The organism is Streptomyces cynarae (assembly GCF_025642135.1).
Lineage (GTDB): Bacteria > Actinomycetota > Actinomycetes > Streptomycetales > Streptomycetaceae > Streptomyces > Streptomyces cynarae.
Genome location: NZ_CP106793.1, coordinates 3,657,062 through 3,714,547, shown reverse-complemented (window position 1 = coordinate 3,714,547; position 57,486 = coordinate 3,657,062). Strand labels below are relative to the sequence as shown.

Annotated in this window: 48 protein-coding genes, 1 tRNA gene, 2 pseudogenes and 1 riboswitch (2 of these 52 only partly in view); of the genes and pseudogenes, 32 read left to right on the top strand and 19 right to left on the bottom strand. The window is 71.0% G+C overall.

Annotation, left to right across the window (positions count from 1 at the left end):
* The 6 genes from N8I84_RS17095 to N8I84_RS17070 all read left to right on the top strand — a co-directional run.
* Positions 1 to 5,173, top strand: the end of a protein-coding gene (locus N8I84_RS17095) for a LamG-like jellyroll fold domain-containing protein (RefSeq protein WP_263230337.1). Its footprint begins 5,852 nt before the window's first position; only the last 5,173 of its 11,025 coding nucleotides appear in the window; its start codon lies beyond the left edge, outside the window; the stop codon is at positions 5,171 to 5,173.
* A gap of 22 nt (positions 5,174 to 5,195) precedes the next feature.
* Positions 5,196 to 5,702, top strand: a complete 507-nt coding sequence (locus tag N8I84_RS17090; protein ID WP_263230336.1) for a hypothetical protein — start codon at positions 5,196 to 5,198, stop codon at positions 5,700 to 5,702.
* A complete protein-coding gene (locus tag N8I84_RS17085; RefSeq protein ID WP_263230335.1) occupies positions 5,699 to 5,836 on the top strand; it encodes a hypothetical protein in 138 nt (45 codons plus the stop codon). The genes N8I84_RS17090 and N8I84_RS17085 overlap by 4 nt, the downstream gene beginning before the upstream one ends.
* Positions 5,837 to 5,841: 5 nt before the next feature.
* Positions 5,842 to 6,525, top strand: coding sequence for a hypothetical protein (locus tag N8I84_RS17080; RefSeq protein WP_263230334.1), 684 nt, complete (start codon positions 5,842 to 5,844; stop codon positions 6,523 to 6,525).
* A 278-nt stretch (positions 6,526 to 6,803) separates the two neighbouring features.
* Complete coding sequence (locus N8I84_RS17075; protein ID WP_263230333.1) at positions 6,804 to 7,760, top strand: hypothetical protein; 957 nt, start codon at positions 6,804 to 6,806, stop codon at positions 7,758 to 7,760.
* A 40-nt stretch (positions 7,761 to 7,800) separates the two neighbouring features.
* Positions 7,801 to 9,540, top strand: coding sequence for a peptidase M16 family protein (locus tag N8I84_RS17070; protein ID WP_263230332.1), 1,740 nt, complete (start codon positions 7,801 to 7,803; stop codon positions 9,538 to 9,540).
* A 53-nt stretch (positions 9,541 to 9,593) separates the two neighbouring features.
* Here N8I84_RS17070 and N8I84_RS17065 read toward each other — a convergent pair whose 3' ends face one another.
* Positions 9,594 to 9,944, bottom strand: coding sequence for a hypothetical protein (locus N8I84_RS17065; protein ID WP_263230331.1), 351 nt, complete (start codon positions 9,942 to 9,944; stop codon positions 9,594 to 9,596).
* A gap of 474 nt (positions 9,945 to 10,418) precedes the next feature.
* Here N8I84_RS17065 and N8I84_RS17060 point away from each other — a divergent pair, with 474 nt between their 5' ends.
* From N8I84_RS17060 to N8I84_RS16995, 14 genes are all read left to right on the top strand, one after another.
* A complete protein-coding gene (locus N8I84_RS17060) occupies positions 10,419 to 11,246 on the top strand; it encodes a glycoside hydrolase domain-containing protein (protein ID WP_263230330.1) in 828 nt (275 codons plus the stop codon).
* A gap of 34 nt (positions 11,247 to 11,280) precedes the next feature.
* Entirely contained in the window at positions 11,281 to 11,646 is a 366-nt protein-coding gene (locus N8I84_RS17055; RefSeq protein ID WP_263230329.1) for a hypothetical protein, read from the top strand.
* Positions 11,647 to 11,724: 78 nt separating this feature from the next.
* Positions 11,725 to 12,360, top strand: coding sequence for a type 1 periplasmic-binding domain-containing protein (locus tag N8I84_RS17050; RefSeq protein WP_263230328.1), 636 nt, complete (start codon positions 11,725 to 11,727; stop codon positions 12,358 to 12,360).
* Positions 12,361 to 12,513: 153 nt separating this feature from the next.
* Positions 12,514 to 13,167, top strand: coding sequence for a SurA N-terminal domain-containing protein (locus N8I84_RS17045; RefSeq protein WP_200420643.1), 654 nt, complete (start codon positions 12,514 to 12,516; stop codon positions 13,165 to 13,167).
* A 136-nt stretch (positions 13,168 to 13,303) separates the two neighbouring features.
* Positions 13,304 to 14,311 carry a nucleoside triphosphate pyrophosphohydrolase gene (locus tag N8I84_RS17040; protein WP_263230327.1) on the top strand — a complete coding sequence of 336 codons (1,008 nt, stop codon included), beginning with the start codon at positions 13,304 to 13,306 and terminating at the stop codon, positions 14,309 to 14,311.
* Positions 14,308 to 15,609 carry a cytochrome P450 family protein gene (locus N8I84_RS17035; protein WP_263230326.1) on the top strand — a complete coding sequence of 434 codons (1,302 nt, stop codon included), beginning with the start codon at positions 14,308 to 14,310 and terminating at the stop codon, positions 15,607 to 15,609. Before N8I84_RS17040 ends, N8I84_RS17035 begins: the two co-directional genes overlap by 4 nt.
* Positions 15,610 to 15,791: 182 nt before the next feature.
* Positions 15,792 to 16,793, top strand: coding sequence for a LysM peptidoglycan-binding domain-containing protein (locus N8I84_RS17030; RefSeq protein WP_263230325.1), 1,002 nt, complete (start codon positions 15,792 to 15,794; stop codon positions 16,791 to 16,793).
* A gap of 198 nt (positions 16,794 to 16,991) precedes the next feature.
* Positions 16,992 to 17,158, top strand: a riboswitch (cyclic di-AMP (ydaO/yuaA leader).
* Between the two features lie 4 nt (positions 17,159 to 17,162).
* A complete protein-coding gene (locus tag N8I84_RS17025) occupies positions 17,163 to 17,858 on the top strand; it encodes a LysM peptidoglycan-binding domain-containing protein (protein WP_263230324.1) in 696 nt (231 codons plus the stop codon).
* A 361-nt stretch (positions 17,859 to 18,219) separates the two neighbouring features.
* Complete coding sequence (gene eno / locus N8I84_RS17020) at positions 18,220 to 19,506, top strand: phosphopyruvate hydratase (RefSeq protein WP_200420638.1); 1,287 nt, start codon at positions 18,220 to 18,222, stop codon at positions 19,504 to 19,506.
* Between the two features lie 125 nt (positions 19,507 to 19,631).
* Positions 19,632 to 20,141, top strand: coding sequence for an FtsB family cell division protein (locus N8I84_RS17015; RefSeq protein ID WP_263230323.1), 510 nt, complete (start codon positions 19,632 to 19,634; stop codon positions 20,139 to 20,141).
* A gap of 75 nt (positions 20,142 to 20,216) precedes the next feature.
* Complete coding sequence (locus tag N8I84_RS17010; RefSeq protein ID WP_263230322.1) at positions 20,217 to 20,753, top strand: DUF501 domain-containing protein; 537 nt, start codon at positions 20,217 to 20,219, stop codon at positions 20,751 to 20,753.
* Complete coding sequence (locus tag N8I84_RS17005; protein ID WP_263230321.1) at positions 20,750 to 21,715, top strand: Ppx/GppA phosphatase family protein; 966 nt, start codon at positions 20,750 to 20,752, stop codon at positions 21,713 to 21,715. The genes N8I84_RS17010 and N8I84_RS17005 overlap by 4 nt, the downstream gene beginning before the upstream one ends.
* Before the next feature lie 958 nt (positions 21,716 to 22,673).
* The gene (locus N8I84_RS17000; RefSeq protein ID WP_263230320.1) at positions 22,674 to 24,056 is read left to right on the top strand and encodes an NAD(P)/FAD-dependent oxidoreductase; all 1,383 of its coding nucleotides are present in this window, start codon (positions 22,674 to 22,676) and stop codon (positions 24,054 to 24,056) included.
* A 202-nt stretch (positions 24,057 to 24,258) separates the two neighbouring features.
* Positions 24,259 to 25,554, top strand: a complete 1,296-nt coding sequence (locus tag N8I84_RS16995) for an SAM-dependent methyltransferase (protein WP_263230319.1) — start codon at positions 24,259 to 24,261, stop codon at positions 25,552 to 25,554.
* 65 nt (positions 25,555 to 25,619) lie between these two features.
* On the opposite strand, the gene N8I84_RS16990 is transcribed toward N8I84_RS16995, so the two are convergent.
* Together N8I84_RS16990 and N8I84_RS16985 are read right to left on the bottom strand one after the other, a co-directional pair.
* Positions 25,620 to 28,151 carry an ABC transporter permease gene (locus N8I84_RS16990; RefSeq protein WP_263230318.1) on the bottom strand — a complete coding sequence of 844 codons (2,532 nt, stop codon included), beginning with the start codon at positions 28,149 to 28,151 and terminating at the stop codon, positions 25,620 to 25,622.
* A 328-nt stretch (positions 28,152 to 28,479) separates the two neighbouring features.
* Positions 28,480 to 29,250: an ABC transporter ATP-binding protein gene (locus N8I84_RS16985; protein WP_263230317.1), complete on the bottom strand. Its 771-nt coding sequence runs from the start codon at positions 29,248 to 29,250 to the stop codon at positions 28,480 to 28,482.
* Between the two features lie 413 nt (positions 29,251 to 29,663).
* Here N8I84_RS16985 and N8I84_RS16980 point away from each other — a divergent pair.
* Positions 29,664 to 29,747, top strand: a tRNA-Leu gene (locus N8I84_RS16980).
* A 103-nt stretch (positions 29,748 to 29,850) separates the two neighbouring features.
* On the opposite strand, the gene N8I84_RS16975 is transcribed toward N8I84_RS16980, so the two are convergent.
* Positions 29,851 to 30,333: a hypothetical protein gene (locus tag N8I84_RS16975; protein ID WP_263230316.1), complete on the bottom strand. Its 483-nt coding sequence runs from the start codon at positions 30,331 to 30,333 to the stop codon at positions 29,851 to 29,853.
* A 257-nt stretch (positions 30,334 to 30,590) separates the two neighbouring features.
* Between N8I84_RS16975 and N8I84_RS16970 the strand changes: the two genes are divergently transcribed.
* Together N8I84_RS16970 and N8I84_RS16965 are read left to right on the top strand one after the other, a co-directional pair.
* Entirely contained in the window at positions 30,591 to 31,817 is a 1,227-nt protein-coding gene (locus N8I84_RS16970; RefSeq protein WP_263230315.1) for a 4-hydroxybenzoate 3-monooxygenase, read from the top strand.
* Between the two features lie 271 nt (positions 31,818 to 32,088).
* The gene (locus tag N8I84_RS16965) at positions 32,089 to 32,991 is read left to right on the top strand and encodes a Bax inhibitor-1/YccA family protein (RefSeq protein WP_263230314.1); all 903 of its coding nucleotides are present in this window, start codon (positions 32,089 to 32,091) and stop codon (positions 32,989 to 32,991) included.
* Between the two features lie 81 nt (positions 32,992 to 33,072).
* On the opposite strand, the gene N8I84_RS16960 is transcribed toward N8I84_RS16965, so the two are convergent.
* Entirely contained in the window at positions 33,073 to 33,300 is a 228-nt protein-coding gene (locus N8I84_RS16960; RefSeq protein ID WP_200420627.1) for a DUF4287 domain-containing protein, read from the bottom strand.
* 101 nt (positions 33,301 to 33,401) lie between these two features.
* Between N8I84_RS16960 and N8I84_RS16955 the strand changes: the two genes are divergently transcribed.
* A complete protein-coding gene (locus tag N8I84_RS16955; protein WP_263230313.1) occupies positions 33,402 to 33,713 on the top strand; it encodes a hypothetical protein in 312 nt (103 codons plus the stop codon).
* 158 nt (positions 33,714 to 33,871) lie between these two features.
* Here the strand turns inward: N8I84_RS16955 and N8I84_RS16950 are convergent, their stop codons facing one another.
* The 3 genes from N8I84_RS16950 to N8I84_RS16940 form a co-directional block, all read right to left on the bottom strand.
* Positions 33,872 to 34,669 carry a hypothetical protein gene (locus N8I84_RS16950; protein WP_263230312.1) on the bottom strand — a complete coding sequence of 266 codons (798 nt, stop codon included), beginning with the start codon at positions 34,667 to 34,669 and terminating at the stop codon, positions 33,872 to 33,874.
* A 267-nt stretch (positions 34,670 to 34,936) separates the two neighbouring features.
* The gene (locus tag N8I84_RS16945; protein ID WP_263230311.1) at positions 34,937 to 36,157 is read right to left on the bottom strand and encodes an acetyl-CoA C-acetyltransferase; all 1,221 of its coding nucleotides are present in this window, start codon (positions 36,155 to 36,157) and stop codon (positions 34,937 to 34,939) included.
* A 443-nt stretch (positions 36,158 to 36,600) separates the two neighbouring features.
* Complete coding sequence (locus N8I84_RS16940; RefSeq protein ID WP_263230310.1) at positions 36,601 to 37,671, bottom strand: SGNH/GDSL hydrolase family protein; 1,071 nt, start codon at positions 37,669 to 37,671, stop codon at positions 36,601 to 36,603.
* A 199-nt stretch (positions 37,672 to 37,870) separates the two neighbouring features.
* Here N8I84_RS16940 and N8I84_RS16935 point away from each other — a divergent pair, with 199 nt between their 5' ends.
* Complete coding sequence (locus N8I84_RS16935; RefSeq protein ID WP_263230309.1) at positions 37,871 to 39,259, top strand: cystathionine beta-synthase; 1,389 nt, start codon at positions 37,871 to 37,873, stop codon at positions 39,257 to 39,259.
* Between the two features lie 442 nt (positions 39,260 to 39,701).
* Here N8I84_RS16935 and N8I84_RS16930 read toward each other — a convergent pair whose 3' ends face one another.
* The 4 genes and pseudogenes from N8I84_RS16930 to N8I84_RS16915 form a co-directional block, all read right to left on the bottom strand.
* The gene (locus tag N8I84_RS16930) at positions 39,702 to 40,127 is read right to left on the bottom strand and encodes a hypothetical protein (RefSeq protein ID WP_263234789.1); all 426 of its coding nucleotides are present in this window, start codon (positions 40,125 to 40,127) and stop codon (positions 39,702 to 39,704) included.
* 248 nt (positions 40,128 to 40,375) lie between these two features.
* Positions 40,376 to 41,167, bottom strand: coding sequence for an ABC transporter permease (locus N8I84_RS16925; RefSeq protein ID WP_263230308.1), 792 nt, complete (start codon positions 41,165 to 41,167; stop codon positions 40,376 to 40,378).
* Positions 41,164 to 42,120, bottom strand: coding sequence for an ATP-binding cassette domain-containing protein (locus N8I84_RS16920; RefSeq protein WP_263230307.1), 957 nt, complete (start codon positions 42,118 to 42,120; stop codon positions 41,164 to 41,166). Before N8I84_RS16920 ends, N8I84_RS16925 begins: the two co-directional genes overlap by 4 nt.
* 30 nt (positions 42,121 to 42,150) lie before the next feature.
* Positions 42,151 to 42,817: pseudogene (locus N8I84_RS16915) on the bottom strand (DUF4097 family beta strand repeat-containing protein).
* 223 nt (positions 42,818 to 43,040) lie between these two features.
* On the opposite strand from N8I84_RS16915, the gene N8I84_RS16910 reads away from it, so the two are divergent.
* From N8I84_RS16910 to N8I84_RS16900, 3 genes are all read left to right on the top strand, one after another.
* Positions 43,041 to 43,796 (top strand): helix-turn-helix domain-containing protein, encoded by a 756-nt coding sequence (locus N8I84_RS16910; protein ID WP_263234788.1) that lies wholly within the window; start codon positions 43,041 to 43,043, stop codon positions 43,794 to 43,796.
* Between the two features lie 210 nt (positions 43,797 to 44,006).
* Positions 44,007 to 44,849 (top strand): MurR/RpiR family transcriptional regulator, encoded by an 843-nt coding sequence (locus tag N8I84_RS16905; protein WP_263230306.1) that lies wholly within the window; start codon positions 44,007 to 44,009, stop codon positions 44,847 to 44,849.
* 105 nt (positions 44,850 to 44,954) lie between these two features.
* Positions 44,955 to 45,539, top strand: a complete 585-nt coding sequence (locus N8I84_RS16900; RefSeq protein WP_263230305.1) for a hypothetical protein — start codon at positions 44,955 to 44,957, stop codon at positions 45,537 to 45,539.
* Positions 45,540 to 45,582: 43 nt separating this feature from the next.
* Here N8I84_RS16900 and N8I84_RS16895 read toward each other — a convergent pair whose 3' ends face one another.
* The 5 genes and pseudogenes from N8I84_RS16895 to N8I84_RS16875 all read right to left on the bottom strand — a co-directional run bounded on the left by N8I84_RS16895 (position 45,583) and on the right by N8I84_RS16875 (position 49,441).
* On the bottom strand, positions 45,583 to 45,957 hold the full coding sequence (locus tag N8I84_RS16895; protein ID WP_200423554.1) for a roadblock/LC7 domain-containing protein: 375 nt from the start codon (positions 45,955 to 45,957) through the stop codon (positions 45,583 to 45,585).
* A 309-nt stretch (positions 45,958 to 46,266) separates the two neighbouring features.
* Positions 46,267 to 46,494, bottom strand: a pseudogene (locus N8I84_RS43135) (roadblock/LC7 domain-containing protein); the annotation flags it as partial.
* A 43-nt stretch (positions 46,495 to 46,537) separates the two neighbouring features.
* The gene (locus tag N8I84_RS16885; protein WP_263230304.1) at positions 46,538 to 47,398 is read right to left on the bottom strand and encodes a transcriptional regulator; all 861 of its coding nucleotides are present in this window, start codon (positions 47,396 to 47,398) and stop codon (positions 46,538 to 46,540) included.
* Complete coding sequence (locus N8I84_RS16880) at positions 47,395 to 47,793, bottom strand: hypothetical protein (RefSeq protein WP_263230303.1); 399 nt, start codon at positions 47,791 to 47,793, stop codon at positions 47,395 to 47,397. Before N8I84_RS16880 ends, N8I84_RS16885 begins: the two co-directional genes overlap by 4 nt.
* A 235-nt stretch (positions 47,794 to 48,028) precedes the next feature.
* Positions 48,029 to 49,441 (bottom strand): type III PLP-dependent enzyme domain-containing protein, encoded by a 1,413-nt coding sequence (locus N8I84_RS16875; RefSeq protein ID WP_390898905.1) that lies wholly within the window; start codon positions 49,439 to 49,441, stop codon positions 48,029 to 48,031.
* Between the two features lie 143 nt (positions 49,442 to 49,584).
* Between N8I84_RS16875 and hutU the strand changes: the two genes are divergently transcribed.
* From hutU to hutI, 4 genes are all read left to right on the top strand, one after another.
* Entirely contained in the window at positions 49,585 to 51,249 is a 1,665-nt protein-coding gene (hutU, locus tag N8I84_RS16870) for a urocanate hydratase (protein WP_263230302.1), read from the top strand.
* Entirely contained in the window at positions 51,246 to 52,463 is a 1,218-nt protein-coding gene (locus N8I84_RS16865) for an allantoate amidohydrolase (protein ID WP_263230301.1), read from the top strand. The genes hutU and N8I84_RS16865 overlap by 4 nt, the downstream gene beginning before the upstream one ends.
* Positions 52,454 to 53,794 (top strand): formimidoylglutamate deiminase, encoded by a 1,341-nt coding sequence (locus tag N8I84_RS16860; protein ID WP_390898904.1) that lies wholly within the window; start codon positions 52,454 to 52,456, stop codon positions 53,792 to 53,794. Before N8I84_RS16865 ends, N8I84_RS16860 begins: the two co-directional genes overlap by 10 nt.
* 62 nt (positions 53,795 to 53,856) lie before the next feature.
* Positions 53,857 to 55,029 (top strand): imidazolonepropionase, encoded by a 1,173-nt coding sequence (hutI, locus tag N8I84_RS16855; RefSeq protein ID WP_263230299.1) that lies wholly within the window; start codon positions 53,857 to 53,859, stop codon positions 55,027 to 55,029.
* Between the two features lie 186 nt (positions 55,030 to 55,215).
* On the opposite strand, the gene N8I84_RS16850 is transcribed toward hutI, so the two are convergent.
* Positions 55,216 to 56,775 carry an RICIN domain-containing protein gene (locus N8I84_RS16850; RefSeq protein ID WP_263230298.1) on the bottom strand — a complete coding sequence of 520 codons (1,560 nt, stop codon included), beginning with the start codon at positions 56,773 to 56,775 and terminating at the stop codon, positions 55,216 to 55,218.
* 327 nt (positions 56,776 to 57,102) lie between these two features.
* On the bottom strand, positions 57,103 to 57,486 hold the final stretch of the coding sequence (locus tag N8I84_RS16845) for an RNA polymerase sigma factor SigF (protein ID WP_263230297.1). 549 nt of this gene lie beyond the right edge of the window; only the last 384 of its 933 coding nucleotides appear in the window; its start codon lies off the right edge, out of view — the gene reads right to left on this strand; its stop codon occupies positions 57,103 to 57,105.

The following is a 57,486-nucleotide window of genomic DNA, read 5'->3' as shown; positions in this document are numbered from 1 at the left end:
GATCGCCACCAACGGGCCCGTGCTCGACACCACCACGTCGTACACCGTCTCGGCGTGGGTGAAGATGAGCTCGCTGCCGACCCACAACGCCACGGTCGTGGCGCAGACCGGCACCACCAACAGCGCGTTCATGCTCCAGTACAACTACGCGCACACCAGCGCCCCGCTGTGGAGCATGGAGCAGACCAGCAAGGACGCCTCAAGCCCCTCCTTCCCGGCGGCGTACTCCACCTCCGCGCCGACCAGCGGGGCCTGGACGCACCTGGTGGGCGTCTACGACTCCACCACCGGCGCCGTGAAGCTGTACGTCAACGGCGCCCTCGCCGGCAGCGGCAGCAACACCACCCCGTGGAGCGCCACCGGCCCGCTGACCATCGGTCAGGACAAGTACGCGGGCAGCGCCACCGACCTGCTGCCCGGCGCCGTGTCCGACGTGCAGACCTATCCGCGCGCCCTGTCCGCCTCCGAGGTCTCCTCGCTGTACGGCAAGGGCCGCACCGGCGGCACGGTCGGCTCGTCCGACGAGCAGACCACGAAGTGGGCGTACGACAAGCGCGGCCTGCCGACGTCCATGACGGACGCCGAGCAGAACACCACCACCTACCAGTACGACGAGGCCGGCAACCTGGCGGTGACGACCGCGCCGGCCGTGCAGGCGGAGGCGGACGGCACCAACCCGGTCACCGTCCACCCGGTCACCACCTCCGGCTTCAACACCTTCGGTGAGGCCGTCGAGGAGCAGGACCCGAACGGCCTGACCACGACGACGGCGTACGACGCGGTCGGCAACAAGGTCTCCGAGACCCTGCCGCCGTACACCCCCGCCGGTGCCTCGACGCCGAACGCGGGCACCACGGTGTGGACGTACGACAGTGAGGGCAACCAGACGTCGGTGACGACGCCGGGCGGCAGGACCACGTCGTACCTGTACGACCAGATGGGCAACGTCGCCCAGATCACCGAGCCGGACGGCACGAAGACCCACGCCACCTACGACACCAACGGCGACGAGCTGTCCGCGACGGACGGCACGGGCGCGCAGACCCAGGCGACGTACGACTTCCTGGGCCGGCAGCTGACGCAGTCGACGCTGGAGCGCTACCCGTCGACGAAGACGCTGACGACCACGAACTCGTACGCGGTCACGTCCGGCAACCCCTACGGCGCGCACCTGGCCTCGACCACCACACCCGGCGGTGTGCAGACCTCGTACGGCTACAACCGAGCCGGTGACATCACCTCGGTGACGGACGGGGCGGGCAACACCACCCAGTACACGTACGACTTCGAGGGCAACCGGCAGAAGACCGTCCTGCCGGACGGCACCTCGTCGGAGACGGACTACGACGCCTCCGGCGACCCGGTGCAGAGCACCCAGTACGACGCCGGCAGCAACGTGGTGGCGCAGACGTCGCAGAGCTACGACGGGAACGGCAACGTCATCTCGGCGACGGACGCCAACGGCCACACCAGCCACTTCACGTACGACGCGGCGGGCACGCTCACGCAGGAGATCCAGCCGGTCGACGCGTCCACGTCGATCACCACGACGTTCGGCTACGACGCCGCCGGCAACCGCACGCGCTTCACGGACGGCCGCGGCAACTCCTGGCGCTACACGTACACACCGTGGGGCCAGCAGGAGAAGGTGATCGAGCCGACGACGGCCAAGTACACGGCGGCGGCGGACTCGACCACGACGTACGCGTACGACGCGGACGGGCAGCTGACCGACGTGACGCAGCCGGGCGGCGTGACGACGTCGATGACGTACGACTCGCTGGGCCAGCTGAAGCAGATGTCGGGCACCGGCGCGGACGCGGCGACGGCCACCCGCAGCTTCACGTACGACGCGGACGGCCGGGTGCTGAGCGCGGACACCACCGAAGCCGGCAACACGGGGGCGGTGGACCACCAGGCGGCCACGCACGACGCGTTCACCTACGACGACCGCGGTGACCTGCTCACGGCGTCGGGTTCGGCGGGCTCGTCCAGCTTCTCGTACAACGACGACGGACAGGTGCTCTCCCGCACCGACGCGGCGGGCACGACGAACTACGGCTACGACTCGGCCGGCCGTCTGGCCTCCCTGGACGACGCCGCCACGGGCACGCACCTGACGTACGCCTACGGCAAACTGAACGAGCTGACGTCGATCAAGTATGGCTCGACGGGCCAGACGCGGACGTTCACCTACAACAGCGCGCACGAGCTGACGGGCGACACCCTGGTCCAGGGCGCGTCGACCCTGGCGAGCTTCGGCTACGGCTACGACAAGAACGGCAACCTGACGTCGAAGACGACGACGGGTGTCTCGGGTGCGTCGTCGAACACCTACACCTACGACTGGGCGGACCGCCTGACGTCGTGGAACAACGGCACGACGACCACGCAGTACGCGTACGACGCGTCGGGCAACCGCATCCGCAACGGCTCGAACGTCTACACGTACGACGAGCGTGACGAGCTGACGTCGGACGGAGTGAACTCCTACGACTACTCGGCGCGCGGCACGATGACGCAGCAGTCGTCGGCGAGCGGCACGATGGCGTTCAGGACGGACGCGTTCGGCGACCAGATCGTCGCGGGCACGCAGTCGTACACGCTCGACGCGACCGGCCGGAACATCACCGACACGGACACGACGATCGGGTCGTCGCGCACCTTCCAGTACTCGGGCGCGGACAACACGATCGCCTCGGACGGCGACGACACCTACACGTACGACCCGACGGGCGGCCTGATCGGCATCAAGGCGGCCGGCGGCACGGGTGTCCTGGCCCTGACGGACCAGCACAACGACGTGGTGGGCACGTTCACCTCTGGTGCGACGGGGCTGGCGGGTTCGGTGTCGTACGACCCGCTGGGCAAGGTGGTCTCGCCGACGAACACGATCACGGGCCATCTGGGCTTCCAGTCCGGTTGGACGGAGCCCGGCTCGGGTGATGTCGGCACGGCGTCGCGCTGGTACAACCCGGGCACCGGCCAGTTCCTGAACAAGGACAGCTTCTCGCCGAACCCGGCGCCGAACTCGGCGGCCGCGAACCCGTTCGCGTACGTCGCCGACAACCCGATGGAGGGCACGGACCCGTCCGGTCACTGCTCCTGGTGGACCGGGTCGTGCGAGGTGCAGGCGGCCAAGCACGCAGTGAGCAAGGCCAAGAGCGCCTGGCACGCGGTGAAGAAGGCGGCGACCCACCTGTACCACCGGGCGCGGCAGGTGGTGCACCACGCGGTGAGCGCGGTCAGGCACGCGGCGCACCGGTTCGTGAGCCACGTGCGGGACGTGTACCGGGCGACGGTGCGCTACACGCGGCGGGTCTACTACTACGCCGCACGGCATGTCAGACGCTGGTATGGCCATGTGGTGCATGCGTTGCACTCGGCCTATCACCGGGTCTCGAGTGTGGTGCACCGGGCGGTGAATGCGGCCAGGCACTACGTGCGCGCAGCGGTGAGCGTGGTGAAGAAGGCGGCGCACAAGGTCGCCTCGGTGGCCAGGACGGCGTACCACGCGACGGTCTCGGCCGTGAAGACGGCGGCGACGTACGTGAAACACCACGCGGCCGCGATCACGTCCTTCGTGGTCTCCACAGCGGTGTTCGCCGGCTGCGAGGCAGCCACATGGGGCGTCGGCACGATCGGCTGCGCGGCGATGGCGGGCGCGGCCGGCTCCCTGGTGGAGCAGGGCTTCAAGTGCGCGCAGAACGGCGGCGGCGACTGCAGCGTGGGCGCGTTCGCAGGCTCGGCCCTGGAGGGCGCGGCGTTCGGCGCGGCCGGCGGCGCGCTGGGCGAACTGGGCGGCAAGCTGCTGGCCAAGGTGGCACCGAAGGCGATGTCGGTCGTGGGCGGCCTGTTCGGCAAGGGGGCTACGGAGGCGGCTGATTCAGCGGCGGCCGATGCCACGGACCAGGCGGCTTCGGCGGCGGAGTCGGAGGGGGCCGGGACTCAGGCTCAGTCGCATTCGGATGAGCCGGCGGAGGAGTCGGGCGGAGCCTGCCCGATCAAGAGGGGCGAGCCAGGCGAACCACACAGCTTCACCGGTTCCACCCGGGTCCTCATGGCGGACGGGACGACCAAGGCCATCGACCAGGTGAAGGTCGGTGACACGATCGCCAACTCGGTGCCGGGCGTGACGGGTTCGGAGGCTCACAAGGTCACCGCGGTCATCGTCACCTACACCGACCACGACTTCGTCGACCTGACGATCAAGGCAACGGCCGAGTCCGGCGCCAAGCAAGCGATGAAGGACGGGGCGAAGGCCGGCCTGAAGGCCGGGGCCAAGTCCCTGGCCAAGAAGGCGGCCCGCAAGGCGGCCTTCGGTCTGGCGGCCTCCGCTGCGGTACTGGGAGCCCTGGCGGCGGGCCACGGTCACGCCGACCGGTCGGCAACGGCACCGGTGGCAGCGGTCAGCCAGGTGCCGACCGCACAGCACGCCAACGCCGACAGGGGTGACAAGGCCGCGCAGGGCGCGCACCTGACGACGACCTTCCACCACCCGTTCTACGACGAGACCCAGTCGGCGTTCGTCGAAGCCAAGGACCTGAAGGCCGGTGACGTCCTCCAGACCCCGACCGGCACGGCCCAGGTCACCGGTGTCCGCCTCTACCACGCGCACACCACGACCTACGACCTCACCATCGGCACCCTCCATACGTACTACGTGGAGGCCGGGGACACGCCAGTCCTCGTCCACAATTGTGGCGAGGGCGGGCCGCGATTCGAGGTCGACTCGAACGGAGAAGCAACCGACCTCAGGCCTGAAGCCGGCACACGCGGGAAGGTCGGCAAGGATCGTACGAGCCCGCCGTTGATCCGAAGTGGCGTCCCGAGTGGGCCGTGGACGCTCGGCGAGCGCGTTTCGGAAGCCCAGGGGATGCTCTCGGACGCTGTTGATGCCGCCACTGGAAAGCTGAAGGAGAAGACATGGGTCGGCGCCGTCAACACTGAAACAGGTGAAGCTGCCGTCACATGCTCCGGGCTGGGTAACTGCGCTGAGCCGAATATATTGGTGAGCACCGGTTGGCGGTCCGAAGTCACGATCTTCACCAGAGCTCTGGCGAGAGATGACTTCAAGGACGGGCTGGGCAAGATATGGCGCGACAAGGAGGTGTGCGAGACGTGTCAAGGGATGTTCCCGGAGCAGAACTTTGTCGAGGGCGTCATACGCTAGACCGGAGAAAGGGAGGCAGCGGATGCCCGTAAGCAGGCTCGTGCGGGCCGAACTGGGTCGGTTTGACTGGGGGAAGCTTCGGTGCGGTTGCGGCGGGACCGCTGAACACATTCCAGAGATATTTGAGCGTCTGGTCGAGGCGGAGAGTGCGGAAGAGACGTTCGGAGCCGAGCTGGAAGGACACCTTGAAGTCCAGGGAGAACTCTTCGAGGTAGCGGTTCCGGCAGTGAGCGTCATCCTTGCCGCCTTGGCTGATACCTTGTGTGACACGTCGCGCAACTACCTCTTGGCCATGTTGGGCAGTGTCGTATTGGGCGAAGCACACCCCTCGGAAGCAGCGCGAGGGCGAACGCACCTGGACAGGGAATGTCAGCTGCGCGCCAGGGAAGGTCTTCCGCTGATCTTCCGGGAGGCGCTTACCGGGGACAGTGAAATCGCGGTCGAGATTCTTGAGGTCGTCGACATCGACGACGAGCGCGTGGATTATTATCGGCGCCTGGCTCAGAACAGGAAGAGGAAGGGGAGGTGATCTACCAGCGCCACCTGCTCAACCGCTTCCTCGGCCAGCTCCACCACTGCCTCCGGACACGGCAGCCGTTCGACGAAGAATGCGCCTTCGCACCACCACCGGTGCCGTCGCTGGCGGCGATGGGTTATCGGTGAGTTGTATGGCGGGCCAATCCGACTGGCGTGACGACGAAACGCTGTCAGCGCGAATTCGTGCCATGCGGCGAGGGCAGCGTCATCAGGCGGCGTATCTGGCTCTGCGTCGACTGCAAGCACCGCTGATCCTCCTCGAGATGCCGCAAGGCTGGGGGGTTGATCCTGCGGCGGTCGATGCTCTGCTCCGCAGCGGTGAGACACACCTGGACGGAGACGTCAATGAGGATCTGCAGCAGGCCATCGCCGAGCTCTCCGCTGCTCCATTGTTCGAATCCGAGATCGAACCTGAGTTCGCTGAGAGCTTCCAGTTGGAAGCCATCAGCGGCTGGCTGATGCTTGCGGAAGCGCTGGGAGAGATGACCGAGGTCCAAACCGAGACAGTCATCTATCTCGCCCGGGAACTGGCTGACTATCTCGACAGATACATGGAGAGCTCGCTCACTGTGGTCGAGGGAGAGGCGATCCATGAGCGTTACCTTGCCGGCATCGACGATCGCCTCCGATCCTACGGCCTCGATTATTTCGGCAGTAGAAACCTTGAAGTCGAGGGTGTCTGCCACAAGGCCATCCTGGCTGCGCCGGAGGGTGAGGATGTGCTCTCCTCTGCTGAGGGACATGAGCTGCTGAACGCTTGTGACGAATACAGCAGGCAGATTTTGTCGGCGCTGCAGGCGTTTCCAGTGGATTGATCGGGAAAACGCAGAGCGTCCACCAGGCCTTGTCTCGTCGGATGCGCTTGTGTGTCGCACTTGTGGAGTCACTCGGTGGTGCATGGGTGAGCAGGGCCGACGACAGCGCCGCGCGGATCACGTCAGGTGATCAAGACGCGCGGAGGCTATGGAGGCCCGGTTAACGGAAGATGGCCGGATGGTTGGGCAGCGGTCAAGACGCGGTCGAGTCTCTGCCCGCTGCGGGCCGGGCATCCCCGGCGAATCCCGTTGTCACAGGCCTCGCTTAGTATCCGGCCATGTCACACCCCTCCGCCCCCTCCCTGCCGCCCCCCGACTTCGAGGTCGCCTCCGCCTTCCCCGAGGCCGCCTGGTTGCGGCAGGCCGCCGCCGCGTGGGACTGGGCGGCCATACGGCAGTACGTATACGGGCTCCCGCAGGGCACGGACCGCAGCTTCGCCGTCGGGGTGCTGGCCGACGTGAAGGGCGTCGAGGACTGGATGCGTGATCTCCTCGCCGCCGCGCCCGACGACGTGCTCGCGCTCACCGTCCTCGGCAGCCGCGAGGTGAAGATCGGCTGGGAGATCCGTACCGCCGCGCCCGCCAAGCAGGTCAGCCGCGAGCAGTTCGCCGGGCTGCACGCGCACCTGCGGCAGGCCGAGCAGCATCTGATCCGGGCCACCGCGCTCGACCCGTCGTTCGACGCGGCCTGGGCCTCACGCCTCACCACGGCCATGGGGCTGCAACTCGGACAGAACGAGGCGCGGCGCCGGTACGACCGGCTGGCCGCACACCACCCGAACCACCTCACCGCGCAGGGCCGGCTGCTGCAGCAGCTGTGCCCCAAGTGGAGCGGGAGCTGGGAGGCGGTTCACGGCTTCGCGCGGGAATGCCTGGTCAAGGCGCCCGAAGGGGCCATGAACGGCGGGATGGTCGCCGAGGCGCACATGGAGCACTGGCTCGTCCTGAAGGGCAAGGAGCGCGAGGACTACCTGCGCCAGGACGCCGTGCGCACCGAACTCGTCGAAGCCGCCGAGCGGTCCGTGCTCCACCCTCACTTCCACCGCGGCTACGGCTGGATCACCGTCGCGGGCTACTTCGCGGCGCTGTTCTCCCTGATGGGGGATCTGCCCCGGGCCGCCGCCTGCTTCCGCGTGCTCGGCAACCTCGCGTCCGAGTACCCCTGGGCGGACCTGGGCCGAGACGCCACCGCGGTCTACGTCAAGCACCGCGACGCCGCGCTCGCCAGAGGATGACCCGGATGACCCCGACGAACACGCCGAACAGAGGCACCAGATGAACCCCCAGGCCGCCATCCACCCCACCGAGGTCGACGGCATACCCACCCTCTTCGCGCACGCCACCGGGCCCGTGCGCGCCGGACTCGTCTTCCGTGTCGGTGTCGCCGACGAGACGCTCGCCCGGACCGGCGTCACGCACCTGGTCGAGCACCTGGCCCTGCACCGCCAGGGCCTGGCCGACTACCACTTCAACGGCGCCACCAAGGCCGCCTTCACCCACTTCCACGTGGAGGGCGCCGAACACGAGGTCGTCGCCTACCTCCAGGGCGTGTGCGCGTCCCTCACCGATCTGCCGATGGAGCGCCTGGAGACCGAGAAGGAGATCCTGCGCACCGAGGAGTCCCGGCGCGATGTCGGGCAGCTCCCGCTGTGGCGCTACGGCGCCCAGGGGTACGGCCTGGTCAGCTACCCGGAGTGGGGCGTGCGGAGCCTGCGCCCGGACGACGTACGGGAGTGGGTGCACACCTGGTTCACCCAGGGCAACGCCGCGCTGTGGATCGCCGGTGAGCGGCTGCCGGCCGGGCTCAGCCTCAAGCTGCCCGCCGGTCGGCGCCGCCCCCTGCCCGCCGTCACCTCCGCGCTGCCCACCGCTCCCGCCTACTTCTCCGACGGCAAGGGCGGCGTCCTGCTGGACGCCGTCGTCACCGACACCACCGCGGCCCGGATGTACGCGGGCGTCCTCGAGCGCGAGCTGTCCCGCGCCCTGCGGCAGGAGGGCGGCTACTCCTACACGGCGGCCACCGACTACGCCTCGCGCCGCGACGGCTTCGCCCTCGTGACCGCCTTCGCGGACGCCCTGCCCGCCAAGCAGGACGCGGTCCTCGGCGGCTTCGTCGACGTCCTCGCCGGGCTCCAGGTGGGCCGGATCGGGCAGGGCGACCTGGAAGCCGTGCGCACCCGGGCCGACGGGGCGCTGACCGTGCCCGAGGCGGCCGCACGGAGGCTGCCGGGGGCGGCGGAGGACCTGCTCGTCGGGCGGCCGGTGCGCGGCCTCGACGAACTGCGCTCCGAACTGTGGGCGGTGACGCCGGAGCATCTGCACGCGGTCGCCCTGGAGGCGGCCGGGACCGCCCTGATGCAGGTGCCCGCCGGGCACAGCGCGGACTGGGCCGGGTACACGGCGGCACCCACGCGTTCGACGTACGCGGTGACCGGACGGCGGTTCGCCTCGGTGGGCGGTGACGAGTCGGCGCTGGTGGTCGGGGACGAGGGCGTCAGCATGACCGTGCGCGCCAAGGACGGTACGGAGAAGGCGGTCACCGTGGCCTACCGCGCCTGCGCGGCGGTGCTGAGCTGGCCCGACGGCGGCCGTCAGCTCATCGGGACCGACGGGCTGATCGTGGAGGTGGAGCCGGGCCTGTACGGCGTCGACGCGCACACCATGGCGGCCGTCGACGCCGCCGTGCCGCAGTCCGCGGTGGTGTGGCTGCCGCCCCGGCAACAGCAGCCGAAGCCGCGACCGGCCGCGGCAGCCCAAGGGAACGGGGCGACCTCGGCGAACGGCGAGCAGCGGCCCGCACCCGCCCGGCGCACCGGACGGCAGACGGCGGCGGTGGTCGTGTTCGGCGTCCTCGCCGGCCTCTTCGCCTTCCTGGCCCTCGCGGTCACGGTCTTCGGCCACGACACGCAGACCGGCACCGGAGAGTGGCTCGGCATCGCGGGCTTCATGTGGGGCGTCACCGCCCTGCTGGCCTGGCCCGCCGTACGGATCCTGCGGCGGACGCGGAGGGCATGAGGGGCACTGCGGGGGGCGCCGGGACGGTACTCGTACGGGCGTACGGCACCGGCCTACCGCATGTACGGGTTCCGTTGCGGCGGCGGAGGCGCGGGCATCGCCCCGTGCACCGTCGCCCGCTGCGGCGTCCGCCTGTCGAACAGGGCGAACAGCAGCAGGCCCGTCGCCGTCAGCAGGCTCAACATCACGACCGCGCCGAGGACGGGGTCGCCCGCCCCCTCTCCCCGGGCCGCCCCCCATGGCAGGGTCACGCACTCGTACAGCACGAACGACCCGAAGGCGCCCCAGTCGGACGGCCGCCTGCGGCGGATCGCCGCGTACAGGAACGGCACCCACACCAGCAGGCCCAGCGATCCCCACACCAGGACCGCCCAGGCGATCCGTTGGAGCCAGCCGGCTTCCACCCGTCTTTCCATCCGAACCCCCCAGTCCCCGGACCTCGACCCACAACCCCGGCTCTCCCGCGCAGACAGGCCGGGAGAGCGCAGGGGGCAAGGCTAGAGCGTCTGCGGGGCACCGCGTCGACCGGACCGCATGCGGCCAGGTCATGCGCAGGTCACGCACAGCCCCGGGCTGCCCGAGTGATCATCGAATCAGGCAGGAGCGACGCGGTGGGCCGGGTCGCCGTTCCCCGTGACCGGTGGTTTTGCTGTTTCCTGGGATAATCTTGTGGCGATCGAGGGGGTCCGTTTTCCAAGCGGAAGGGCGCCGTCGGTTACGGTGCGATCCGCTTCGGACGCTCAAGTTCCGTGTGCCTTCGGACGTTTCCCTGCAAATCCGTACAGACGTCGCCGTGCCGGACCCGCGTCGCTTCAGGGGCTCAGAAGACTTTCCGGTGGACGCCGCACGCGTCCGCCTGTCGTGAAATTGGGGTGGGGATGGCCGGCCATCGGCAGTCGAAGAAGTTCAGGTACATCACCTGGTCGGTGGCGGGTGCCGCCGTCGTGGCGGGTGCCGGGATAGCGGCGCAGACGTCGATGGCGGCCACGACCTGGCCCGCCCAGAAGACGTACACCGGACACGCCTTCGACACCTGCACCGCGCCCTCGACGGCCGCGATGAAGGCCTGGAACACCGGTTTCTACGGGGCGGCCGCCGTCTACGTCGGTGGTAAGAACCGCGGCTGCAGCCAGCCCAACCTCACCGCGTCCTGGGTGAAGTCCGTCAGCTCGATGGGCTGGAAGCTCATCCCGATCTACGTCGGCGCCCAGCCGCCCTGCCAGAGCGGCTCCAACCCGGAGAAGCTCACCGCCACCACCGCCGCCACCCTGGGGACGAGCGACGCGAACGACGCGGTGGCCAAGGCGTCCGCGCTGGGCATGAAGGCCGGCAGCCCCATCTACCTCGACATGGAGCCGTACGACATCACGAACACGTCGTGCAACAACGCCGTGCTGACGTACGTCCGCGCCTTCGACAAGCAGTTGCGCGCCAAGGTCTACCGCGCCGGCTACTACGGCTTCAGCAGCTCCAGCGCGAAGGCCGTCGCCACCGCGACCAACAAGACCGACCTGCCGGGCAACCTCTGGTACGCACTGTGGGACAAGCAGTACACGACGACCACGGACTGGCCGTGGGGCTCCACCCAGTACACCAACCACAGCCGCGCCCACCAGTACATGGTGAACAGCAAGGAGACGCGCAACGGCTACACGATCACCGTGGACCGTGACGCCTGGGACGCTCCCGTCGCCATCACCGGCTGAACCGGCCGCCGAGCCACGACATGAGGGGTGGTACATGAAGGTCGTCGCCATACCGGCAGTCCGGCTGTTCGCCGTGCGGGCGGGCATCGCCGCACTGCCCGTCGTCAGCCTGGGGCTGCTGTGCCCCGTGCCGTCCCTCGTGCTCGCCCTGCGTCGGCGCAGGGCGACGGACTGGTGGGCCTTCGCGGCGTTCAGCGCGGTCCTCGCGGCCTGGGTCGGCGAGCTGGAGTTGACGCCGGACACGACGCACGGGCCGCTGTTCGCGCTCGACGTCCTGCTGATCCTGCTGTCGATGGCCGGCGCCTCGATCCACGCCTGGAAGGTCTGGCCGCGGCGGCCGCTGACGCAGACGTACGGCGGCAGGACAGCTGATACAGACGTACGACGGCAGGACAGCTGACACAGACGTACGGCGGGACAGCGGATACTCGTACGACGGGGACCAGACATCGACGTACGGCAGGAGAGCGGAGAACCGGTGGCCAAGAAGGTCAGGCAGGTGGCGCAGGCGCGCCCGGGGCAGGCGGGGCAGGCGGGACCCGGAGGGCGGCCCGCCGCGGTGGGGCGCGCCGTCGTCGCCTGGCTGCGCTCGCTCCGCGGACGCACCATCGCGCTGACGGCGGGCTCGCTGGCCGTGGTCGCCGCGGTGGTCGTCGCCGGCACGCTGTTCCTCCGGCACGACGACCGGCCGCCGATCCCGGACACCCGGGCGAGGCACTACAACGACGTCGACGCCTGCCTCCTCACCGACGCCAAGGGCATCACGGCGGGGACCACCGCCGCCGAGGTCTGGCAGGGCATGCAGGACGCCTCCCTCAAGACGCACGCGCGCGTGAGCTACGCGCCCGTGACCGGGGAGCAGAGCGCCGCCAACGCGCGCCCGTACCTCAACGGTCTGCTGCAGCGCTCCTGCGACGTGGTGCTCGCCGTCGGCCGGGCCGAGACCTCGGCCGCCGCGCAGACGGCACCGGGGTACCGGAAGGTCGGCTTCGTGCTCGTCGGCACCGGGGGCGGCGAGGCCGCCGGTACCAATGTGACCAGGCTCGACACCGGCGACAAGCTGCGCGCCGACGTGGCCGGGGCGGTCGAGCGAGCGGTGGACGGACGGGCCTGAGCGGCCGGACGGGCGCTCACCAGGGGCGGGCGGTGCCCGAAGCGCCGGTGAATCGTTGGTCGAATGGGTTGGCCGGAGCCGGTCCGCTCCTTACCATCGATCACCGCAAGACCTTGTGCACCGTCGCACAATCCCCCACCCTGGGAGGTCATTTTGCACCGCCGTCGCCCCGCGATCGCCCTCAGCGCCGCCTTGGTCGCGGCCCCTCTCCTCACCGCGTGCGGCGGCACCGCGCACCCGGGTGCCGCGGCCGTCGTCGGAGGTGAGCGGATCACGGTCGCGCAGCTGGAGAGCCGGGTGGACGAGGTGCGCGCGGCCCAGCGCGCCGCCGCCACGGACGGCGCCCAATACCAGCAGGCGGTCGCCCAGACCAGCAGCCTCACCCGCGACACGCTGCACAGCCTGGTGCTGGACAGGGTCCTGGACCGCGCCGCGAAGAACGCGGGCGTGAGCGTCACCGCCAGGGACGTCGAACAGATGCGGGCGGGCCTCCAGGCGCAGGCGGGAGGCGCGAAGGAGCTGCAGACCGTGTGGTTGCAGCAGTACGGGGTGGCCCCCCAGCGCCTCGACGACAGCCTCCGTACGGAGGTCGAGGCGCAGAAGCTGGCCGCCGCGCTCGGCGCCGACATGAGCACGACCGAGGGCAAGGCCGCCTTCTGGAAGGCCATGTCGCAGGCGTCCCGGGAACTGCACGTCGACCTCAACCCCCGCTACGGCACCTGGGACGTGCAGAAGAGCAGCCTGGCGGACGCGAAGACCCCGTGGGTCAAGGAGGTCACGGCGGCGGCTGCGCAGCAGACGGCGTAGACGGGCGGTTCGGGAGCGGGGCCGGTAGGCGGGCGTCCGGGAGCGGTGTTCGGGCCTGTGGACGACTCCGGCGGCGATGGGCCCATGCCTGTGGACGACTCCGGGGGCCGTCCGTGGCGTGCGTTACGTTCGGAGGGTGAACGCAACCAGCTTCGAAGCGGCCCCGGGACCGGAGGCGACCGCCGAGCCCGGCCGGATCGTCCTGCTCACCACCAGCCACCGGGTCGCGCCCGGCCTCCTGTCCTGGCCCGCCTGGCAGGCACTGCACGCCGCCGACCGGGTCCTGTGCGCGGACGGCGCGCACCCGCAGCTGCCCTATCTGCGCGAGGCGGGCATAGCGGTCGAGGAGGCCGCCCCGAGCGCGCAGGAGCTGGTCGACGCCTGCGCCGGCGGCCGCACGGTGGTCGTCGTCGCCACGGGTGAGGGCGAGCCCGCGCTGACGGACGGCCTGGCGCGCCTCGCAGGATCGGGCCGCGTCCAGATGCCGGAGCTGGAGCTGCTGCCCGCGTCGTACGACCTCCCGGGCGCCCGTCTCCTGGACCTGGTGCAGGTCATGGACCGCATCCGCGCCGAGTGCCCCTGGTCGTCCCGGCAGACCCACCTGGGCCTGGCCAAGTACGGCATCGAGGAGGCGTACGAACTGGTCGAGGCGATCGAGGCGGGCGACCGCGAGGAGCTGCGGGAGGAGCTGGGCGACGTCCTGCTCCAGGTCGTCTTCCACGCCCGGATAGCCGAGGAGCACCCTGAGGCGCCCTTCTCCATCGACGACGTGGCGGGCGGCATCGTCGCCAAGCTGATCCACCGCCACCCGCACGTGTTCGGGGACGAGACCGCGACGACGCCGGAGGAGGTCAAGGAGCACTGGCTGCGGACCAAGGCGGTCGAGAAGCGGCGCACGTCGGTGACGGAGGGCATCCCGCTCGGCCAGCCGGGCCTCGCCCTCGCCGCGAAGCTGCACTCCCGCGTCCGCACGGCGGGTCTACAGGTCCCGCTCCCGCAGGGCGACGGCATCGGCTACGAGTTGCTGGCGCTGGCCGCGCGCGCGGAGGCGGAGGGCGTGGACCCGGAGGCGGCCCTGCGCGCGGCGGCACGCGCGTACCGGGACGCGATCCGGGAGGTGGAGAGCGGGGGCTCGAAGCAGTGAACGGCCAGACCGCCTCCCCGGCCCCCGAACTGTTCACCTGGGAGTTCGCCGCCGACCCCTACCCCGCCTACGCCTGGCTGCGTGAGCACGCCCCCGTGCACCGGACGAGGCTGCCGAGCGGTGTGGAGGCCTGGCTGGTCACCCGGTACGCGGATGCCAAACAGGCCCTGGCCGACCCGCGGCTGAGCAAGAACCCGGCGCATCACGACGAGCCCGCGCACGCCAAGGGCAAGACCGGCATCCCCGGCGAGCGCAAGGCGGAGCTGATGACCCATCTGCTCAACATCGACCCCCCGGACCACACCCGGCTGCGCCGGCTGGTCTCCAAGGCCTTCACGCCCCGGCGTGTCGCGGAGTTCGCGCCGCGGGTCCAGGAACTCACCGACCAGCTCATCGACCGGTTCGCGGGCAGGGGAGAGGCCGACCTCATCCACGAGTTCGCCTTCCCCCTCCCCATCTACGCCATCTGCGACATGCTCGGCGTCCCGCGCGAGGACCAGGACGACTTCCGGGACTGGGCCGGGATGATGATCCGCCACGGTGGAGGACCGCGAGGCGGCGTCGCGCGGTCCGTGAAGAAGATGCGCGGCTACCTCGCCGACCTCATCCACCGCAAGCGCCAGGCGCTGCCCGCCGAGCCCGGCCCCGGCGAGGACCTCATATCCGGGCTCATCCGCGCCTCCGACCACGGCGAGCACCTCACCGAGAACGAGGCCGCCGCGATGGCCTTCATCCTGCTCTTCGCCGGGTTCGAGACCACTGTCAACCTCATCGGGAACGGCACGTTCGCGCTTCTCGGGCACCCCGGGCAGCGGGCCCGTCTGCAGCGGTCGCTCGCCGCCGGGGAACGCGACCTGCTCGAGACGGGCGTCGAGGAGCTGCTGCGCTACGACGGCCCGGTGGAACTGGCCACCTGGCGGTTCGCCACCCGGCCGCTCACCGTCGGCGGGCAGGACATCGCCCCCGGCGACCCCGTCCTGGTGGTCCTGGCCGCCGCGGACCGGGACCCGGCGCGGTTCGCCGACCCGGACGTCCTCGACCTCTCCCGCCGCGACAACCAGCACCTCGGGTACGGGCACGGCATCCACTACTGCCTGGGCGCGCCCCTGGCCCGCCTGGAGGGACAGACGGCGCTCGCCACGCTCCTGACCCGCCTGCCGGACCTGCGGCTCGCGGTCGACCAGTCCGCGTTGCGCTGGCGCGGCGGACTCATCATGCGGGGCCTGCGCACGCTGCCCGTGGCGTTCACCCCGGTACCGGAGAAAGGTCACGAACGTCCCGCCGACAGCCGGACATGACACGGCGAACACGCCGATGGTCACAAGAAGGTGACAGGATCTCACCTCTGTGATCTTCACGTGATCTACGCTGCATTAACTTGTGACAAGCGATCTAGTGCCGATACGTTCACGCAGCAACGCGGCGGTTCGCACGCCACGGCCGTCGCGTCGGTCGATGCTGTCGTGTGAAAGGCAACCGCATGCTCTCCGGGAACGGTCGTCACCGTCGCCCCCGTCAGGCTCCGGCTCTCCTCGTCGCGGCAGGGGTGACCGGATCAGCGATCGCGATCCCGCTGCTCGGCGCCACCGGCGCGAGCGCGGCCACCGGCACCACCTGGGACCAGGTCGCGGAGTGCGTCAGCGGCGGCTCATGGAGCGCGGACACCGGCAACGGCCGCTACGGCGGGTTGCAGTTGACGCAGGACGACTGGGACAAGCACGGCGGTCTCGACTACGCGCCGAGCCCCGACCAGGCGAGCCGTTCGCAGCAGATCGCCGTCGCCGAGAAGGTCCTGGCGGCCCGGGGCGTCGGGGCCTGGGGCACCTGCGGCCTGCTGAACGGCCTGAGCAAGGACTCCGGCTCCGCCGACGTCGACACGGGTCTCGCCGGGGACTCGTCGTCCGGCGGCGGATCGTCCTCCGATTCCGGCCTCGACTCCGGCCTTGATTCCGGTCTCGACTCCGGCCTGTCCGACTCGTCTGGATCATCCGCGTCGGCCACTCCGTCGCCTTCTTCGTCCGCTTCAGTCTCCTCGTCCTCGCCCTCGTCCGGGGCGTCGACCGCCGACACCACCAAGAGCGCACAGCGGTCCGGGGGTGCGCCGACGGCGGCGACGAAGAGCGACGAGTCGGACGAGTCGGCACAGAAGAATGGCTTGCCGGGGGTGAGTTCGACCGAGACCTCGGGTGCCGGTCGCCATCGCGGCGACAACGCCGAAGAGGGTGCCGCGGACGGCCGTGCGTCGGACGGGTCCGGCCGGCACGCCTCACGCGGCACCGCGGACGCGCGCGACGCCGTCGACGGCTCGTACACCGTTCGCCCCGGGGACAATCTGTCGTCCATCGCCGACTCCCTTGACCTCAGCGGCGGATGGGCGGCGCTGTACGAGGTGAACAAGCAGACGGTCGGTGCCGACCCGAACCTCATCCTCCCCGGTCAGAGCCTTGCGCTCGACGCCGGTCCGGTCGGCGGGTCGTCCTGAACTGCCCCTTGTGTGGCGGAAGTTCGCGACCCACTTCGCGGTGAATGTCCTGTTTGGTGAAAGTGAGATATGAGTCTCATAAGCCCTGATCGTCTTTGAAATTCCGGCGATCGACTGCTTACGGTCGTGATCGCTCGCCACAGCGAGCCCCCGCGGTCGCAACGCCGAATCCTGCCAGCGGCCGTACGGGAACAGTCGTCGCGTCAAGCGCCGTAGGCAGGAGCGGGGGACCCAAGGTAGGCGCCGCGTCCGGGAGTTGACCGGAAGCGGCTCGGGGTGAAGCCGTGTCTCGCAAGGGGCACGGCCGGGCAACTCAACCGGCCCGAACCCGACAGCTCACCTCGCAGGCGTCGGTGAGGGGAACGAACCATGCTGTGTTCCGGCAACGGCAAGCACCGCCGCTCGTCCAAGGCCACCCGTGCCATCGCGCTCGCCGGTGTCGCCGGCGCTGCCATCGCCGGCCCGCTCCTCGCGGCCGGGAACGCCTCCGCGGCCACCGCCGCCCAGTGGGACGCCGTCGCCCAGTGCGAGTCCGGCGGCAACTGGCACATCAACACCGGCAACGGCTTCTACGGCGGTCTGCAGTTCACCAACTCCACCTGGGCCGCGTACGGCGGCACCGCCTACGCCTCCCGCGCCGACCTGGCCACCGAGGGCCAGCAGATAGCCGTCGCCGAGAAGGTCCTCGCGGGCCAGGGCAAGGGCGCCTGGCCGGTGTGCGGCAAGGGCCTGACCAGCGCCACGTACAACGGTTCCGCGGCCGGCGGCTCCTCGAGCAGCGCGAAGAGCGCCACCCCGAAGAGCACCACCACCCGCTCGACCGAGCAGCAGGCCGCCAACCGCTCCGCGCAGCGCCCGGCCCCGAAGAAGACCGTCACCACCCCGACCGGCCAGAAGGTCAAGAAGGGTGACGGCGAGTACAAGGTGGTCAAGGGCGACACCCTCAGCTCGATCGCCGCGAGCCACCACGTCCAGGGCGGCTGGAAGAAGCTCTTCGACCTGAACAAGGACATCATTCAGGACGCCGACCTGATCTACCCGGGCCAGCAGCTGCACCTGAAGTGACAGCCACCCGGTAGCCGGGCCACAGGCCCCTCCCGGGCGTGACCCCACCGTGGGGTCACGTGAGGCTCCACCCCCGTCCCCACGGGCTCCCCGCTCCGGTGCGTGTTCCCCCGTACGCGCCGGAGCGGGGCTTTCTGCTGTCCGGCCCCTTTGTCGTCCGGCCGCTTCGCCGCCCGGCCGCGCGGATTTCACCTCACTTTCCCCCCGACCCTTTGTTCCGGACAGGAACAATGTGTACCGTCACCCTGTCCACGGGACGGTCGGTAGGCCGGCCGACAGCCCGGGGCGGTTAGGCTCTAGTCGCAAGGCACAGCCGCAAGGCACACAGCCCCGCACTTCCAGCGTCACATCCAAGAAGGAGATGCTCGTGCCGTCCATCGACGTCGTCGTAGCCCGGGAAATCCTGGACTCCCGAGGCAACCCCACGGTCGAGGTCGAGGTCGGCCTCGACGACGGCAGCACGGGTCGTGCCGCCGTCCCGTCCGGCGCCTCCACCGGCGCCTTCGAGGCCATCGAGCTGCGCGACGGTGACCCGAACCGCTACCAGGGCAAGGGTGTCGAGAAGGCCGTCCTCGCCGTCATCGAGCAGATCGGCCCGGAGCTGGTCGGCTACGACGCCACCGAGCAGCGCCTGATCGACCAGGCGATGATGGACCTGGACGCCACCGACAACAAGGGCTCCCTCGGCGCCAACGCGATCCTCGGCGTCTCCCTCGCCGTCGCCCACGCCGCCTCCGAGGCCAGCGACCTGCCCCTGTTCCGCTACCTGGGCGGCCCGAACGCGCACCTGCTGCCGGTGCCGATGATGAACATCCTGAACGGCGGCTCGCACGCCGACTCCAACGTGGACATCCAGGAGTTCATGATCGCCCCGATCGGCGCGGAGTCCTTCTCCGAGGCGCTGCGCTGGGGCACCGAGGTCTACCACACGCTGAAGAAGGTCCTGAAGAGCAAGGGCCTCGCCACCGGCCTCGGCGACGAGGGCGGCTTCGCCCCGAACCTCGGCTCCAACCGTGAGGCCCTCGACCTGATCCTCGAGGCCATCAAGGAGGCCGGCTACGCCCCCGGCCAGCAGATCGCCCTCGCCCTCGACGTCGCCGCCTCCGAGTTCTACAAGGACGGCAAGTACCTCTTCGAGGGCAAGGAGCGCTCCGCCGCCGAGATGACGGAGTACTACGAGGAGCTCGTCGCGGCCTACCCGCTCGTCTCCATCGAGGACCCGCTGTTCGAGGACGACTGGGCCGGCTGGAAGGTCATCACCGACAAGCTCGGCGACAAGGTCCAGCTGGTCGGCGACGACCTGTTCGTCACCAACCCCGAGCGTCTCGCCCGCGGCATCGAGGAGGGCGCGGCCAACGCCCTGCTGGTCAAGGTCAACCAGATCGGTTCGCTGACCGAGACCCTGGACGCCGTCGAGCTGGCCCAGCGCAACGGCTTCAAGTGCATGATGTCCCACCGCTCCGGCGAGACCGAGGACGTCACCATCGCCGACCTGGCCGTCGCCACCAACTGCGGCCAGATCAAGACCGGTGCCCCGGCCCGCTCCGAGCGCGTCGCCAAGTACAACCAGCTGCTGCGCATCGAGGAGATCCTCGACGACGCCGCGGTGTACGCCGGCCGCTCGGCCTTCCCGCGCTTCAAGGGCTGAGACGAGGCCGGAGCAAGCCGCTGGGACAAGCCCGAGCAAGGCTTGGCCGGTCGTACGTACGTCCCCGTACTCGGTCCCGTACCGTGTGCGGGGACGTACGCGCGTGTGAAGGGGAGGCGGGAGACATGGCCGGGAAGGACCGCGACCGGTTCTCCACCGCGACCAGGCTCAGGCTGCTCGGCGAGCAGACGGCCGCCCGGGTCTACCGCTCCCAGACCCGGCGCCAGGCCCGCCGCTCCCGGCTCACCGGCCGCGCCGCGCTCCTCGCCCTCGTCCTGTGCTCGCTGATCGTGGCGCTGGCCTACCCGATGCGGCAGTACGTCTCCCAGCGCGGCGAGATCGCCGACCTGGAGCGGCAGCAGGAGCAGGCCCGCAAGCGCGTCGAACAGCTGCGTGACCTGAAGGCGCGCTGGCAGGACGACGCCTACGCGAAGCAGCAGATCCGGCAGCGGCTGCACTATGTGATGCCGGGGGAGACCGGCTACATCATGATCGACCCGGACGCGGTCAAGCCGTCGCGCGCGGACCGGACGACGGCCGTACGCCCCTGGTACGCCGGTCTCTGGGACGCGGTGGACAGGGCCGACAAGGCGGACAGGGCCGACGGTCCGACCGGTGAGCGCACCGCGCCCTGACGCGCCCGTCACGCGCCCGGACGCATCCCCCCGCACCCCTACGCACCCATGAGAAAGACAGCCCGAAAGAGAGCCATGGAAACCCCTCCGCCGCCCACCCCGCGCACCGAGCCGACGGACGCGGACGTCGAGGCCGTCAAGCAGCAGCTCGGGCGCCCCCCGCGGGGGCTGCGCGCGATCGCGCACCGGTGCCCCTGCGGGCAGCCGGACGTCGTGGAGACGGCGCCGCGGCTCCCCGACGGCACCCCGTTCCCGACGACGTACTACCTGACGTGCCCGAAGGCCGCCTCCGCGATCGGCACGCTGGAGGCCGACGGCGTCATGAAGGAGATGACCGAGCGCCTGGCCACGGACCCGGAACTGGCCGCCGCCTACCGCGCCGCGCACGAGGACTACATCGCCCGCCGCGACGCCATCGAGGTCCTGGAGGGCTTCCCCAGCGCGGGCGGCATGCCGGACCGGGTGAAGTGCCTGCACGTCCTCGTGGCGCACTCCCTGGCGGCCGGACCGGGCGTCAACCCGCTCGGCGACGAGGCCGTCGCGATGCTGCCGGAGTGGTGGCGCAAGGGGTCGTGCGTGGGGGCCGAGGTTTCCGAGGAGGACACCAAGTGACGCGGGTCGCCGCCATCGACTGCGGTACGAACTCCATCCGGCTCCTGGTCGCGGACGCGACCGTGTCCGACAGCGCCTCTGGCGCGGGCAGGACCGATGAGCTGGTCGACCTGGAGCGGCGGATGACCATCGTCCGGCTGGGGCAGGGCGTGGACCGCACCGGACGCCTGGCGCCCGAGGCGCTGGAGCGCACGTTCGCCGCCTGCCGGGAGTACGCCGAGGTCATCAGGAAGCACGGCGCCGAGCGGATCCGCTTCGTCGCCACGTCCGCCTCCCGGGACGCGGAGAACCGGGACGAGTTCGTCCGCGGCGTGGTGGACATCCTCGGCGTCGAGCCGGAGGTCATCTCGGGCGACCAGGAGGCGGAGTTCTCCTTCACGGGCGCGACCCGGGAGCTGATGGGCCGCACGGATCTGGCCACACCGTTCCTGGTGGTGGACATCGGCGGCGGCTCCACGGAGTTCGTCGTCGGCGACGGCCACGTGCGCGCCGCGCGGTCCGTGGACATCGGCTGTGTCCGTATGACCGAACGCCACCTCGTGCGGGACGGGGCGGTCACCGACCCGCCGACCGAGGAGCAGATCGCGGCCATACGGTCCGACATCGAGGCCGCGCTGGACCTGGCGGAGCAGACGGTGCCGCTGCGGGAGGCGCACACGCTGGTGGGTCTCGCGGGGTCGGTCACCACGGTCTCGGCGATCGCCCAGGACCTCCCGGAGTACGACTCCACGCGGATCCACCACTCCCGGATCTCCCGCGACCGGGTCCGTGAGATCACGAGTGCGCTGCTCCACTCCACCCACGCCGAGCGTGCGGCGATCCCGTCGATGCACCCGGGCCGGGTGGACGTCATCGGCGCGGGCGCGCTCGTACTGCTGGCGATCATGGAACGGATCGACGCGACGGAGGTCGTGGTCAGCGAGCACGACATCCTCGACGGCATCGCCTGGTCGATCGCGTAACCAACGCCGCCCCCCGGCGGTGGGGTGGTCGTTCGACCGGCGCGGTGGCCGATGCCGGAGCCGTGCTTCCGCACCCGGATCTTCCGTACGGTCGTACGGCGCCGGCTCGCCGCCGCGGGGCCCTGTGCCCGCGGGTCGGCCTGGCCGGTGCGGCGCGTCCATGCCTCGCTTCAGCGAGCCGTCCTCAACGAGCCCTCCTCAGCGAGCCGTCCTCAACGAGCCCTCCTCAGCGAGCCGTCCTCAACGAGCCCTCCTCAGCGAGCCGTCCTCAACGAGCCCTCCTCAGCGAGCCGTCCTCAACGAGCCGTCCTCAACGAGCCGCCCCGATTGAGCCGTCCCCAGCGAGTGGCCTCAGCGGCGGCCAGGGGACGACAGCCCCCGGGGACGGGACGGGCGGGGACGAGTAATCCCGGCCTCCAGCCCCCGAGCGGCCCGCACCCACTCCGCGCGCTGCGGCCCCGAGCCCGACTCCTCCTTCTCGCCACCCCCCTGACGGCCCCTCACGTGTCCTCATACCGAGATTTTTCTACTCGCCGGTAGCCTCCCCTGAGCAGGTTGGGTAACGTATGAGCACGGTTCCCGGGGCTTTTCCGGCCCCCGGCCGACAGGCCGCCGGAAAACTTCGTGAAGTTCTTCACAAGAGAAACGCCCCTGCTGGGCGACGATTCGCGGCCGTTGGGCCGTCCGTGTGGCTCATGGGGCCTCCGAGGCTCCTCGCGCCAGCGTGTCGGAGGGTGTCCCGAGGGGGTCGGAGAGGCCCTGTGCGGAGCCCCGGCGGGGCGCTTCGGAATCCGGAAGGGCAGCTCACGCGGCCTTGACAACGGACAGTTCCTCCCGGGGCCCGCTGCCCGGCACCATGACCTCGGTCACGTGGGCGGCGGAGTGTAGCAGATACCCCACCCGAGCTTGTGAAGGGGCGCACGAGCCACCCCCCTGAGGCGGGTGGATACTCGATGGCATGAGCACCACGGAGCGTCCCAGGATCCTCGTAGTAGGCGGTGGGTACGTAGGCCTGTACGCAGCTCGTCGCATTCTGAAGAAGATGCGCTACGGCGAGGCGACCGTCACGGTCGTCGACCCGCGCTCGTACATGACCTACCAGCCCTTCCTCCCCGAAGCCGCCGCCGGCAGCATCTCCCCCCGGCACGTCGTCGTCCCGCTGCGACGCGTGCTGCCGAAGGCGGAGGTCCTCACCGGCCGGGTCACCACCATCGACCAGGACCGCAAGGTCGCCACGATCGCCCCGCTGGTCGGCGAGGCGTACGAGCTGCCCTTCGACTACCTGGTCATCGCGCTCGGCGCGGTCTCCCGCACCTTCCCGATCCCCGGCCTCGCCGAACAGGGCATCGGCATGAAGGGCATCGAGGAGTCCATCGGTCTGCGCAACCACGTTCTCGAGCAGCTCGACAAGGCCGACTCCACGACCGACGAGGAGATCCGCCGCAAGGCGCTCACCTTCGTCTTCATCGGCGGTGGCTTCGCCGGTGCCGAGACCATCGGCGAGGTCGAGGACATGGCCCGGGACGCGGCCAAGTACTACAAGAACGTGTCCCGCGAGGACATGCGCTTCATCCTCGTCGACGCCGCCGACAAGATCCTCCCCGAGGTCGGCCCCAAGCTCGGCAAGTACGGCAAGGAGCACCTCGAGGGCCGCGGCGTCGAGGTCTACCTGTCCACCTCCATGGAGTCCTGCGTCGACGGCCATGTGGTGCTGAAGAACGGCCTCGAGGTCGACTCCAACACCATCGTGTGGACCGCGGGCGTCAAGCCCAACCCGGCGCTGGCCCGCTTCGGGCTGCCGCTCGGCCCGCGCGGTCACGTCGACTGCGAGCCCACGCTCCAGGTCAAGGGCACGGACTACATCTGGGCCGCCGGTGACAACGCCCAGGTGCCCGACCTCGCCGCCCGCAAGGCCGGTGTGGAGAACGCCTGGTGCCCGCCCAACGCCCAGCACGCGCTGCGCCAGGCCAGGGTGCTCGGCGACAACGTGGTCTCCGGTATGCGGGGCTTCCCGCAGAAGGACTACAGCCACGCCAACAAGGGCGCGGTCGCGGGCCTCGGCCTGCACAAGGGCGTCGCGATGATCGTCATGGGCAAGATGAAGATCAAGCTCAAGGGCCGCCTCGCCTGGTACATGCACCGCGGCTACCACGGTCTGGCCATGCCGACCTGGAACCGGAAGATCCGCGTCTTCGCGGACTGGACGCTCGCCATGTTCCTCAAGCGTGAGGTCGTCTCGCTCGGCGCGATCGAGTCCCCGCGCGAGGAGTTCTACGAGGCCGCCAAGCCGGCCCCGGTCGCCGCCGCGCCCAAGTCGGAGGAGAAGGCCAAGGCCTCCTGACCTCAGGTCACCGACGACGCCCGAAGGGGCCGCCCGCCATCCGTGGTGCGGGCGGCCCCTTCGCGTGGTCGGGCCCGCCCGTGCCGCGGTGTGCGCAGGCATTTTGCACAGCCGTAACGCCAACGGGGGACTGCGTCAGAGCCCCGCAGGTGTTTACGTGGTGTCGGACATTCCGGGATCCCCCGTCACGGAGGTGTGCACCATGGCAGACGCCGCGCCGCGGCTGAAGAGCCTCGTCGAACAGATCGTGGGAGCCCCGCTCCCCGTGCGCGTCCGCGCCTGGGACGGCTCCGAGGCAGGGCCTCCGGGCGCTCCCGTCCTCGTCGTGCGCAACCGCCGCGCCCTGCGCCGCCTGCTGTGGAAGCCGGGCGAACTGGGCCTCGCCCGCGCCTGGGTCGCCGGGGACCTGGGCATCGACGGCGACCTGTACACCGCCCTCGACCTGATGGCCGGCCTGATCTGGGAACGCGGCGAGGACGCCCGCACCCTCACCCAGGCGCTCCGCGACCCCGAGGTCCGCGCCGCCGTCCGCGGACTCGTGAAGCTGGCCGGGCCCTTCCCGCCGCCCGCACCGCCCCGTGAGGAGGCGCGCAGGGTCCGCGGCCACCTGCACACCCGGCGCACCGACAAACGCGCCATCAGCCACCACTACGACGTCGGCAACGACTTCTACGAGATCGTCCTCGGCCCGTCCATGGTGTACTCCTGCGCCTACTGGGAATCGCCGGACGACACCCTCGAGAACGCCCAGCGCGACAAGCTGGAACTCGTCTGCCGCAAGCTCGACCTGAAGCCCGGTCAGCGCCTCCTCGACGTCGGCTGCGGCTGGGGGTCCATGGCCATCCACGCCGCCCGCGAGCACGGCGTGAGCGTCGTCGGCGTCACCCTCTCCCAGGAGCAGGCCGCCTACGCCCGCAAGCGGGTCGCCGACGAGGGACTCACCGACCGCGTCGAGATCCGGGTGCAGGACTACCGCGACGTCGCCGACGGCCCCTACGACGCCATCTCCTCCATCGGCATGGCGGAACACGTCGGCGCGGAGAGATACCTGGAGTACGCCCGCGCTCTGCACGCCCTGCTCAAGCCCGGCGGGCGGCTGCTCAACCACCAGATCGCCCGTCGTCCCGAGCAGGACGAGTCCGCGTACTCCGTCGACGCGTTCATCGACGCCTACGTCTTCCCCGACGGCGAACTGGCCCCCATCGGCACCACGGTGACCCAGCTGGAGCGCGCCGGGTTCGAGGTCCGCGACGTGGAGTCGCTGCGCGAGCACTACGGCCTCACCCTGCGCCGCTGGGTCGCCAACCTGGAGGCCGAGTGGGTGCGGGCGCAAGCGCTCACCAGCCCCGGCCGGGCCCGCGTCTGGCGCCTGTACATGGCGGCCTCCGCCCTCGCCTTCGAACGCAACCGCATCGGCGTCAACCAGGTCCTCGCGGTGCGGACACCGGAGTCGGGCGCGTCCGGGATGCCGCTGCGGGCGCGCACCTGGGGCGCGTGAGTCTCGCCCGTACGACGAAGGGGCCCCGTTCCGGCGTGGAACGGGCCCCTTCGTCGTACGGGCCGCTACTCGGACTTGATCGCCGTCAGCATGTTCAGGCGCGCCGCGCGCCGGGCCGGCCACAGCGCGGCCAGGACGCCGACCACCGCCGCCAGCAGGAGGAACACGGCCATCCGGGCCCAGGGCAGGACCAGTTCGTACGTCGCCATCTTCGTGCCGAGCAGTTCACCGGCCGCCCAGCCGAAGAACACACCGAGCCCGATGCCGAGCACCCCGCCGAACAGCGAGATGACGAGGGACTCCAGACGGACCATCCGCTTGATGCCCTTGCGGTCCAGGCCGATCGCGCGCAGCATCCCGATCTCCTGTGCACGCTCGAAGACGGACATGGCGAGGGTGTTGATGACACCGAGGACGGCGACGATCACCGCCATGGCGAGCAGGCCGTAGAGGATGTTCAGCATCAGCGTGAAGACCTGCGCGACGCTGTTGGAGATGTCCTTCTTGTCCTGCACCTCGATGGCCGGGTTGTCGCCGAGGGCCTTCACCAGCCGGTCCTTGGCCGAGGACGAGGCGCCGCCGGACGTCTTCACCATCACCTGCATGTCGGACGGGTCGCTCTGGTGCGGGGAGAGCGTCGCGTTGTCCAGCATGATGCCGCGCATCATCTCAGTGCCCTGGTAGACACCGGTGATGGTCAGCTGCTGCCTCCCGCCGTCCTCGTACGACACCGTGAACCGCGATCCGGCCGTCCAGTGGTGGGACCTGGCGGTGTCGTCGTCGACGACGACCTGGGTGCCGCCGACCTTGAAGGTGCCGTCGTCGAGCTTCAGGTCCGTCAGCTCGCCGATGGTGGCGCCGTTCACACCGGTCAGGTACTCGGTCTGTCCGTCGATGCGGGAGGGCGCGTTGCGCAGCGGGCTGGTCGCGGTGACGCCGTCGGTCGACTTCAGGGTCTTCTCGACGCCGGGAGAGAGCGGGTAGCGGTTCGCCATGGACACCACGTAGTCCGCCTTGATCGCGGAGGACGCCATCTTGTCGATCGCGGTCTGAAGACTGCCCGCCATCACGGTCAGACCGGTGATCAGGGTCAGGCCGACCATCAGGGCGGAGGCGGTGGCCGCGGTACGGCGCGGGTTGCGCACCGAGTTCTGCCGGGCCAGCTTGCCCGCGACACCGAAGACGCGCAGGACGGGCGCGGCGGCCGCGATCAGCGGGCGGGACAGCAGCGGTGTGAGGACGAAGACGCCGACGACCAGGAGGGCCGCGCCGAGTCCCATCGGGGCCTGGGCGTCGGAGGTGTCGTCCAGCGTGGTGGCGTACAGGACGGTGACGACCCCGGCGGCGGCCAGCAGGGCGCCCAGTGTGTTCCGCAGGACGAGGGACTTGGTGGTGGCCTTCGCGTGGACGCTGCTCATCGCGGCGACCGGCGGGATCTTCGCGGCGCGGCGGCCGGGCAGCCAGGCGGCCAGCATCGTGATCAGGATGCCGACGGCGAGGGCGGTGGCGACCGTGCCGGGGGAGATGACGAGCGGCCCGTCCGGAACGCTGCCGCCGAGCCTGCCCATCAGGGATCGCAGGCCCGCGCCGATACCGATGCCGGCGACGAGCCCGGTGACGGCCGCGACCGCGCCGACCACGAACGCCTCGATGAGCACGGACCGGGTGACCTGACGGCGGGAGGCGCCGACCGCCCGCAGCAGTGCCAGCTCCTTGGTGCGCTGGGCGACCAGCATCGTGAAGGTGTTGGCGATGATGAACGTGCCGACGAACAGCGCGATCCCCGCGAAGACCAGCAGCGAGCTGCGCAGGCTGCTCGTCTGCTCGGCGATTCGCGTGGCCTGGTCGTCGGCGAGCTGCTTGCCAGTGGTGGTGGAGGCGACGTCCTTGGGCAGGACGGCGTCGACCGCGTCCTGCAGCGCGGTCTGGCTGGTGCCAGGGGCGGCCTTCACATCGATCTCGTCGTACGCGCCGGCCTTGTGGAACAGCCGCTGGGCGGTGGCCGTGTCGAAGAGGACGAGGCTGCCTCCGGCGGCGACGTTGCCGTCGTCGGTGGCGAAGATGCCGGCGATCCTCGGCGTCAGCACGGGACCGTCGATGGAGAGCCGCGCGGTGTCCCCGACCTCGAAGCCGGCGCGCTGCGCGGTGTGGGAGTCGACGAGGACCTCGTCCTGCCCCTTGGGCGCGTGCCCGCCGACGAGCGGGTACCGCGGGTCCTTGTCGCCCCAGTAGTTCCCGCCCTGGGACTGGAAGCCGTTGCCGATGAGCTTGCCGTCCTTGCCGGCGACGGCGGTGAAGCCGCTGACGACCCCGACGGCGCTGTCGGCGCCGTGCACCTCGGCCGCCTTGTGGAGCAGCGCCTGTGTCAGCTTCGGCTCCTTGCCGATGGTGTCGCGGGTGTCGTTGCGGCTCTCGGGCTGGATGGCCACGTCCACGTGGTCGAAGCCCTTGGCGGAGCTCTTCTGGTAGGCGTTCGAGATGGTGTTGGTGAAGACCAGGGTGCCCGACACGAACGCCACGCCGAGCATCACGGCGAGCACGGTCATGAGCAGCCTGGCCTTGTGCGCGAGCACGTTGCGCAGGGCGGTACGGAACATGTGTCTGTCCAGGGCTTGGTGGTTGCGGTGAGTGGTGTTCGTCCCCAGGGCTCCGCCCCTTCGACGCGCCAGGGGGTGCCGCCCCTGGACCTCGCTCCTCAGACGGCGAAGGGGCTGAGTGTGCAGCCGAGCCGGGGGGCCTTTCAGCCGAGTGCAGGCAGAACCGGCCCGTCCGGCGATTGAGGACGAGGCCGCAGGACGATCGGGCATCCGGGGGGCGGAGCCCCTGGGAGCGCTGGGGACGTGGTCCCCGCCGGGCGGCGGTTCAGGGCGCAGCCCCGGCGGGGGCCGAGGGCGGAGCTCTGGGGGGTGGTGGGGGCAGCTCGCGTCAGGACGTGCGGCCCTTCGCGTCGAACCGCTTCATGCGGTCCAGCACCCCCTCCGCACTCGGCCCGTGCAGCTCGTCCACGATCCGCCCGTCCGCCAGGAAGATCACCCGGTCCGCGTACGCCGCGGCCACCGGGTCATGGGTGACCATCACCACCGTCTGCCCCAACTCCCGTACGGAGTTCCGTAGAAAGCCCAGCACCTCCGCGCCCGACCGGGAGTCCAGGTTCCCGGTGGGCTCGTCGCCGAAGATGATGTCCGGCTTGGACGCGAGCGCCCGCGCGACCGCCACGCGCTGCTGCTGACCACCGGACAGCTGTGCGGGCCGGTGGCTCAGCCGGCCCGACAGGCCGACCATCTGGATCACGGTGTCCAGCCACTGCTTGTCCGGCTTGCGGCCCGCGATGTCCATCGGAAGGGTGATGTTCTCCAGCGCGGTCAGCGTCGGCAGCAGGTTGAACGCCTGGAAGATGAACCCGATCTTGTCCCGGCGCAACTTGGTGAGCTGCTTGTCCTTCAGCGCGCCCAACTCGACGTCACCGACGCGCACCGAACCGGAGGAGAAGGAGTCGAGCCCGGCGACGCAGTGCATCAGCGTGGACTTGCCGGAGCCCGAGGGTCCCATGATCGCTGTGAACCGGGCCTGCTGGAAGTCGACGGTGACCCGGTCCAGGGCCACCACCTGGGTCTCGCCCTGACCGTAGACCTTCGACAGGTCCGTGGCGCGGGCGGCCACCGCGGTGGTCCGGTCGGCGAGGGAGGTGCTGGTCACGGGAGCTGCTCCTGTAGGGAAGGCGACGGTGAAGAGGACGTGTCCATCGTCGCGTCGCGTCGCCGCCGTGGAGTCAGTCGCTGCTCCGGTTCCCGGGACAGCCTTCGGTCGGACCGCCACGGCCCGCGTCATACCTGGGGATGACACGGTCCCCTGAGCCACCGGCCGTGGAAAGCGGTTGATCACCCGAAGCGGAATCGCTTCCGCACTCCTCGTTCAGGGCGGTGAAATTCCGTCATTTCGCATACAAGGGCCGCGCTTCCCCGAAAGGCTATTGGCAAGTGCGGATGGCCCGTACCCGGTGCTGATGCACCCTCAGACATCAATAAAATAAGACAACATCGCGTCCAGGGTCCGCTGTTCGAGGGATGCGTCCCGATAGGCTCGGAGCGCTCGATGCGGTGCCCAGGCCTGCCCGGATGGTGGAATGCAGACACGGCGAGCTTAAACCTCGCTGCCCCTTCGCGGGCGTGCCGGTTCGAGTCCGGCTCCGGGCACTTCCCTCATTGGCAACCCGTTGGTCACTCTTCCAGTCCCTGCCGGAGCCGGGGGACAGGGTGCCGTCGGCTGTGCGGGCAGGCGGCACTCATGTGCGTGGCGTCAGAGGTACGTTTCGTCGAGGTGGGTCGCGGGCTTCGTGGTCTCGGCTCCCTGCAACCGCAGCGAGAACCAGCCGACCTTGTGGCCGAACAGCCAGACGAGGCCCAGGTACAGGTTCGGGGCCACCTGGCGCACCTCGTCCCGTAGTCCCATGGCCAGCAGGGACGTCCGCGAGTAGTCGATGACGATGCAGTCCTTGCCGTCCAGCCGGCTCGGCCCCACCGAGACCTTCGCGATGAAGGCGAGCACGTCAAGGGGCGTGAACCGGTTGCTCAGATGGCCGTCCGGATTGAAGACCTTGCCCCGCCACACGCCGAGGCTCACGAACACGGCGACGAACCGGGCTCCCGCCGATCCGGCCCAGGGCAGAATCGCGGTGCCCTCCAGCGGACCCCTCGGGATCTCGCCGGGCGGACTCGTACGGAAGATGTCCTCGAGCCGCTGCTCGCCAGCCTTGAGCAGCTGGACCTCATCGAGTACCACGCGTGTCCTCCGGCCGTCGCTCCCTGCCCACGCCCCCGCCAGCTCCACCTTGGGTGCGGCCGGTGCGGCCCACCACCGCTGCTGAGCCGAACGGCTTCAGCCGGGGCGCGGCACGTCGCCGCGGTTCCGCGGACGAGGGAAGCAGGGCAAGGAGGGCACGGAGCAGTCGTTGACAGGAGGGCCGTGCGGCCGGAGACTGCTCCCCGGCAGCTGGTGAAGTAATTTTCACTCTACGAACGGCACGAAGGGGCGTCGGGATGCGTACCACCGTCGGCATCATCGGAGCGGGGCCCGCCGGGCTACTGCTCGCGCGGCTGCTGCACAACGCCGGCATCGACTCCGTCGTGCTGGAGGCCCGCGACCGGGCCTATGTCGAGCGGCGCCAGCGGGCCGGGATCCTGGAGCAGGGGTCCGTCGACGTGCTGCGGGCCGCCGGGGCGGGCGAGCGCATGGACCGTGAGGGGCTGCGGCACGACGGGATCGAGCTGCGTTTCGCGCGCCGCCGCCACCGTGTCGACTTCCCCACGCTCACCGGCGGCCGCTCCGTGATGGTGTACGCCCAGACCGAGGTCTGCAAGGACCTCATCGCGCTCCAGCTCAAGGAGGGCGGCCCGCTGCTGTTCGAGGCCGAGGCGCTCGCCGTCGAGGGCGTCGACGGCCACAGCCCGCGGGTGCGCTTCAGGCACGAGGGGAGCGAGGACGTCCTGGAGTGCGAGTACGTCGTCGGGTGCGACGGCTTCTGGGGCGTGTCCCGCAAGGCGGTTCCCGCCGGACTGTCCCGCGTCTTCGAATATACGTACCCATTCGGCTGGCTCGGCGTCCTCGCCGATGTCGCACCCTCGCACGACGAACTCGTCTACGCCCGCCACGACCGCGGCTTCGCCCTGCTGAGCATGCGCCCGCCCGCCACCCGCCACCACCCTTCCAAGGAAGTCGCCTCGCTCCCCATCGAATCCTTCGTCTCCAGGCTCTACCTCCAGGTGCCGGCGGGCACGGACGCCGAGGAGTGGGCCGACGAGGAGATCTGGGACGAGCTGGAGCGCCGCCTCGAGACCGCCGACGGCTGGACACTCGCCCGGGGCCCCATCACCTCCAAGTCGGTCACTCCGATGCGCAGTTACGTCCACGAGCCGATGCGTCACGGCCGGCTCTTCCTCGCCGGCGACGCCGCCCACATCGTGCCGCCCACCGGCGCCAAGGGGCTCAATCTCGCCGTCGGCGACGTCGTCACCTTCGCGCGGGCGCTGACGCACCAGCAGGAGACGGGCTCCGACGACCTTCTCGACGCCTACTCCGAGACCTGTCTGCGCCGCGTCTGGCAGGCCGAGCGGTTCTCGTACGAGATGACCACGCTGCTGCACCGCGCCCCGGACGCCACGCCGTTCGACGACCGCATGCAACTGGCCCGGCTCGAACGGCTCACCACCTCGCGCGCAGCCGAGACCGACCTCGCGGACGGGTACACGGGCTTCCCGCTGGAGTGACGACTGCCGATCGACGTCACGGGTGACGCACGGCGGCGTCACCCGTCCGGGCGAAGAAGGCGCTGGTCGCCCGCCCGGATGATCAGTGGCCGGTCTCGACTCTGTACCGGCTTCGTCATGGGTGAGACGGATCCTCGCCGGGAATCACACCAGCGCGTAGCGTGTTGCCTGCGATGAGGAGGGGAAGATCCTCCTCAAGCAGTACGGCCAATTCTTTGCCTGTCTATTACTCTTGAGCCAAGGCCACGCAGGGTGGTCATGGAGGAGTGAAATGAGGAGCAGCAACCCGGTCTTCTCGCGACGGGGGTTCAGCCGCGACAACGGCTACGCGGGCTTCAACACCGCGCCGCAGGCCGGGGGAGCCGCCGTCGGCACGCAGGGCAACCCGTACGCGCAGGATCCCTACGCGGGCGGCAACCCCTATGCGCAGAACCCCTACGCGCAGAACCCGTACGGACAGCAGACGCAGTACGGCGCCCCGCCGCAGGCCCCGGCCGCCCCCGGCCGGATGACGATGGACGACGTCGTCATGCGCTCGGCGATGACGCTCGGCACGGTCGCCGTCGGCGCGATTCTCGCCTGGGCGCTGCTGCCGGTCTCGTCCACCAGCTTCGGCCTCGCGTTCGGTTCCGCGCTGGTCGCGTTCGTCCTGGCGATGGTGCAGTCCTTCAAGCGCACGCCGTCGCCCGCGCTGATCCTGGGATATGCCGCCTTCGAGGGCGTCTTCCTCGGTGTCATCAGCGAGATGTACAACGCGCAGTGGCACGGCGCACCGTTCCAGGCCGTGCTCGGCACGATGGCGGTCTCGGGCGCGACCCTGCTCGTCTACAGGGCGGGCTGGATCCGCGTCACCGCCCGGTACGCCCGGATCGGCATGGCCATCGCCATCGCCTTCGTCCTGACCATGGCGGTCAACCTGCTGCTGGTCGCGTTCGGCGTCGCGCCGGACGGCGGGCTGCGCAGCATGGGCCCGCTGGGCGCTCTGGTCGGTGTCATCGCGATCCTGCTCGGCGCGTTCTTCCTGACGCTCGACTTCAAGCAGATCGAGGACGGGATCGCGTACGGGGCACCGCGCGAGGAGGCCTGGCTGGCGGCGTTCGGCCTGACCATGACCCTCGTGTGGATCTACGTGGAGATGCTGCGGCTCGTCGCGATCTTCAGTAGCAACGACTAGTCGCCGCCGGCGCTCCCGGCGCTCCCGGCGCTTTGAAGGGCCCGTGAACCGTGGTTCACGGGCCCTTTCACTGTGCGCGGCTCACATGAGTTTGCGCGCGGCCCTCCTCAGGTCGTACTCGTGGATGATCGCCTTGGCGTGGCCGTACGCGAGATTGTGCTCGTGCCGGAGCCAGCTGACCTTCTCCTCGAAGCAGAGAGCGGGGCCTTCGTCGACGGTTCGCAGCCAGTCGGACACTTCACGACCGGTGCAGTGGGGGATACGGGCGAGCAGGTTGCGATGGGTCTCCTCGGAGAAGACTTGGGACATCGGCGCCTCCGGACGCACTCGATGAAGCCGGTCCTTCAGGTCACCGTGCCTGAGCGTTCGCCCGTTGGCAACAGTGCTGCCGCGACGCGTACGCTCGCCGCGTGCTTGATACGACGCCTTTGACCCGGGCCGTGGATCACTTCGCCGACCGGTTGCGGGCCGCTCCGCAGAGCCGGCTGCAACGGGGCGCGGCGGCCGAAGCGCTCGCGCTCGCCAGGGAGTTGGCGCGTCGCGCCCAGCTTCTGGAGGACCCTTCGGCCGAGCCGCGGGAGATGCCGGACGCGGGCATGTTCGCGGCCGCCGACCAGATCACGGTCGCCGGGCACGATCTGGCCGTCGTCCTGCGGGACGACAGGGAACTCGCCGAGGCCGTGGCGCTGGTGGAGGAGGCGCAGAAACGCGCCGGGGTGTGAGGGGCACACAACGCGCCGGCGCCGAGGAGGCACCGGAATGCGCCGGACCGCGCCGGAGTGGAACGGCCGATTCCCGCTCCTCGGCGCGGCCCCGTGCTGTTGCGGCGTGACGGCGTGACGGCGTGATGGCCCGACTACCGTGATGGCGTGGCGGCGGACTACAGGGACGCGATGACGCGGTCCGCTAGGACGTAGACGGTCTCCTCGCCGCACGCGAACGTGAGGGCGTAGGCGCCCGAGACGCCCGAGCCGCCGAGCAGGACCGGGGTGTGGCCGGCGGTCAGGGCCGCGGCCAGGCGCTCCGCGGTCTCGCGGTGGCCCGGGGTCATGCACAGCGTCGTACCGTCCGCGAAGACGTACACGTCCAGGGTGCCCAGCGGGCCCGGGCGGACGTCGGCGAGTTCGGTGCCGGCGTCGGCCAGCCTCTCCAGGCACGCGACCGTGCGCTCGTGGTCGCCCGTGACGGGGGACGGGGACGGGACGAAGTCGGGGTGCGAGGGGTGACGGCGGCGGGCGGCGGCCAGTTCGGGGGAGTCCCCGGGGAACTCGGTCTCGTCGGCGCCGGCCTCGGTCACCGGTTCAAGGCTGTCGTGCTCCAGGCCCGCGAAGTCCGCGGGACGGGGCAGGAACAGCTCGCTGTCGGGCAGACCGAACAGGGTGGGGGCGTCGGCGATGTCCCGGGCCTCCTGGGCGGCCCAGAAGGCGCGCGCCTCGGCCAGCTCGCGCTCCCGCTCCTCCGCGAGCGCCTCGGCCACGGCGGCGCGTATCTCCTCCGTGTCGGCGGCCGTGCGGGCGGCGGGCACCAGCCCGCGTGCCTGCACGGCACGGTTCTCGGCGAGTTCGGCGTGCAGGGCCGCGACCTGCCGGCGCAGCGCCCGCACGCTGCACAGGACGGCGACGCCCACGCCCGCGGTCGCGGCGGTGGTGAGCAGCAGAGCTATCGGCATGGCGCTCACTGACGTACTCCTGGTTCAAGGTCGGCCCCCGACTTCCTACATCAGCTTGAAGGGTGGACTAACCAGCTGTCAGTGCGTAACGTCACGAAACGGACATGAGGTTGCCCTCAATGTTTACCAAAGGAACTGCTGTGACCTGCGGAAATCCCTTTCGGAGGGAGATAGGTCACATCCTGGGGGAGATTGGGTTACAAATCGGCCCGGAGCTCTGCCGGATCCTGGGGCGGCGGAGCTCCGGGCCGTCGCGCGGGTGGGCGCGGGCGTAGGTCAGCTGAGGCGCTCGATGACCATGGCCATGCCCTGGCCGCCGCCGACGCACATCGTCTCCAGGCCGAACTGCTTGTCGTGCCACTGGAGAGAGTTGATCAGGGTGGTGGTGATGCGGGCGCCGGTCATGCCGAAGGGGTGGCCGACGGCGATGGCACCGCCGTTGACGTTCAGCTTCTCCAGCGGGATGTTCAGGTCGCGGTAGGACGGGATCACCTGGGCGGCGAAGGCCTCGTTGATCTCGACGAGGTCGATGTCGTCGATGGTGAGACCGGCGCGCCGCAGGGCCTGCTTGCTGGCCTCGACGGGGCCGTAGCCCATGATCTCCGGGGACAGGCCGGACACACCCGTCGAGACGATCCGCGCGAGCGGCGTCAGCCCCAGCTCCCGGGCCTTGGTGTCGCTCATGATGACCAGGGCGGCGGCGCCGTCGTTGAGGGGGCAGCAGTTGCCGGCGGTGACACGGCCGTCGGGCCGGAAGACGGGCTTGAGGCCGGAGACGGCCTCCAGGGTCACCCCGGGGCGCGGCCCGTCGTCCTTGCTGACGACCGTGCCGTCGGGGAGGGTCACCGGGGTGATCTCGCGCTCCCAGAAGCCCTTGGCGATGGCCTGCTCGGCGAGGTTCTGCGAGCGGACGCCGAACTCGTCCATCTCCTCGCGGGTGACGCCCTTCAGCCGGGCGAGGTTCTCGGCGGTCTGGCCCATCGCGATGTACGGGTCGGGGAGCAGGCCGTCCTCACGCGGGTCGTGCCAGTCGGCGCCCTCGGACTCGGCGACGGCGGCGGTACGGGCCTCGGCGTCGGCGAAGAGCGGGTTGTGGGTGTCGGGGAGGCCGTCGGAGGTGCCCTTGACGCTGCGGCTGACCATCTCGACGCCCGCGGAGATGAACACGTCGCCCTCGCCGGCCTTGATGGCGTGCAGGGCCATGCGGGAGGTCTGGAGGGAGGAGGAACAGTACCGGGTGATGGTGCAGCCGGGGAGGTGGTCCATCCCCATCTGTACGGCGACGACACGGCCGAGGTTGTGGCCCTGCTCGCCGCCGGGGAGGCCGCAGCCGAGCATCAGGTCGTCGATGTCCTTCGGGTCCAGGGCGGGGACCTTGTCGAGGGCGGCCTGGATGATCGTGGCGGTGAGGTCGTCCGGGCGGAGATCCTTCAGGGAGCCCTTGAAGGCACGGCCGATCGGGGAACGGGCGGTCGAAACGATGACGGCTTCGGGCATCACGGCTCCATTGCGCGAGGGTGAGCAGGGCTGTGGGGGAAGTTACCCGTACGTACGGTGGAGGTCACGGGCATGGGCGTGTGACTCGGGCCGCAATTTTCTAAGCGCTTGCTTGGGCCTCGGGCGGTCGGGCCGGAAACGGTGCCGGTGGGGTGGGGCGTGCTGTTCGCTGGGGCTGTGCCCCCAGGGGCCCGCTTTCGGCCTGCGGCCTGCGGCTGCGGCCAAGTCCAACGAACGCCGGACGGGCTGAACGCTGCGGGGACGGCGCTGAACGCTGAGGGGCGGCGCGGCGCTGCTCGCGCACCGCGAGGGGCGGCGTGGGTGGTGGGGCGGCTGCGGGCCGTGTGCGGCTGGTCGCGCAGTTCCCCGCGCCCCTTTCGGGGCGCAGTCCCGCTTGGGGATCCCCACCTGGGCCGCGGCGGGGGCGAGGAACGCCCCCGGCGTCATACGGATGGTTCCGGGGCCGTGGTCGGGGCCGCCTCCGGTGTCGGCAGGCGGCGGCGACGGCGGCGCTTGAGCAGGGCCCACGGCCCCCGCGGCCCCGTCGGCATCGCGGCCGCGACCTCCGTGCCCGCCTCGTCCGCGGCCTCCGCCGCGGCCCGGGCCACCGGCAGGAAGCCCTCGCGGCGGGACGCGTCCGGGCGCTCCTCCTCCGCCGGCCACAGGCCGAGCGCGGCACACACCGTCGGAAGGACCGCCATCGCGGCCGTGGCGTACCCCTCCGCCGAGGGGTGGTAGTTGTCGGGGCCGAACAGCTCCCGGGGGTTCGCCTCGAACTCCGGTCCCAGCAGATCGCCCAGCGACACGGTCCGGCCCCCCTGCTCCACGACCCCGATCGTCTGGGCCGCGGCCAGCTGCCGGGAGGCCCGGCGGGCCAGCCACCGCAGCGGCTGCTGGACCGGCTCGATCGTGCCGAGGTCGGGACACGTGCCGACGACGACCTCCGCGCCCGCCGTACGCAGGCGCCGTACCGCCGCCGACAGATACCGCACCGACCGCGTCGGCGGCATCCGGTGCGTCACGTCGTTCGCGCCGATCATGATGACGCAGATGTCTGGAATCCGGTCCTGCACCGCGAGCGTCAGCGCCACCTGACGGTCCAGGTCGTCCGACTGCGCCCCGGGGAGGGCGACGACGCGCAGCTCCACCGGCCGTTCAGCCACCGCCGCCAGCCCCGACGCCAGCAGCGCCCCGGGCGTCTGGCGGGAGCGGTGCACGCCCTGCCCCGCGGCGGTGGAGTCGCCGAGCATCACGAGCCTCAGCGGTGGTTCGCCGAGGGCGCTGTGGCCTCCCCCACTCTCGGCTGCGCTCGAGCGGGGGGACCCCCACCCGTACAGGCCGTCCGCGCTCGGCGGATGGGGGCTGTGTCCGTTGCCCACATGGCGCTTGGCCAGCTGCACCTCGGCGACCAGCAGCCCGACGGCGGCCGCCCCGACCAGGCCGATACCGCCGCCGCCGTACGCCGCGCCCGCCGCGATGCGCCGGGCCGCTCTCGCCCTCGACATGCTCGACATGCGTCGCCGCCACCTCCTCGTAGCCGTACACCCACTGCTTGCCCCGTACGCCCCGTCGCCCAATCTCAACGACGCGTGAACGCCCCGGGACGGCCCCTGCCCGAGGGCTCGTTCGCTCAGCGCACCCGCCCGGGTGGTACGAGCGCTTACGCTGGCGGAACCATCACGACCACTTCCTGTGCAGCAACCGGAGACAACGGTGCAATTCCACGACTCGATGATCAGCCTGGTCGGCAACACCCCGCTGGTCAGGCTCAACCGCGTGACCGCCGGCATCAAGGCGACCGTTCTCGCGAAGGTCGAGTACTTCAACCCCGGCGGTTCCGTCAAGGATCGCATCGCCCTGCGCATGATCGAGGCGGCCGAGCAGAGCGGCGAGCTGAAGCCGGGCGGCACGATCGTGGAGCCGACCAGCGGCAACACGGGCGTCGGCCTTGCGATCGTGGCCCAGCAGAAGGGCTACAAGTGCATCTTCGTCTGCCCGGACAAGGTCTCCACCGACAAGATCAACGTGCTGCGTGCGTACGGCGCCGAGGTGGTCGTGTGCCCGACGGCGGTGGCCCCGGAGCACCCGGACTCCTACTACAACGTCTCCGACCGGCTCGTCCGTGAGACCCCCGGGGCCTGGAAGCCCGACCAGTACTCCAACCCCAACAACCCCCTGTCGCACTACCACTCCACCGGCCCCGAGCTGTGGGAGCAGACGGAGGGGAAGATCACCCACTTCGTCGCCGGCGTCGGCACCGGCGGCACCATCTCCGGCACCGGCCGCTACCTGAAGGACGTCAGCGACGGCCGGGTCAAGGTCGTCGGCGCCGACCCCGAGGGCTCGGTGTACTCCGGCGGCTCCGGGCGCCCGTACCTGGTCGAGGGCGTCGGCGAGGACTTCTGGCCGACCGCGTACGACCCCACCGTCGCCGACGAGATCATCGCCGTCTCCGACAAGGACTCCTTCCAGATGACCCGGCGGCTGGCCCGGGAGGAGGGCCTGCTGGTGGGCGGCTCCTGCGGCATGGCCGTCGTCGCCGCCCTGCGGGTCGCCGAGCGGCTCGGTCCGGACGACGTCGTGGTGGTGCTCCTGCCCGACAGCGGACGCGGCTACCTCAGCAAGATCTTCAACGACGAGTGGATGGCCGACTACGGCTTCCTCGAGGACACGGGCCCGAGCGCGCGCGTCGGCGACGTGCTCAAGGACAAGGAGGGCGCCATCCCCTCCCTCGTCCACATGCACCCCGACGAAACCGTGGGCCAGGCCATCGAGGTGCTGCGCGAGTACGGCGTCTCGCAGATGCCGATCGTCAAGCCGGGCGCGGGCCACCCGGACGTGATGGCCGCCGAGGTCGTGGGGTCCGTCGTCGAACGCGAGCTGCTGGCCGCCCTGTTCACCAAGCACGCGTCCCTCGACGACCCACTGGAGAAGCACATGTCCCCGCCGCTGCCGCAGGTCGGCTCCGGTGAGCCGGTGGCGGACCTGATGTCGGTGCTCGGTGCGGCCGACGCGGCGATCGTCCTGGTCGAGGGCAAGCCGACCGGGGTGGTCAGCCGGCAGGACCTGCTGGCGTTCCTGGCCAAGGGGGGAAAGCAGTAGCGAACGTCCGGTGAACCGGGCGTGTCGCCGGGGAACTTCCGGTGACGGGCGGGAAGAGCCGCTTCTCGGAAGTGGTACGAGCACGTCACGTCCGCGCAGCACCCGCTTAACACGGTTCCGGCACATTAGTGGGTGTCGGCAGGCGGCGGGAGCGGCTCCCCGCCCCGGCCGGCAGCGAACGGCGCCAAGGACCTCCGGAGCGGCTCCCGGACCTCCATGGACGCCACGGACGCGCAAGCCCGGCCCTGACCCGGCCCGCGTCCCCCGCGGGGACCGCCGTCGTCCCGCCCCCCGACAACGGGGGTGCGGCGGTCCCCGCGCACAGTCTTTTGCGCCTACGCCGGCGCCGCTCTCGCGGACGTGGTGCTCGCGGTCGTGGTCCCTCAATTGATGGTTGCGGTGGTCGTCGTCTTTCGTTCGACCGGGGATCGTCAGGAGCCGATCAGTCTTCCCACTCGGCGTCCTGTGGGGACTTGCGGTGGCGGGTGAACAGGCCCGGGTTGGTGCGGGCGGCCTGGACCGCGTTGACGCCGACGATGCCGAACCAGGCGACCACGAGGCCGGACATGCCCCCGAACGAGCCGCCGATGGCCGAGAGCGGGATCGCCACCACCAGCGACACGATGCCGAAGCCGAAGCGCTCGCCCCAGGAGTCCGTCGCCCGAGGCGACCGTGCGCCGCGCGCCACGACCATGCGCTGCTCGGCCAGCTGCCGCCGGACCCGGCGGTCGATCGCGCCGTCGATGCGCTGGTCGACCTTCTCCAGGAAGGATTCGACCAGTGCCGACTCGTACTCCTCGCCCAGTTCCCTGCGCGTCTGCAGGGTGGCGTCGAGTTCCTTCTTCAGGTCGGCGTCGCGCGCGTCCATTCCGGTCATGCGCACAACGGTAGGGAAGCAGAAGTCTCCCCGCACTGGGGACAACCCCCCGTTCCGGCGGGGGTCTACCGGCAGGGGGGCAGTTCCTGCGGTCGGGGAGCTGCGGCACCGGGTCGGACACCGCCGGCCCGGCGGAGGGCCGAGGACGCCGACGGGGCGACGTACGGCCGACGCGGTGTCGGTGTACGCCGCCCTCGGGCGGGATCGGGCAGTGGAGGCGGCCCGCGTGCTCGTGTCGGCTACTTCGGGTCGCGGTTGAACACCGACTTCGACCACAGGTAGCCGAGGACGGTCAGCGCCAGGCACCAGGCGATCGCAAGCCATCCGTTGTGGCCGATCTCGCTGCCGAGCAGCAGGCCGCGCAGGGTCTCGATGGCCGGCGTGAACGGCTGGTACTCGGCGATCGGCTGGAACCAGCCCGGCATCGCGTCGACCGGGACGAAGGTGCTGGAGATGAGCGGTAGGAAGATCAGCGGCATCGCGTTGTTGCTGGCGGCCTCGGCGTTCGGGCTGACCATGCCCATCCCGACCGCGATCCAGGTGAGCGCCAGAGCGAACAGAGTGAGCAGCCCGAACGCCGCGATCCACTCCAGGGCCGTGGCGTTCGTGGACCGGAAGCCTATGGCCACGGCCACGGCCCCCACGAGGACCACACTGATGATCGACTGCAGCACGCTGCCGACGACGTGCCCGACGAGCACGGACCCGCGGTGGATCGCCATCGTGCGGAAGCGGGCGATGATGCCCTCGGTCATGTCGTTGGACACGGACACCGCGGTACCGATCGTGGTGCTGCCGATGGTCATCAGCAACAGGCCCGGCACGAGGTAGGCGATGTATGCGGAGCGGTCGGCGCCGCCGCCGCCGATGCCCGCGCTCATGGTGTCGCCGAAGATGTAGACGAACAACAGCAGCAGCATGACCGGGGTGAGCAGCAGGTTCAGCGTGAGGGACGGGTAGCGCCGGGCGTGCAGCAGGTTGCGGCGCAGCATCGTGGACGAGTCGCGCACGGCGAGGGAGAAAGAGCTCATCGGACGGTCTCCTTGGACTGGTCGGGGACGTCGCCGCCGCCCGTCAGGGCGAAGAACACGTCGTCGAGGTCGGGGGTGTGCACGGTCAGCTCGTCCGCCTCGATGCCGGCCGAGTCCAGCCAGTCGAGGATGGAGCGCAGCTCCCGCTGGCTGCCGTCACTGGGGAGCTGCAACGCCAGTGCCTCGTCGTCCCGGGTGACCTCGCGCAGGGCGAGGACGGCGCTCTGGTACGCGGCCGGGTCGGCGAAGCGCAGTCGCACGTGCCCGCCGGGGATGAGCCGCTTCAGCTCCTCGGCGGTGCCCTCGGCGGCGATCTTCCCGTCGTCGAGCACGGCGATACGGTCGGCGAGCTCGTCCGCCTCCTCCAGGTACTGCGTGGTGAGAAAGACGGTGACGCCGTCGGAGACGAGCTCGCGGATGATCTGCCACATGTTGTGGCGGGAGCGTGGGTCGAGGCCGGTGGTCGGCTCGTCGAGGAAGATGATCCGCGGGCTTCCGACCAGGGTCATGGCGATGTCGAGGCGCCGCTTCATGCCGCCCGAGTAGGTGGATGCCGGCTTCTTCGCGGCCTCGGTGAGGTCGAAGCGCTCCAGCAGCTCGGCGGCGGTGCGCCGGCCCTCGCGGCGGGAGAGGTGGTGCAGGTCCGCCATGAGGAGCATGTTCTCCTCACCGGTGATCAGGCCGTCGACGGCGGAGAACTGCCCGGTGACCCCGATCGCGGCGCGGACCGCCTGGGGGTCGGTGGCCAGGTCATGGCCACCGACGTGGATCACGCCGGCATCAGCGCTGATCAGGGTCGAGAAGATCTTTACGGCGGTGGTCTTGCCGGCGCCGTTCGGGCCGAGCAGGGAGAAGATCGTTCCTTCGGGAACGGCCAGGTCGACGCCGTCGAGCACGACCTTGTCGCCGTAGGACTTGCGCAGTCCGTTCGCCGCGATGGCCAGGTTGGTCATGAGAGGTGCCCCCTATTACTGACTGCGGATCTACAGGCTGCGGGCGGTGATGTCGCCGTGGGAGGTGGTGGCGCGGATGTCGAGTTCGGTGGTGCCGTCGTTCTTGAGCGCGTTGCTGATGCGGCCGTGGCCGGTGCCGGCGTCCAGGGCGGCCGAGACGCCGGCGGCGGCGACGACCGAGATGCCGCCGGACTCGGTGCGCAGCACGACCGTGCCGCGCCCGGCCTCGGCGATCCGGATGTCGCCCCGTGCGGTGCTGATCTGAGCGGAGCCGCCCAGCCGGCCGACCTCGACATCGCCGTCGAGCGCGGTGAGGCGGACGCTCGCGGCCTCGTCGATCTTGATCTGGCGGTACGCGCCTTCGAGGGCGACGTCGCCGAGGCGGCCGACGACCCGGAGTTCAACGCCTGCCGCCTTCGCCTCGACGTGGGAGCCCGGCGGGCAGCTGGACGGTCACCTCGACCGACCCGGAAGGGCCGAAGAGCTGGTTCTTCGCCTCCGGGGCCGCGATCCGCAGGACGCCGTCGCCGTAGGCGACCTCGATCTGCTCCGCCGCCTTCACGTCGCGGCTCTTGGCGGCATTGGCGGGCAGGACCTCGACCGTGGTGTCGGCCCGGTCGGCGGCGATGAACTGGATGCGTCCCGCGGGGATGTCGAGGACGGCGGAGACCGGGGCGGGGGTGTCGAACTTCTGCATGACGCTCTCCTGTGGGCTCGTTGTTTCTGACATTGGAAACGCTACGTTGCGTTCGAGGACTTGGCAACAAACTCGTTGCGAATGAACGGCATCAATGCAGGCAGGAAGAGTAATATTGTTGCAATGGGTATGCTGGCTAACGCAACAACCTCATGCGGTTCGTTGCAATGGGGTGAGGGTGAACGCTATAGTGGACCCACCGAGCACCACGAAGGAGGCCGCGATGCCGGGCGGCAGGCTCACTCAGCAGGAACGCCAGCAGATCGCGCTGGGGCTGGCCGACGGGCTCGCCTACGCGGAGATCGCCAGACGTCTCGACCGTCCGACCTCGACCGTCACCCGCGAGGTCATGCGCAACGGCGGCCCCAACGCCTACCGCGCCGACCTCGCCCATCGCGCCACGGAACGCCGCGCCCACCGCCGCAGGCAGGCCGCGCCCCGCGGTGCGGAGGCGCCACCGCAGGCTTACGGACGCGATCCCGAGGCCGTGCGCGCGTACGAGGAGACGCTCACCACCGTCTTCATGCAGTCCGGCACGCCCCAGATGATGGCGCGGGTGATGGCCTGCCTCACCATCAGCGACGCGGGCAGCCTCACCGCGTCCGAACTCGTCCAGCGCCTCCAGGTCAGCCCGGCGTCCGTCTCCAAGGCCATCGCGTTCCTCGAAAGCCAGGAACTCGTGCGCCGGGAACGCGACGAACGCCGCCGTGAGCGCTATGTCGTCGACGACGAGGTCATGTACCAGGCGATGATGTCCAGCGCCCGGGCCACCGCCCAGGTCGCCGAGACCGCACGGCAGGGCGTCGGCATCCTCGGCCCCGGCACCCCGGCCGGCGCCCGCCTCGAGAACACCGCCCGCTTCCTCGACTACGTCTCCGAGAGCCTCGTCCGCGCAGCGGACCAGGCCCGCGAGATCCTCCACACGAAAGCCGAAACGACCTCAGGTGACACTGCCGAGCCGAGTTCGGATCGCGGATAGACAGCCGTCCTGACGGCCGCGGCCGGTGGTGCCCCGCGCCGGATCCGTCGGCCCGAGCCGACACCGTCAGGGGGTCGCCGGTTCGTGGCGGGGGCCAGTTCCGGCCGTACCAGTGCGGAGGCGGACGGCCGGCTTGCATATCGCCATGCAGGGTTCTCGGTGCTTGAATAGTCGGGCGGTGATCACGGACCCTGGGAGGGGGAGCACGTCATGAGCGTGGCCGACAGCCCTGCCACACGGCTGCAGGCGCTCTTCGAGGGGCACCGGCTCACGCCGACCCAGCGGCGCATCGCGCACAGCATGGTGCGACGGGCCGCCGACGTGCCGTTCCTGTCGAGCGTGGAGCTGGCCGAACTCGCCGGGGTCAGCCAGCCGTCCGTGACCCGCTTCGCGGTCGCTCTCGGCTTCGACGGCTACCCGGCGCTGCGCCGGCACCTGCGCGAGGTCGCGCCCCCGGAACAGACGGCGGGCGCCGGGGCGTACAACGAGTACCAGCAGGCCGTCGAGGCCGAGATGGAGAACCTGAGGCATCTGGCGGAGGCGCTGGCCGACCCGCAGCCGGTGCACAAGGCCGGCCGGATCCTCGCCGCCTCGCGCCCCCTTCCGGTGCTCGGCCTGCGCGCCGCGGCCTCTCAGGCGTACGGCTTCGCGTACTTCGCGGCCAAGGTCCACCCGGACGTCCGGCTGCTCGACGAGGGCGGCACGATGCTCCAGGACCGTATCGACGCGGCCGTACGGGCGGGCGCGAGCGCGCTGCTCTGCTTCGCGCTGCCCCGGCATCCGCGCGAGGTCGTCGACACGCTGGCGTATGCCAGGGAGGCGGGCCTGACCGTGGTCACGGTCGCCGACTCGGCGTTCGCGCCCGTGGCCAAGGTGTCCGACCTGTTGCTGCCGGCCGCCGTCGGTACGGGGCTCGCCTTCGACACGGCCTGTGCGCCGATGCTCCTCGGGCGGGTCCTCCTCGAAGCGATGTGCGACGACCTGCCGGACGCCCAGGCGCGCCTGGAGGAGTTCGACACGCGGGCCGCGGCCCGGGGGCTGTTCGTCGAGTAGCCCGGTCCGCACGCCCTGGGCCCGCGGTTTTTCAGACTCGTCTCAGGTTCCCTCGCTAGCCTCCCTGCACTGAGGCGCTTCACAGGAGGAGACGGGAGGCCGGACGTGGTGCGCGGAGGACAGGGACTGGCTCGGGTGGCCGTCGTCGTGCGGGCGGGGGCAGCACCGCTGTGGTGGCTCGGGGTGTTCGCGGCCGGGATCGGGGTGCTCGTGCCGGGTGTGACAGGACGCCGGATCGGCGTCCTGGCCGGGGCGGCGCTGTTCATCGTCGCGACCGCCGTCGTCGCCCGGTCCCGCCGCAAGCGGTACGCCGCCCTCGCCGGCGCTGCCGCCCGCGCCGGGAAGTACGACGTCCTCCAGGACCGCGCGGTCACCGTCCGCACCTGGCGGCGCGGGCACCGCTGGTGGCTGCTCGCCGCCTTCGCCGCCGCGCTCGGCAGCTCCTTGGCGGTGCCCGCCGCCGGGGGCATGCTGCTCGCCGGAACCGGCGCCGGGCTGCGCTTGAAGGCCGCCTGGCTCGGGCGGCGGGAGAAGGCCGACGACGTGCTGCTGTGGGTGCGCGTCGACTGGCTGGGCCGCCGGGGCGGCGGCCCCGCGGGCAAGCAGGTCAAGGGCTACCGCAGCACCGGCATCGCGGCCGGCGACGCGGCCCCGGGCGGGGCGCGCCGCCGTACCGCTGAGCTGGTCTAGCGCCCCTGTCGGGGCACTGGTGCGGGAGCGGCCGGGCGGAGGGTCAGACCTCCAGTTCTTCCTCGATCTTCTTCAGCTGGTGGCGGGCCATCGCCAGGTTGGCCCGCTTGGCGTCCAGGACGAGGTAGAGGAACAGGCCGTTGCCGCCGCGGCCGGTGAGCAGCCGGATCAGGTGGTACTGGTCGGTCAGCGTGATCAGGATGTCCTCGATCTGGGCCTTGAGGCCGAGGTGTTCCATGGTGCGCAGCTTGGCCCGTACGACGTCGGTGTTGCCGGCGGCCGCGACGGTGAGGTCGAAGCTCTTGCTGCCGCCCATCGTGCCCAGGGCCATGCCGCTGGTGTAGTCGACGAGCGCGGCTCCGGTCGCACCCTCGATGGAGGCGAGCGCCTCTTTCAGCGCGGTTTCGGTGTTGGCCATTTCGGGATGAGTCCTTTCAACTTTCGGTGGTGGTTCGCGCGTTCGCGGCCGGACGTGGGCTCGCGGGGGTGCGCGCGGTGCGGGTCCGCGTGGGTGCGGGCCTGGTGGGTGGGGGCTGGGTGGGGGTCCATGGGGCGGGGGCTGTGGTGGCGGCTCGGCGCGGGCGGCGGCCTCGTCGACCAACTCGCCGATCCGGGCGCTCGCACGGCGGCCCTCCAGGTGCAGCCGGCCGACGTTGACGCGGTCCTGGGCGAGTACCGTCAGGACGGCGTTGCGGCCCGCGGCGTACGTGGCCACGTAGCCGTGGACGCCGCGGACGAGCACCTCGCGGAAGTCGCCCTGTCCCGTCGCCTGCGCCAGCCGTACGGCGACGCCCAGCGCGGCCGCGGTGAGCGCGGCGACGCCTTCCGGTTCGACGCCGGGCGCGTCCTGCGCGAGGACGAGTCCGTCGACGCTGGCGGCGAGGGAGCCGGTCAGCTGGGGGATGCGGGATCTCAGTCGGCGGAGTTCGTCCAGGACGTCCGCCTCGGCTGTCATCAGCTGTCTCCTCTCGGCGCGAGGTCGCTGCCGCGCGGGGCGGTCAAAGGGCCTCCAGCGCATCTCTCAGCCTTTTCAGCAAGGTGATGTGGGGGTCTTGGTAGGGCAGCAACTCTTCGGCGGGCGCTGGTGGTACGCCGCCCGGTGCCGGTGCCGGTGCCGGAACCGGTGCAGGGGCTGGTGTCGGCGCGGCGATGCGAGGCGATACGAACCCCGCCGCTGCCAGGCGCCTTATGTCCACGAGCGTGTGGAACGCCGGGCGGGCCAGTGCTCGTGAGATGTCAGCCGCCGTACGTGTTCCGTCGACGCGACCCAGTACGGCTTCCTGGCGGGGCGGGACCGTCGGGACCATCGGGCGGTCGGCGCGGACCAGGGGGGCCTCGTCGATCGCGGGGTCGGGCCAGATGGTGTGGAGCAGGTCCCGGCGGCGCAGCGTCTCCCGCTCCACCGCGGTCACCGGAACCGGGTGCACCGGTCCCAGCCAGTGGGCCTCGCCGTAGCGGAAGCGGGCGGGGGCGCTGCTCGGGCCGAGCACGAAGTACGCCGCGTCGAACAGCGCCCCGAGATGGCACAGCTCCAGCGCTCCCTGGACGATCCGGCCGGTGTCGACCAGGAACCGGCCCACCAGCCCCTGGGGCCCCGCCTGCGCGAGCGCCTCCCGCCAGCCCTCCTCGTCGAGCACGCCGTGCGCGATGAGCAGGCTGTCGAGGCCCGGGGTCGCGGGGCTCTCCGCGTACACCACCTGGCCCTCGGACAGGTGGAGCATGCCGCCCTCGCGCATCAGCACCCCGGTGGCCCGCTCGGCGGCGAGCCGGCTGAGCATGGGGGACAGGCCGCCGCCCGGGATCCGCGTCCCCTGCCGTACCGGCAGCGGGGGCGGTGAGGGGACTCTGACCATCGTCATTCCAGCACCAGCCGTCCCGCCATCTCGCCGAGCCGGATGCGGGCGAGGGCCAGGTTGCCGTCCTGGCGCGCCAGCCACAGGTGCAGGAAGACGCTGCTGTCGAAGGTCGTCGGGACGAAGCGGAGCAGGTGGTAGCTGTCCCGGTTGGCGATGATCAGGTCCTCGACCGGGCAGGCGTCCTCGGACCAGTCGGCATCCCCCTCCGGGGCGAACGCGCGGTGTTCGGCGGCCAGCCGGGCCAGTTCCGCCGCCTCCGCCGCCGTCGTCTCGTGGTCACCGCCGGGTGCGTCGCCGACCGTGCCCAGCGCGAGTCCGCTCGTCCAGTCGACCACCGCGGCACCCCGGGCCCCGGGCAGGCGCATGGCTTCCAGCAGACACTCGTCGATTCCGGGCACAGCGGTGCTCCCCTCCCGCCTCGGGTACGGCTGAGTGACACAGACGCTACGCAACGTGTGCGCGAGGGGTGAGGGATCTGGCATTTTCCAGTGGAACATGCGCGGGACCACTAAGGTGGGTCAACTGACCTCGTTTGCCGAGGTGTTGGGTGCGACTGAGGCTGCTCCTCGCTGACGTGCGGGTATGCGGGCCGCGTGCATACCGGAGGGGCGCCGGGGAGGGTGCGCGATTTCCTCAGAGTTCCGACAGCGCTCCCGCGCGCCCCCCGCCCGACTCCGCCACGATCTCCTCGACCGACTGCGGCTCCCGTACGACGGCGAACCGGATCCCGCCGTCCCCGTCCGGCGCGTAGCCGTACACCCCCGGCCGGGCAAGGGAGTTGTAGGCGTAGTGGTGCGCGAAGTAGTACGCGCCGGTGTCCAGTACCGCCACGTGGTCGCCCTGCTCCAGGAGCGGCAGCGCCCGCGCCTCGGCCAGCAGGTCGCCCGCGAAGCAGGCCGGTCCCGCCACGTCCTGCACCACCGCGGTTCCCTCCTTGGGGCGCCCTTTCGCGTCGTAGGCGGCGATCCGCAGCGGCCAGGACGCAGGCGCGTACACCGTCCGCACCGCGACCTGCACCCCCGCGTGCGTGACCGCGACGGCCCGGCCGCCCGCGCTCTTGGTGTACTCCACGCGCGCCACCAGCGTCCCGTGCTTGGCCAGCAGCGACCGCCCGAACTCCGTGACCAGTCCGTACCGCCCGTCGAACAGCCCAGGCACCGCCTCCGCCAGCAGCCGCGCGTACTGCGCGTACGTCGGCGTCGTGACATCGGAGCCGAAGTTGACGTGCAGCCCGCCGCCGATGTCGATCGTGTCGATCTGCCGGCGCCCGACGTGCCGGTTGATCTCCTCGGCGAGCGCGTACGTCTCCGCGATGCCCCGCGCCATCAGAGACAGCGGCACCCCCTGAGAGCCGGAGTGTGCGTGCAGCCGCGTCAGCCAGGGCCGCTCCGCATAGGCGCGCACCACCCACTCGCGCGCCCCCTCGTCCCGCAACGCCACCCCGAACTTCGAGGTGGCCGTCGCCGTCGACAGCGCCTGGATCGAACCGGCCCCGGTCTGCGGATTCACCCGGATCCCCAGCGGGGAGTCCGTCCTCACCGTGCGGACCAGCTCGTCGAGCCGCGACAGCTCCTGCGGGCTGTCCGCGTTCACGGCGACGCCCAGCTCCAGCGCACGGCGCAGCTCGGCCGCCGTCTTGGCGGGCGAGTCCAGCACGATGCACTCCGGGGTCACCCCGGCCGCCCGGGCCAGCGCCAGCTCGCCCGGACTCGCCACCTCGGCGCCGATGCCCGCCTCCCGCAGCAGCCGCAGCACCGGCACCAGCGGGGTCGCCTTGACCGCGAACGCGTGCAGCACCGGCGTCCCCGGCGGTACCACCGCGTCGAAGGCCGCCCGCAGCGCCGCCGCCGAGTCCCGGATGCCCGTGACGTCCAGCAGGCCGGCGAGCGGGGCGTCCGGCCCCAGCAGCCCCTGTTCGACGGCGGTCCGTACGGCGTCGTCCCGCCGCGCCATCCGCTCGGCAGTGCGGTCGTCGCCGTGCTCCCCTGTCCCGATGTTCACCACGTCCACCGCGTCCCCCGTCCCCGTGTCACCGTCTGCGGTCATGCATCCAGCCAAACATCCCGGCCCGCGCCCTGCTGGCGCAAGGACGTATTGACTAGTTCTATTCAGAAGGTCAGGATGTGAATAACCACTGCAACAGTCCCGCGCGCCCCCGCCGCGTGACGCCGTCCACCAGGAGGCAGACCATGTCAGGACCCCGCCCCGTCCGAGCGCCCCGCGGCACCGAACTGAGCGCCCTGGGATGGCAGCAGGAGGCCGCCCTGCGGATGCTGCAGAACAACCTCGACCCCGAGGTCGCCGAGCACCCCGACAAGCTCGTCGTCTACGGCGGCACCGGCAAGGCGGCGCGCGACTGGCGCTCCTTCGACGCGATGGTCCGCACGCTGAAGACGCTCAAGCAGGACGAGACCATGCTCGTCCAGTCCGGCCGCCCCGTCGGCGTCATGCAGACCCACGAGTGGGCGCCGCGCGTCCTCATCGCCAACTCCAACCTCGTCGGCGACTGGGCCAACTGGGAGGAGTTCCGCCGCCTGGAGGCCCTCGGCCTGACGATGTACGGGCAGATGACCGCCGGCTCCTGGATCTACATCGGCACCCAGGGCATCCTGCAGGGCACCTACGAGACGTTCTCCGCCGTCGCCGCCAAGAAGTTCGGCGGGTCGCTGGCCGGGACCATCACCCTGACCGCCGGGCTCGGCGGCATGGGCGGCGCCCAGCCGCTCGCCGTCACCATGAACGACGGCGTCGCGATCTGCATCGACTGCGACCCGCGTGCCATCGAGCGCCGCATCGAGCACCGGTACCTGGACGTGAAGGCCGACTCCCTGGAGCACGCACTCCAGCTGGCCGTCGAGGCGCGCGACGCCCGCCGTCCGCTGTCCATCGGCGTCCTCGGCAACGCCGCCGAGCTGGTCCCGCAGCTCCTCGCCATGGGCGCCCCCATCGACGTCGTCACCGACCAGACCTCGGCCCACGACCCGCTGTCGTACCTGCCGGTCGGCGTCGCCTTCGAGGACATGGCCGCCTACGCCGCCAAGGACCCGGCCGGCTTCACCACCCGCGCGCGCGAGTCGATGGCCCGGCACGTCGAGGCCATGGTCGGCTTCATGGACGCCGGTGCGGAGGTCTTCGACTACGGCAACTCGATCCGCGGCGAGGCGCAGCTCGCGGGCTACGAGCGGGCGTTCGCCTTCCCCGGGTTCGTCCCCGCCTACATCCGGCCGCTGTTCTGTGAGGGCAAGGGCCCCTTCCGCTGGGCGGCGCTGTCGGGCGACCCGGCGGACATCGCGAAGACCGACAAGGCGATCCTCGAGCTCTTCCCCGAGAACGAGTCCCTCGCGCGCTGGATCAAGATGGCCGGTGAGCGGGTCCACTTCCAGGGGCTTCCGGCACGTATCTGCTGGCTCGGGTACGGGGAGCGGGACAAGGCCGGAGAGCGGTTCAACGACATGGTGGCTAGTGGGGAGCTGAGCGCGCCGATCGTCATCGGCCGCGACCACCTCGACTGCGGGTCCGTCGCCTCGCCGTACCGCGAGACGGAGGCGATGCTCGACGGGTCGGACGCGATCGCGGACTGGCCGCTGCTGAACGCCATGGTCAACGTGGCGTCCGGCGCGTCGTGGGTGTCCATCCACCACGGTGGTGGCGTGGGGATGGGCCGGTCCATCCACGCCGGACAGGTGACGGTGGCCGACGGCACCAGGCTCGGCGGCGAGAAGATCCGCCGGGTGCTCACCAACGACCCCGGGATGGGTGTCATCCGGCATGTCGACGCCGGGTACGACATCGCGGAGTCCGTCGCCGAGGATCGGGGCGTTCGGGTTCCGATGCGCGAGGGTGACGACGCGTGACCTTCCACAGCATGTGGGCGGAGTTGCTGCCGGTCGGCCGCGACTCCGCCTCCGGTGGCTACCGCCGCTTCGCCTGGACCGGTGCCGACGCGGAGTGCCGGGCCTGGTTCGAGGAGCAGGCCGAAGCGCGGGGGCTGGTCCACGAAGTCGACCGGAACGGGAACCAGTGGGCGTGGCTCGGCGACCCCGCCGAGGGGGATGCCGTGGTCACCGGGTCCCACCTCGACTCCGTGCCCGACGGCGGGGCCTTCGACGGGCCTCTCGGGGTCGTGTCCGCCTTCGCCGCGCTCGACGAGCTTCGGCGCAGGAACGTCCGGTTCGCCAAGCCCCTCGGCATCGTCAACTTCGGCGACGAGGAAGGCGCCCGGTTCGGGCTGGCCTGCGTCGGGTCGCGGCTCGCCGCCGGGCAGCTCACCCGCGAGCAGGCCCACCGGCTGACCGACGGAGACGGGGTCACCTTGCCGCGGGCCATGGAGGCCGCCGGGTACGACCCCGACGCCATCGGGCCCGATCCCGAGCGGCTCGGCCGTATCGGCGCGTTCGTCGAGCTGCACGTCGAGCAGGGGCGGGCGCTCGACATCGGCGGGGACGCCGTCGGGGTCGCCAGTGCCATCTGGCCGCACGGCCGGTGGCGGTTCGACTTCCGGGGCGAGGCCAACCACGCGGGGACCACGCGGCTCGCCGACCGGCGCGACCCCATGCTGCCGTACGCCGAGACCGTGCTCGCCGCCCGTCGCGAGGCCGAACTCGCCGGTGCCGTCGCCACCTTCGGGAAGATCGCCGTCGAGCCCAACGGGGTCAACGCGATCCCGTCCCTCGTCCGTGGCTGGCTCGACTCCCGTGCCGCCGACCAGGCGAGCCTCGACACCGTGCTCGGCGGCATCCAGAAGGCGGCCCGGGAGTGCGCCGAGGCACACGGTGTCGATCTGGAGGTGGTGCGCGAGTCGTTCACGCCGGTCGTCGAGTTCGACCACGCCCTGCGGGACGAACTGGCCCGCATCCTCGGCCGGGACACCGACCTGACCGTGCCCGTCCTCGGGACCGGGGCGGGACACGATGCCGGGATCCTCTCCGGGAGCATCCCCACCGCCATGCTGTTCGTGCGCAACCCCACGGGCGTGTCGCACTCCCCGGCCGAGTACGCCGCCGAGGACGACTGCCTGGCCGGGGTGGCCGCACTCGCCGACGTACTGGAAGGGCTGGTGTGCAGGTGACACGGACGTACTGGCTGGAGCACGCCTGGCTCGACCCGGCCGTCGAGCCGGGGGTCGCCCTGGAGATGGCCGACGGGCGCATCACCGCGGTCCGCACCGGCGTCGACGCCCCACCGCCCGGCGCCGAGGTCCTGCGCGGGCTGACCCTCCCCGGGCTCGCCAACGCCCACAGCCACGCCTTCCACCGCGCCCTGCGCGGCACCGTCCAGATCGGCTCGGGGACCTTCTGGACCTGGCGGGAGGTCATGTACTCGTTCGCGGACAGACTGACCCCCGACACGTACCACGCGCTCGCCCGCGCCGTGTACGCGGAGATGGCGCTGGCCGGGGTCACCGCCGTCGGCGAGTTCCACTACGTGCACCACGCCCCCGGCGGCACCCCCTACACCGACCCCAATGCCATGGGGGAGGCGCTGATCGCGGCCGCCGCCGAGGCCGGCATCCGTATCACCCTCCTCGACACCGCCTACCTGTCCGCCGGCTTCGGACAGCCGCCCAACACCCACCAGCTCCGCTTCTCCGACGGCACGGCCGAGGCCTGGGCCGAACGCTGTTCAGTTCTCAAGGAACGCGATCACGCACGGATCGGTGCGGCGATCCACTCCGTACGGGCGGTGCCCGCCGAACAGTTGGCGACGGTGGCGCGCTGGGCGCAGGAGCGGCGGGCCCCGCTGCATGTGCACCTGTCCGAGCAGACGGCCGAGAACGACGCCTGCCAGAAGGCACACGGCCGCACCCCGACCCGGCTCCTCGCCGACCACGGCGTCCTCGGGCCGCGCACCACCGGGGTGCACAACACGCACCTCACGGACGAGGACATCCAGCTGATCGGCTCCACCGGCACCGGCACCTGCATGTGCCCCACCACCGAGCGGGACCTCGCCGACGGCATCGGTCCGGCCCCGGCCCTGCAGGCGGCCGGCTCGCCGCTGTCACTCGGCTCCGACAGCCACGCCGTCATCGACCTGTTCGAGGAGGCGCGTGCGATGGAGCTGAACGAGCGGCTGCGCACCCGCACCCGCGGCCACTGGACGGCGGCAGCCCTGCTGCGGGCCGCCTCCGCCGACGGGCACGCCGCGCTCGGCTGGGACGGCGCGGGCGCCCTGGAGCCGGGCGCGCTCGCCGACTTCACGACGATCGCGCTCGACTCGGTCAGGACCGCGGGGCCCCTGCCACGGCTGGGCGCCGAGACGGCCGTATTCGCCGCGACGGCAGCGGATGTGCGCCATACGGTCGTGGGCGGCCGGCACGTCGTCCGCGACGGAGCCCACCTGCTCGTACCGGACGTGCCACGCGCGCTGGCGGACGCCGTCGAAGCCCTGCGCGCCTGACGACCCGAAGCCACACGTCCGCGACGCCGCCCGCCGACGGCCCGGCCACCCACGAGGAACTCATGAGCAGCACCGTCATCAGCAACATCGCCAGCCTGGTCACCAACGACCCCTCCCTCGGTGACAGGTCCCCCCTTGGACTGATCCGGGACGCGGCCCTCGTCATCGACGGCGACCGCGTCTCGTGGACCGGTGAGTCGAGCAAAGCACCCGCCACTGACAATCGGGTCGACGCCGACGGCCGCGCGGTGATCCCGGGCTTCGTGGACTCCCACTCGCACCTGGTCTTCGCGGGCGACCGCACCGAGGAGTTCAACGCCCGCATGTCGGGCCGCGGTTACTCGGCGGGCGGCATCCGCACCACGGTGGCGGCGACCCGGACCGCGACGGACGCGGAACTGGAGACCAACCTCGTCCGCCACCTCACCGAGGCCCTCCGCCAGGGCACCACCACCCTGGAGACCAAGTCCGGTTACGGCCTCACGGTCCACGATGAGGAACGCGCCCTGCGGATCGCCTCCGCGCACACCGACGAGGTCACCTACCTCGGCGCCCACATCGTCTCCCCCGACTACGCCGACGACCCGGCCGCCTACGTGGCCCTGGTCACCGGCGAGATGCTCGACGCCTGCGCGCCGCACGCCCGCTGGATCGACGTCTTCTGCGAGAAGGGCGCCTTCGACGGCGACCAGGCCCGCGCGATCCTCACCGCGGGCCGGGAGAAGGGCCTGCACCCGCGGGTCCACGCCAACCAGCTGTCGTACGGCCCGGGCGTGCAGCTCGCCGTCGAACTCGGCGCGGCCAGCGCCGACCACTGCACGCACCTGACGGACGCCGACGTGGACGCCCTCGCGAACAGCGACACGGTCGCCACCCTGCTGCCGGGCGCCGAGTTCTCCACCCGCGCCGAGTGGCCCGACGCCCGCCGCCTCCTCGACGCGGGCGTCACGGTCGCCCTGTCCACCGACTGCAACCCCGGCTCGTCCTACACGTCCTCCGTGCCGTTCTGCATCGCGCTCGCCGTGCGGGACATGCGGATGACCCCGGACGAGGCGCTCTGGTCGGCCACGGCGGGCGGGGCCCGCGCCCTGCGCCGCACGGACGTCGGCCGCCTCTCCCCGGGCGCCTACGCGGACCTGGCGTTCCTCGACGCCCCGAGCCACGTCCACCTGGCCTACCGCCCGGGCGTGCCCCTGGTCGACGAGGTGTGGCGGCGGGGCCGTAGGGTCGCCTAGGGCCTCTCGTTTGGATCATGCCGGGCTCGCGGGGCCTGGCACCGCGCCTCGACGCGTTGTCGTCGGTTGCCATGGCTCCGCCATGGCGCCCTCCTCCGCCTTGCGATGCACGGCACCAGGCCCCGCTCCCTGATCCGGCCTGATCCAAACGAAGGACCCCAGCGGTCAGGTAGCCGCCATCAGCCGTCAGGCGGCGCCCGCCTTCCAGCGCTGTTCGTCGCCGCCCTGGTCCCACATCAGGAACACCGTGTCGCCGCCGTACGGCGTCACCGCGTGGTCCGGAGCGATCGCCGGGCGGATCACTCCGCGGGAGTCGACCGTGAAGCGCAGGTTCTGCCCGTTGCGGCCGTCGACCGAGGAGCACTCCCAGATGCCGACGCCCCGGTAGGTGGAGCCGCGGCTGTCCAGGCAGAAGGCGGGGTCGGCCTCCGACTGCAGGACATCGCGCGAGGTGTCGACGCGCCAGCGCTGCGTCGGGGACGAGGTGCACGGGGCGGTGATGACGTCCGTGCCGAGGTCCATCACCCCGTCGCGGATGTCCAGGCACAGACCCGAGGCGACGTTCACGACTTGGGCGTACGTGCCGTTCGGCGGGTGCGGAGCGGGGGGCTTCGGCTTCGGGGACGCCGGGTGCGTGGTCGCCGTGCGCGAGGGCCTCGGCGTCGGTCTCGGTGACGTCGTCGCCGGAGTGGGGGAGGGGGACGGGGAGGACGAGGCCGACGGCGTCACCGAGACCGTCGTCGTCACCGTCACGGCGGGCAGCGGCGTCGGCCTGCGGATCTCGCTCGCGGCCCGCGCCGGCTGCGAACCGCCCGAGGCCATCAGGTAGACCAGCAGCGGAGCCAGCGCCACGCCCACGGCCGTCGCCGCCAGCGCGAACCGCCGCGACGGCCACCAGTCGGCGAGCCCGGCCCCGGCGGCCGCGCTCTGCTCCTCCCCGTCGCCCCTCACGTACGCGGCGCCGCCCCACGGCAGCAGCCCCTCCGCCAGTGCCGTACGCGGGGCGTCGCGCAGGTGCGACAGCTCCTCGTACGCGGTGGCGCAGTGCACGCAGTACGCCATGTGGGCGTGCAGATCGGCGCTGTAGCGCGGCTTGTCCGGACGCACGGACTCCTCGATGAGCCGCCGGAAGTCCTGGCAGCGGGGGTTGCCCGAGCCGGCGAGCCGGGTCTTCAGGACCGACTCGCGCAGCGCCTTGAACGCCGGTTCGATGTCGTACGCCACGTCCTGCGGGGACATGCCCAGCAGGACCGCCGTGCGTTCCGGCGGCTCCTGGTCGACGACTCCGTACCAGACCAGCCCCTGCACCCGGACCGGCAGCGCCTGGAACGCCGCCAGCATCGCCGGAGCCACGCCCTCGGGTCCGACCGCGCGCAGATGCGCCGGCAGCCCAGGATCGAGCCGGGCGGCGCGCTCGTCCGTCGCCCAGGACTGTGTCACCCGGCCCGCGAGCAGCAGGAGTTGGTGACGCCAGGGGCCGCGCGGGTCGGCGCCGCGGGCGGTGTCGCGGGCCGCGAGCGCGAACGCCTGCGCGGTCAGCTGCCGGGCCGCCGTCTCGTCGACCGTGCACAGCCGTGCGTAGCCGAGGACGGCGGTGCGATGGCGCATGCGTAGTTCGCGCAGAGCTGGATACGCGGTCGGGGTGTCCGTTCTCAGCAGTTCGGTGAGGCGGGCGTCGGGCACCGTACCGTGCATACCGCCGCCGGCCTCGACGTCGTCCTCGTCGTCCCGCTCCGCCCGGGTCATCCCGCTGCCTCCTCGCAGCCCGCGTGTGCCGGCCGGCACGCCTGGGACCCAGACGTACCGGCCGGTATGGGGTGACCATAGTGAGGGAAGTCACCCTGCGGGAAAAGGGGTTCCCGCGGGTAACCGGGCAACCCGTTGTGAGCAGGTGATGAACGGCCGGGGAACGACCTGTGAGAGGACTGTCGAACGCAAGTCGCCCGGTGCCCGGTCGAGTTCTGGGATTCGGCCGGACACCGGGCGGCTGGTACCACTCGGCAGGTGCCACGTGGCGCGCGTCACTCACCGCGCATCGCGGCAGGCTTCACTCGCTGCCCACCGCAGCGGGGCTCACTCCTCGACGGTGAGGCCCTTCCGCAGGCGTCCCAGGGTGCGGGACAGCAGTCGTGACACGTGCATCTGCGAGATGCCCAGCTCCTCGCCTATCTCCGACTGCGTCATGTTGGCCACGAAGCGCAGCGAGAGGATCTTCCGGTCACGCTGCGGAAGTTCGGCGATCAGCGGCTTCAGGGACTCGACGTACTCGATGCCCTCGAGTCCGTGGTCCTCGTAGCCGATGCGGTCCGCGAGCGCGCCCTCGGAGTCGTCCTCCTCGGGCTGGGCGTCGAGGGAGCTGGCCGTATACGCGTTCGACGCGGCCATGCCCTCGACGACCTCCTCGTTGGAGATGCCGAGGCGCTCGGCCAACTCGGCCACCGTGGGTGCGCGGTCGAG

Excerpts from the sequence above, each read along its gene's own strand:
- N8I84_RS17090 (WP_263230336.1), top strand. The coding sequence starts at position 5,196 with ATGCCCGTAAGCAGGCTCGTGCGGGCCGAACTGGGTCGGTTTGACTGG.
- N8I84_RS17080 (WP_263230334.1), top strand. The coding sequence starts at position 5,842 with ATGGCGGGCCAATCCGACTGGCGTGACGACGAAACGCTGTCAGCGCGA.
- N8I84_RS17075 (WP_263230333.1), top strand. The coding sequence starts at position 6,804 with ATGTCACACCCCTCCGCCCCCTCCCTGCCGCCCCCCGACTTCGAGGTC.
- N8I84_RS17070 (WP_263230332.1), top strand. The coding sequence starts at position 7,801 with ATGAACCCCCAGGCCGCCATCCACCCCACCGAGGTCGACGGCATACCC.
- N8I84_RS17060 (WP_263230330.1), top strand. The coding sequence starts at position 10,419 with ATGGCCGGCCATCGGCAGTCGAAGAAGTTCAGGTACATCACCTGGTCG.
- N8I84_RS17055 (WP_263230329.1), top strand. The coding sequence starts at position 11,281 with ATGAAGGTCGTCGCCATACCGGCAGTCCGGCTGTTCGCCGTGCGGGCG.
- N8I84_RS17030 (WP_263230325.1), top strand. The coding sequence starts at position 15,792 with ATGCTCTCCGGGAACGGTCGTCACCGTCGCCCCCGTCAGGCTCCGGCT.
- N8I84_RS17025 (WP_263230324.1), top strand. The coding sequence starts at position 17,163 with ATGCTGTGTTCCGGCAACGGCAAGCACCGCCGCTCGTCCAAGGCCACC.
- eno (WP_200420638.1), top strand. The coding sequence starts at position 18,220 with ATGCTCGTGCCGTCCATCGACGTCGTCGTAGCCCGGGAAATCCTGGAC.
- N8I84_RS17015 (WP_263230323.1), top strand. The coding sequence starts at position 19,632 with ATGGCCGGGAAGGACCGCGACCGGTTCTCCACCGCGACCAGGCTCAGG.
- N8I84_RS17010 (WP_263230322.1), top strand. The coding sequence starts at position 20,217 with ATGGAAACCCCTCCGCCGCCCACCCCGCGCACCGAGCCGACGGACGCG.
- N8I84_RS17000 (WP_263230320.1), top strand. The coding sequence starts at position 22,674 with ATGAGCACCACGGAGCGTCCCAGGATCCTCGTAGTAGGCGGTGGGTAC.
- N8I84_RS16995 (WP_263230319.1), top strand. The coding sequence starts at position 24,259 with ATGGCAGACGCCGCGCCGCGGCTGAAGAGCCTCGTCGAACAGATCGTG.
- N8I84_RS16990 (WP_263230318.1), bottom strand. The coding sequence starts at position 28,151 with ATGTTCCGTACCGCCCTGCGCAACGTGCTCGCGCACAAGGCCAGGCTG.
- N8I84_RS16970 (WP_263230315.1), top strand. The coding sequence starts at position 30,591 with ATGCGTACCACCGTCGGCATCATCGGAGCGGGGCCCGCCGGGCTACTG.
- N8I84_RS16965 (WP_263230314.1), top strand. The coding sequence starts at position 32,089 with ATGAGGAGCAGCAACCCGGTCTTCTCGCGACGGGGGTTCAGCCGCGAC.
- N8I84_RS16960 (WP_200420627.1), bottom strand. The coding sequence starts at position 33,300 with ATGTCCCAAGTCTTCTCCGAGGAGACCCATCGCAACCTGCTCGCCCGT.
- N8I84_RS16945 (WP_263230311.1), bottom strand. The coding sequence starts at position 36,157 with ATGCCCGAAGCCGTCATCGTTTCGACCGCCCGTTCCCCGATCGGCCGT.
- N8I84_RS16940 (WP_263230310.1), bottom strand. The coding sequence starts at position 37,671 with ATGTCGAGCATGTCGAGGGCGAGAGCGGCCCGGCGCATCGCGGCGGGC.
- N8I84_RS16930 (WP_263234789.1), bottom strand. The coding sequence starts at position 40,127 with ATGGACGCGCGCGACGCCGACCTGAAGAAGGAACTCGACGCCACCCTG.
- N8I84_RS16925 (WP_263230308.1), bottom strand. The coding sequence starts at position 41,167 with ATGAGCTCTTTCTCCCTCGCCGTGCGCGACTCGTCCACGATGCTGCGC.
- N8I84_RS16920 (WP_263230307.1), bottom strand. The coding sequence starts at position 42,120 with ATGACCAACCTGGCCATCGCGGCGAACGGACTGCGCAAGTCCTACGGC.
- N8I84_RS16910 (WP_263234788.1), top strand. The coding sequence starts at position 43,041 with ATGCCGGGCGGCAGGCTCACTCAGCAGGAACGCCAGCAGATCGCGCTG.
- N8I84_RS16905 (WP_263230306.1), top strand. The coding sequence starts at position 44,007 with ATGAGCGTGGCCGACAGCCCTGCCACACGGCTGCAGGCGCTCTTCGAG.
- N8I84_RS16895 (WP_200423554.1), bottom strand. The coding sequence starts at position 45,957 with ATGGCCAACACCGAAACCGCGCTGAAAGAGGCGCTCGCCTCCATCGAG.
- N8I84_RS16885 (WP_263230304.1), bottom strand. The coding sequence starts at position 47,398 with ATGACGATGGTCAGAGTCCCCTCACCGCCCCCGCTGCCGGTACGGCAG.
- N8I84_RS16875 (WP_390898905.1), bottom strand. The coding sequence starts at position 49,441 with ATGACCGCAGACGGTGACACGGGGACGGGGGACGCGGTGGACGTGGTG.
- hutU (WP_263230302.1), top strand. The coding sequence starts at position 49,585 with ATGTCAGGACCCCGCCCCGTCCGAGCGCCCCGCGGCACCGAACTGAGC.
- hutI (WP_263230299.1), top strand. The coding sequence starts at position 53,857 with ATGAGCAGCACCGTCATCAGCAACATCGCCAGCCTGGTCACCAACGAC.
- N8I84_RS16850 (WP_263230298.1), bottom strand. The coding sequence starts at position 56,775 with ATGACCCGGGCGGAGCGGGACGACGAGGACGACGTCGAGGCCGGCGGC.